Source organism: Actinosynnema sp. NPDC059797 (assembly GCF_042732085.1).
In the GTDB taxonomy this organism is placed as follows: domain Bacteria; phylum Actinomycetota; class Actinomycetes; order Mycobacteriales; family Pseudonocardiaceae; genus Actinosynnema.
The window spans coordinates 1-54,563 of sequence record NZ_JBHWIE010000019.1; the positions used below are offsets into that span (position 1 = coordinate 1).

At 73.6% G+C, this 54,563-nt stretch carries 63 protein-coding genes and 3 pseudogenes (1 of these 66 running past the window's edge); 36 read left to right on the forward strand and 30 right to left on the reverse strand.

Features of this window, described 5'->3' with window-relative positions:
- Positions 1-339 precede the first annotated feature (339 nt).
- Both rpsT and ACFV4N_RS08520 read right to left on the reverse strand, forming a co-directional pair.
- Complete coding sequence (gene rpsT / locus ACFV4N_RS08515) at positions 340-600, reverse strand: 30S ribosomal protein S20 (RefSeq protein WP_499671839.1); 261 nt, start codon at positions 598-600, stop codon at positions 340-342.
- Positions 601-729: 129 nt separating this feature from the next.
- Positions 730-3,006 (reverse strand): glycoside hydrolase family 3 N-terminal domain-containing protein, encoded by a 2,277-nt coding sequence (locus ACFV4N_RS08520; protein WP_499671840.1) that lies wholly within the window; start codon positions 3,004-3,006, stop codon positions 730-732.
- 141 nt (positions 3,007-3,147) lie between these two features.
- Here ACFV4N_RS08520 and ACFV4N_RS08525 point away from each other — a divergent pair, with 141 nt between their 5' ends.
- Positions 3,148-3,951, forward strand: a complete 804-nt coding sequence (locus ACFV4N_RS08525) for a sulfite exporter TauE/SafE family protein (RefSeq protein WP_499671841.1) — start codon at positions 3,148-3,150, stop codon at positions 3,949-3,951.
- Here the strand turns inward: ACFV4N_RS08525 and ACFV4N_RS08530 are convergent.
- The 3 genes from ACFV4N_RS08530 to ACFV4N_RS08540 form a co-directional block, all read right to left on the reverse strand.
- Entirely contained in the window at positions 3,920-4,699 is a 780-nt protein-coding gene (locus ACFV4N_RS08530) for a VOC family protein (protein WP_499671842.1), read from the reverse strand. The two genes, ACFV4N_RS08525 and ACFV4N_RS08530, sit on opposite strands and share 32 nt — an antisense overlap.
- A gap of 88 nt (positions 4,700-4,787) precedes the next feature.
- On the reverse strand, positions 4,788-4,997 hold the full coding sequence (locus ACFV4N_RS08535; RefSeq protein WP_499671843.1) for a type II toxin-antitoxin system antitoxin: 210 nt from the start codon (positions 4,995-4,997) through the stop codon (positions 4,788-4,790).
- A 1-nt stretch (position 4,998) separates the two neighbouring features.
- Complete coding sequence (locus ACFV4N_RS08540; protein ID WP_499671844.1) at positions 4,999-5,922, reverse strand: SPFH domain-containing protein; 924 nt, start codon at positions 5,920-5,922, stop codon at positions 4,999-5,001.
- A gap of 106 nt (positions 5,923-6,028) precedes the next feature.
- Between ACFV4N_RS08540 and ACFV4N_RS08545 the strand changes: the two genes are divergently transcribed.
- Genes ACFV4N_RS08545 through ACFV4N_RS08555 form a run of 3 tightly spaced genes read left to right on the forward strand, consistent with a single transcriptional unit; the run spans position 6,029 to position 7,986 of the window.
- The gene (locus tag ACFV4N_RS08545; protein WP_499671845.1) at positions 6,029-7,138 is read left to right on the forward strand and encodes a winged helix DNA-binding domain-containing protein; all 1,110 of its coding nucleotides are present in this window, start codon (positions 6,029-6,031) and stop codon (positions 7,136-7,138) included.
- 4 nt (positions 7,139-7,142) lie between these two features.
- Positions 7,143-7,604: a GNAT family N-acetyltransferase gene (locus tag ACFV4N_RS08550; protein ID WP_499671846.1), complete on the forward strand. Its 462-nt coding sequence runs from the start codon at positions 7,143-7,145 to the stop codon at positions 7,602-7,604.
- Between the two features lie 13 nt (positions 7,605-7,617).
- The gene (locus ACFV4N_RS08555) at positions 7,618-7,986 is read left to right on the forward strand and encodes a VOC family protein (RefSeq protein WP_499671847.1); all 369 of its coding nucleotides are present in this window, start codon (positions 7,618-7,620) and stop codon (positions 7,984-7,986) included.
- On the opposite strand, the gene ACFV4N_RS08560 is transcribed toward ACFV4N_RS08555, so the two are convergent.
- Positions 7,963-8,559 carry a class I SAM-dependent methyltransferase gene (locus tag ACFV4N_RS08560; protein ID WP_499671848.1) on the reverse strand — a complete coding sequence of 199 codons (597 nt, stop codon included), beginning with the start codon at positions 8,557-8,559 and terminating at the stop codon, positions 7,963-7,965. The genes ACFV4N_RS08555 and ACFV4N_RS08560 overlap by 24 nt on opposite strands.
- 88 nt (positions 8,560-8,647) lie before the next feature.
- Positions 8,648-9,082: a type II toxin-antitoxin system PemK/MazF family toxin gene (locus ACFV4N_RS08565; protein WP_499671849.1), complete on the reverse strand. Its 435-nt coding sequence runs from the start codon at positions 9,080-9,082 to the stop codon at positions 8,648-8,650.
- A 120-nt stretch (positions 9,083-9,202) separates the two neighbouring features.
- Between ACFV4N_RS08565 and lepA the strand changes: the two genes are divergently transcribed.
- Entirely contained in the window at positions 9,203-11,050 is a 1,848-nt protein-coding gene (gene lepA / locus ACFV4N_RS08570) for a translation elongation factor 4 (protein ID WP_499671850.1), read from the forward strand.
- A gap of 171 nt (positions 11,051-11,221) precedes the next feature.
- Here the strand turns inward: lepA and ACFV4N_RS08575 are convergent, their stop codons facing one another.
- Positions 11,222-11,443, reverse strand: coding sequence for a hypothetical protein (locus ACFV4N_RS08575; RefSeq protein WP_499671851.1), 222 nt, complete (start codon positions 11,441-11,443; stop codon positions 11,222-11,224).
- Positions 11,444-11,596: 153 nt separating this feature from the next.
- The gene (locus ACFV4N_RS08580) at positions 11,597-12,028 is read right to left on the reverse strand and encodes an HD domain-containing protein (protein ID WP_499671852.1); all 432 of its coding nucleotides are present in this window, start codon (positions 12,026-12,028) and stop codon (positions 11,597-11,599) included.
- Between the two features lie 106 nt (positions 12,029-12,134).
- Between ACFV4N_RS08580 and ACFV4N_RS08585 the strand changes: the two genes are divergently transcribed.
- The 3 genes from ACFV4N_RS08585 (at position 12,135) to ACFV4N_RS08595 (ending at position 16,477) form a co-directional block, all read left to right on the forward strand.
- Complete coding sequence (locus ACFV4N_RS08585) at positions 12,135-13,619, forward strand: chitinase (protein WP_499671853.1); 1,485 nt, start codon at positions 12,135-12,137, stop codon at positions 13,617-13,619.
- Positions 13,620-13,784: 165 nt separating this feature from the next.
- Positions 13,785-14,822 (forward strand): NAD(P)H-dependent flavin oxidoreductase, encoded by a 1,038-nt coding sequence (locus ACFV4N_RS08590; RefSeq protein WP_499671854.1) that lies wholly within the window; start codon positions 13,785-13,787, stop codon positions 14,820-14,822.
- A 17-nt stretch (positions 14,823-14,839) separates the two neighbouring features.
- Positions 14,840-16,477: a DUF885 domain-containing protein gene (locus ACFV4N_RS08595; RefSeq protein WP_499671855.1), complete on the forward strand. Its 1,638-nt coding sequence runs from the start codon at positions 14,840-14,842 to the stop codon at positions 16,475-16,477.
- On the opposite strand, the gene ACFV4N_RS08600 is transcribed toward ACFV4N_RS08595, so the two are convergent.
- A complete protein-coding gene (locus tag ACFV4N_RS08600) occupies positions 16,454-17,893 on the reverse strand; it encodes an amino acid permease (protein ID WP_499671856.1) in 1,440 nt (479 codons plus the stop codon). The genes ACFV4N_RS08595 and ACFV4N_RS08600 overlap by 24 nt on opposite strands.
- Before the next feature lie 151 nt (positions 17,894-18,044).
- On the opposite strand from ACFV4N_RS08600, the gene ACFV4N_RS08605 reads away from it, so the two are divergent.
- Complete coding sequence (locus tag ACFV4N_RS08605) at positions 18,045-18,650, forward strand: DsbA family oxidoreductase (RefSeq protein WP_499671857.1); 606 nt, start codon at positions 18,045-18,047, stop codon at positions 18,648-18,650.
- A gap of 13 nt (positions 18,651-18,663) precedes the next feature.
- Here ACFV4N_RS08605 and ACFV4N_RS08610 read toward each other — a convergent pair whose 3' ends face one another.
- Complete coding sequence (locus tag ACFV4N_RS08610) at positions 18,664-19,629, reverse strand: quinone oxidoreductase family protein (protein WP_499671858.1); 966 nt, start codon at positions 19,627-19,629, stop codon at positions 18,664-18,666.
- Between the two features lie 68 nt (positions 19,630-19,697).
- Between ACFV4N_RS08610 and ACFV4N_RS08615 the strand changes: the two genes are divergently transcribed.
- From ACFV4N_RS08615 to ACFV4N_RS08625, 3 genes are read left to right on the forward strand one after another with little or no spacing between them, the layout of a single operon-like run.
- Positions 19,698-19,922 carry a hypothetical protein gene (locus tag ACFV4N_RS08615; RefSeq protein WP_499671859.1) on the forward strand — a complete coding sequence of 75 codons (225 nt, stop codon included), beginning with the start codon at positions 19,698-19,700 and terminating at the stop codon, positions 19,920-19,922.
- 10 nt (positions 19,923-19,932) lie between these two features.
- Complete coding sequence (locus ACFV4N_RS08620) at positions 19,933-20,352, forward strand: guanyl-specific ribonuclease (protein ID WP_499671860.1); 420 nt, start codon at positions 19,933-19,935, stop codon at positions 20,350-20,352.
- Entirely contained in the window at positions 20,349-20,633 is a 285-nt protein-coding gene (locus ACFV4N_RS08625; RefSeq protein WP_499671861.1) for a barstar family protein, read from the forward strand. The genes ACFV4N_RS08620 and ACFV4N_RS08625 overlap by 4 nt, the downstream gene beginning before the upstream one ends.
- A gap of 9 nt (positions 20,634-20,642) precedes the next feature.
- Here ACFV4N_RS08625 and ACFV4N_RS08630 read toward each other — a convergent pair whose 3' ends face one another.
- Positions 20,643-21,419: an enoyl-CoA hydratase-related protein gene (locus ACFV4N_RS08630; protein WP_499671862.1), complete on the reverse strand. Its 777-nt coding sequence runs from the start codon at positions 21,417-21,419 to the stop codon at positions 20,643-20,645.
- A gap of 61 nt (positions 21,420-21,480) precedes the next feature.
- Between ACFV4N_RS08630 and ACFV4N_RS08635 the strand changes: the two genes are divergently transcribed.
- Positions 21,481-22,086 (forward strand): DJ-1/PfpI family protein, encoded by a 606-nt coding sequence (locus ACFV4N_RS08635; protein WP_499671863.1) that lies wholly within the window; start codon positions 21,481-21,483, stop codon positions 22,084-22,086.
- On the forward strand, positions 22,083-22,544 hold the full coding sequence (locus ACFV4N_RS08640; protein WP_499671864.1) for a MarR family winged helix-turn-helix transcriptional regulator: 462 nt from the start codon (positions 22,083-22,085) through the stop codon (positions 22,542-22,544). Before ACFV4N_RS08635 ends, ACFV4N_RS08640 begins: the two co-directional genes overlap by 4 nt.
- Positions 22,545-22,560: 16 nt before the next feature.
- Here the strand turns inward: ACFV4N_RS08640 and ACFV4N_RS08645 are convergent, their stop codons facing one another.
- Genes ACFV4N_RS08645 through ACFV4N_RS08685 form a run of 9 tightly spaced genes read right to left on the reverse strand, consistent with a single transcriptional unit; the run spans position 22,561 to position 30,838 of the window.
- Positions 22,561-23,289, reverse strand: a complete 729-nt coding sequence (locus ACFV4N_RS08645) for a sirohydrochlorin chelatase (protein ID WP_499671865.1) — start codon at positions 23,287-23,289, stop codon at positions 22,561-22,563.
- Positions 23,286-24,158, reverse strand: coding sequence for an ABC transporter permease (locus ACFV4N_RS08650; RefSeq protein ID WP_499671866.1), 873 nt, complete (start codon positions 24,156-24,158; stop codon positions 23,286-23,288). Before ACFV4N_RS08650 ends, ACFV4N_RS08645 begins: the two co-directional genes overlap by 4 nt.
- A complete protein-coding gene (locus ACFV4N_RS08655; RefSeq protein ID WP_499671867.1) occupies positions 24,145-24,933 on the reverse strand; it encodes an ABC transporter ATP-binding protein in 789 nt (262 codons plus the stop codon). Before ACFV4N_RS08655 ends, ACFV4N_RS08650 begins: the two co-directional genes overlap by 14 nt.
- A 21-nt stretch (positions 24,934-24,954) precedes the next feature.
- The gene (locus ACFV4N_RS08660) at positions 24,955-26,031 is read right to left on the reverse strand and encodes an ABC transporter substrate-binding protein (RefSeq protein ID WP_499671868.1); all 1,077 of its coding nucleotides are present in this window, start codon (positions 26,029-26,031) and stop codon (positions 24,955-24,957) included.
- A 13-nt stretch (positions 26,032-26,044) separates the two neighbouring features.
- A complete protein-coding gene (locus tag ACFV4N_RS08665) occupies positions 26,045-27,364 on the reverse strand; it encodes a sulfate adenylyltransferase subunit 1 (RefSeq protein ID WP_499671869.1) in 1,320 nt (439 codons plus the stop codon).
- On the reverse strand, positions 27,365-28,294 hold the full coding sequence (cysD, locus tag ACFV4N_RS08670) for a sulfate adenylyltransferase subunit CysD (RefSeq protein ID WP_499671870.1): 930 nt from the start codon (positions 28,292-28,294) through the stop codon (positions 27,365-27,367). It lies immediately after the preceding gene.
- The gene (locus ACFV4N_RS08675) at positions 28,291-28,992 is read right to left on the reverse strand and encodes a phosphoadenylyl-sulfate reductase (protein WP_499671871.1); all 702 of its coding nucleotides are present in this window, start codon (positions 28,990-28,992) and stop codon (positions 28,291-28,293) included. The genes cysD and ACFV4N_RS08675 overlap by 4 nt, the downstream gene beginning before the upstream one ends.
- Positions 28,989-29,150 carry an Insertion element protein gene (locus ACFV4N_RS08680; RefSeq protein ID WP_380636663.1) on the reverse strand — a complete coding sequence of 54 codons (162 nt, stop codon included), beginning with the start codon at positions 29,148-29,150 and terminating at the stop codon, positions 28,989-28,991. The genes ACFV4N_RS08675 and ACFV4N_RS08680 overlap by 4 nt, the downstream gene beginning before the upstream one ends.
- Positions 29,147-30,838, reverse strand: a complete 1,692-nt coding sequence (locus tag ACFV4N_RS08685) for a nitrite/sulfite reductase (protein ID WP_499671872.1) — start codon at positions 30,836-30,838, stop codon at positions 29,147-29,149. The genes ACFV4N_RS08680 and ACFV4N_RS08685 overlap by 4 nt, the downstream gene beginning before the upstream one ends.
- A gap of 313 nt (positions 30,839-31,151) precedes the next feature.
- Here ACFV4N_RS08685 and hemW point away from each other — a divergent pair, with 313 nt between their 5' ends.
- Positions 31,152-32,366, forward strand: coding sequence for a radical SAM family heme chaperone HemW (gene hemW / locus ACFV4N_RS08690; protein ID WP_499671873.1), 1,215 nt, complete (start codon positions 31,152-31,154; stop codon positions 32,364-32,366).
- A 23-nt stretch (positions 32,367-32,389) separates the two neighbouring features.
- On the opposite strand, the gene ACFV4N_RS08695 is transcribed toward hemW, so the two are convergent.
- A complete protein-coding gene (locus ACFV4N_RS08695) occupies positions 32,390-33,130 on the reverse strand; it encodes a GNAT family N-acetyltransferase (RefSeq protein WP_499671874.1) in 741 nt (246 codons plus the stop codon).
- A gap of 110 nt (positions 33,131-33,240) precedes the next feature.
- Here ACFV4N_RS08695 and hrcA point away from each other — a divergent pair, with 110 nt between their 5' ends.
- The 5 genes from hrcA to ACFV4N_RS08720 all read left to right on the forward strand — a co-directional run bounded on the left by hrcA (position 33,241) and on the right by ACFV4N_RS08720 (position 37,454).
- On the forward strand, positions 33,241-34,266 hold the full coding sequence (gene hrcA, locus ACFV4N_RS08700; RefSeq protein ID WP_499671875.1) for a heat-inducible transcriptional repressor HrcA: 1,026 nt from the start codon (positions 33,241-33,243) through the stop codon (positions 34,264-34,266).
- An 82-nt stretch (positions 34,267-34,348) separates the two neighbouring features.
- Positions 34,349-35,497, forward strand: coding sequence for a molecular chaperone DnaJ (gene dnaJ / locus ACFV4N_RS08705; RefSeq protein ID WP_499671876.1), 1,149 nt, complete (start codon positions 34,349-34,351; stop codon positions 35,495-35,497).
- Positions 35,494-36,228, forward strand: coding sequence for a 16S rRNA (uracil(1498)-N(3))-methyltransferase (locus tag ACFV4N_RS08710; RefSeq protein WP_499671877.1), 735 nt, complete (start codon positions 35,494-35,496; stop codon positions 36,226-36,228). The genes dnaJ and ACFV4N_RS08710 overlap by 4 nt, the downstream gene beginning before the upstream one ends.
- Before the next feature lie 184 nt (positions 36,229-36,412).
- On the forward strand, positions 36,413-37,102 hold the full coding sequence (locus ACFV4N_RS08715) for an alpha/beta hydrolase family protein (RefSeq protein WP_499671878.1): 690 nt from the start codon (positions 36,413-36,415) through the stop codon (positions 37,100-37,102).
- Between the two features lie 10 nt (positions 37,103-37,112).
- Positions 37,113-37,454: a histidine triad nucleotide-binding protein gene (locus tag ACFV4N_RS08720; RefSeq protein WP_499671879.1), complete on the forward strand. Its 342-nt coding sequence runs from the start codon at positions 37,113-37,115 to the stop codon at positions 37,452-37,454.
- Here ACFV4N_RS08720 and ACFV4N_RS08725 read toward each other — a convergent pair.
- Positions 37,451-38,239, reverse strand: coding sequence for a GNAT family N-acetyltransferase (locus ACFV4N_RS08725; RefSeq protein ID WP_499671880.1), 789 nt, complete (start codon positions 38,237-38,239; stop codon positions 37,451-37,453). The genes ACFV4N_RS08720 and ACFV4N_RS08725 overlap by 4 nt on opposite strands.
- A 136-nt stretch (positions 38,240-38,375) precedes the next feature.
- Between ACFV4N_RS08725 and ACFV4N_RS08730 the strand changes: the two are divergent.
- The 7 genes and pseudogenes from ACFV4N_RS08730 to ACFV4N_RS08760 form a co-directional block, all read left to right on the forward strand.
- Positions 38,376-39,086, forward strand: a pseudogene (locus tag ACFV4N_RS08730) (PhoH family protein); the annotation flags it as partial.
- Positions 39,087-39,437: 351 nt separating this feature from the next.
- Positions 39,438-39,911, forward strand: a pseudogene (locus tag ACFV4N_RS08735) (LAGLIDADG family homing endonuclease); the annotation flags it as partial.
- Between the two features lie 255 nt (positions 39,912-40,166).
- Positions 40,167-40,532 (forward strand): annotated as a pseudogene (locus ACFV4N_RS08740) (PhoH family protein); the annotation flags it as partial.
- A gap of 5 nt (positions 40,533-40,537) precedes the next feature.
- Positions 40,538-41,110, forward strand: coding sequence for an rRNA maturation RNase YbeY (ybeY, locus tag ACFV4N_RS08745; RefSeq protein WP_499671881.1), 573 nt, complete (start codon positions 40,538-40,540; stop codon positions 41,108-41,110).
- A 16-nt stretch (positions 41,111-41,126) separates the two neighbouring features.
- Positions 41,127-42,425, forward strand: coding sequence for a hemolysin family protein (locus ACFV4N_RS08750; protein ID WP_499671902.1), 1,299 nt, complete (start codon positions 41,127-41,129; stop codon positions 42,423-42,425).
- A complete protein-coding gene (locus tag ACFV4N_RS08755) occupies positions 42,418-42,750 on the forward strand; it encodes a cytidine deaminase-like protein (protein WP_499671882.1) in 333 nt (110 codons plus the stop codon). Before ACFV4N_RS08750 ends, ACFV4N_RS08755 begins: the two co-directional genes overlap by 8 nt.
- A 118-nt stretch (positions 42,751-42,868) precedes the next feature.
- On the forward strand, positions 42,869-43,942 hold the full coding sequence (locus tag ACFV4N_RS08760) for a hypothetical protein (protein ID WP_499671883.1): 1,074 nt from the start codon (positions 42,869-42,871) through the stop codon (positions 43,940-43,942).
- A gap of 47 nt (positions 43,943-43,989) precedes the next feature.
- Here the strand turns inward: ACFV4N_RS08760 and ACFV4N_RS08765 are convergent, their stop codons facing one another.
- Both ACFV4N_RS08765 and ACFV4N_RS08770 read right to left on the reverse strand, forming a co-directional pair.
- Positions 43,990-44,844: a cysteine peptidase family C39 domain-containing protein gene (locus tag ACFV4N_RS08765; protein WP_499671884.1), complete on the reverse strand. Its 855-nt coding sequence runs from the start codon at positions 44,842-44,844 to the stop codon at positions 43,990-43,992.
- 139 nt (positions 44,845-44,983) lie between these two features.
- Positions 44,984-45,439 (reverse strand): MarR family winged helix-turn-helix transcriptional regulator, encoded by a 456-nt coding sequence (locus tag ACFV4N_RS08770; protein WP_499671885.1) that lies wholly within the window; start codon positions 45,437-45,439, stop codon positions 44,984-44,986.
- 61 nt (positions 45,440-45,500) lie between these two features.
- Here ACFV4N_RS08770 and ACFV4N_RS08775 point away from each other — a divergent pair, with 61 nt between their 5' ends.
- Genes ACFV4N_RS08775 through ACFV4N_RS08800 form a run of 6 tightly spaced genes read left to right on the forward strand, consistent with a single transcriptional unit; the run spans position 45,501 to position 49,116 of the window.
- On the forward strand, positions 45,501-45,875 hold the full coding sequence (locus tag ACFV4N_RS08775) for a VOC family protein (RefSeq protein ID WP_499671886.1): 375 nt from the start codon (positions 45,501-45,503) through the stop codon (positions 45,873-45,875).
- 48 nt (positions 45,876-45,923) lie between these two features.
- Positions 45,924-46,820 carry a GTPase Era gene (era, locus tag ACFV4N_RS08780; RefSeq protein ID WP_499671887.1) on the forward strand — a complete coding sequence of 299 codons (897 nt, stop codon included), beginning with the start codon at positions 45,924-45,926 and terminating at the stop codon, positions 46,818-46,820.
- The gene (gene recO / locus ACFV4N_RS08785; protein ID WP_499671888.1) at positions 46,821-47,573 is read left to right on the forward strand and encodes a DNA repair protein RecO; all 753 of its coding nucleotides are present in this window, start codon (positions 46,821-46,823) and stop codon (positions 47,571-47,573) included.
- 39 nt (positions 47,574-47,612) lie between these two features.
- The gene (locus tag ACFV4N_RS08790) at positions 47,613-48,434 is read left to right on the forward strand and encodes an isoprenyl transferase (protein WP_499671889.1); all 822 of its coding nucleotides are present in this window, start codon (positions 47,613-47,615) and stop codon (positions 48,432-48,434) included.
- A gap of 56 nt (positions 48,435-48,490) precedes the next feature.
- Positions 48,491-48,856: a hypothetical protein gene (locus ACFV4N_RS08795; protein WP_499671903.1), complete on the forward strand. Its 366-nt coding sequence runs from the start codon at positions 48,491-48,493 to the stop codon at positions 48,854-48,856.
- Entirely contained in the window at positions 48,856-49,116 is a 261-nt protein-coding gene (locus ACFV4N_RS08800) for a hypothetical protein (protein ID WP_499671890.1), read from the forward strand. Before ACFV4N_RS08795 ends, ACFV4N_RS08800 begins: the two co-directional genes overlap by 1 nt.
- 37 nt (positions 49,117-49,153) lie before the next feature.
- Here the strand turns inward: ACFV4N_RS08800 and ACFV4N_RS08805 are convergent, their stop codons facing one another.
- Both ACFV4N_RS08805 and ACFV4N_RS08810 read right to left on the reverse strand, forming a co-directional pair.
- Positions 49,154-50,650 carry an SEFIR domain-containing protein gene (locus ACFV4N_RS08805; protein WP_499671891.1) on the reverse strand — a complete coding sequence of 499 codons (1,497 nt, stop codon included), beginning with the start codon at positions 50,648-50,650 and terminating at the stop codon, positions 49,154-49,156.
- Positions 50,647-51,408, reverse strand: a complete 762-nt coding sequence (locus ACFV4N_RS08810; protein ID WP_499671892.1) for a nucleotidyltransferase domain-containing protein — start codon at positions 51,406-51,408, stop codon at positions 50,647-50,649. The genes ACFV4N_RS08805 and ACFV4N_RS08810 overlap by 4 nt, the downstream gene beginning before the upstream one ends.
- An 81-nt stretch (positions 51,409-51,489) precedes the next feature.
- Here ACFV4N_RS08810 and ACFV4N_RS08815 point away from each other — a divergent pair, with 81 nt between their 5' ends.
- From ACFV4N_RS08815 to ACFV4N_RS08825, 3 genes are read left to right on the forward strand one after another with little or no spacing between them, the layout of a single operon-like run.
- A complete protein-coding gene (locus tag ACFV4N_RS08815) occupies positions 51,490-51,912 on the forward strand; it encodes a hypothetical protein (protein ID WP_499671893.1) in 423 nt (140 codons plus the stop codon).
- A 39-nt stretch (positions 51,913-51,951) separates the two neighbouring features.
- Entirely contained in the window at positions 51,952-52,962 is a 1,011-nt protein-coding gene (locus tag ACFV4N_RS08820; RefSeq protein ID WP_499671894.1) for a permease, read from the forward strand.
- The gene (locus ACFV4N_RS08825) at positions 52,959-53,690 is read left to right on the forward strand and encodes a TIGR03943 family putative permease subunit (protein ID WP_499671895.1); all 732 of its coding nucleotides are present in this window, start codon (positions 52,959-52,961) and stop codon (positions 53,688-53,690) included. Before ACFV4N_RS08820 ends, ACFV4N_RS08825 begins: the two co-directional genes overlap by 4 nt.
- On the opposite strand, the gene ACFV4N_RS08830 is transcribed toward ACFV4N_RS08825, so the two are convergent.
- The 3 genes from ACFV4N_RS08830 to ACFV4N_RS08840 form a co-directional block, all read right to left on the reverse strand.
- On the reverse strand, positions 53,678-54,109 hold the full coding sequence (locus tag ACFV4N_RS08830) for a Fur family transcriptional regulator (protein WP_499671896.1): 432 nt from the start codon (positions 54,107-54,109) through the stop codon (positions 53,678-53,680). The genes ACFV4N_RS08825 and ACFV4N_RS08830 overlap by 13 nt on opposite strands.
- Positions 54,106-54,480, reverse strand: coding sequence for an ArsR/SmtB family transcription factor (locus ACFV4N_RS08835; RefSeq protein WP_499671904.1), 375 nt, complete (start codon positions 54,478-54,480; stop codon positions 54,106-54,108). The genes ACFV4N_RS08830 and ACFV4N_RS08835 overlap by 4 nt, the downstream gene beginning before the upstream one ends.
- 72 nt (positions 54,481-54,552) lie before the next feature.
- Positions 54,553-54,563, reverse strand: partial view of a hypothetical protein gene (locus tag ACFV4N_RS08840; RefSeq protein ID WP_499671897.1) — the end only. Its footprint extends 256 nt past the window's final position; the window shows 11 of its 267 coding nt (coding positions 257-267); its start codon lies beyond the right edge, outside the window; the stop codon is at positions 54,553-54,555.

Here is a 54,563-nt window from a genome sequence, read left to right on the forward strand (position 1 = left end):
GATGTGAAGGGCGCCGCCGCCGACTCGGGTTACGCCCTGGAGCGGGCGGTCCTGAAGATCGTTGCCGCCCACGGTCGCCGCTGAGCGCTGCCGGAACCCCCGCCCGGTTCAAGGGTGGTGGGGGAGTGCTGCCCGCGCTGAGGCAGGTGACGGACCGGGAACCTGCGGGCGGTGGGGTCGGGGTGAGCGGGGCCGGGAGTCGGTGGTCGGGCGAGCGGGGCCGGGAGTCGGGGCGCTGACCCGGGGCGCTGACCCGGGGCGAGTGGGGGTGGGCCGAAAGCGAGGGCGCCGCCCACCCCTCGCGGGATGAGCGGCGCCCTCGGTGCCGTGGGACCAGAATCAGATCTGGTTGGCGCGCTTGGCCAGCGCCGACTTCTTGTTGGCGGCCTGGTTGGCGTGGATGACGCCCTTGGTGACGGCCTTGTCGAGCTTGCGGGAAGCCTCCTGCGCCAGCGCGACGGCCTTCTCCTTGTCACCGGCCTCGGCGGCCTCACGGAACTTGCGGATCGCGGTCTTCAGCGACGACTTGACGGCCTTGTTGCGCAGGCGCGCCTTCTCGTTCGTCTTGATCCGCTTCAGCTGGGACTTGATGTTCGCCACGCGAAAGCCACCCTTTTCCTCGGTTCGGAGTCGTGCCGCGCTCGTCGATCGGCTCCACCCCGAAGCCGGGGCGGTCTTCCTCCACAGCGGAATGCCGCGCGGTACGGCCATCCACGATATCAGGGCTGCTCACCGCACCGTGAACCCCACCCTCTCCTCGCCGACCAGCACCTCGTACCGGCCCTTCGCCACCTCGGGCCTGCCCGTGGCGTCCATGTCGCCCGCGGTCACGGCCAGGCGCCCCACGTCGAACGACACGTCGACCGCGCGCTGCTCGCCGGCCTTCAGCTCGACCCGCGTGAAGGCCACCAGGCGGCGGTCCGGGGTGAGGACCTTGCTCACCGGCTGGTGCACGTACACCGGCACCACCAGGGCGCCGTCGCGGTCACCCGTGTTGGCGACCGTGACCCGCACCTCGACCTCGCCGTCGCGGCGGACCTCGGTGGACTCCAGGGTCGGCGCGGACGTGGTGAAGCTGGTGTAGGACAGGCCGTGGCCGAAGGCGAAGGCCGGGTCGTAGTTCGAGCTCTCGGCCGTGTTCGCGCCGCGCGGCTGGTCGTAGGAGAACGGCTGGTCGCCGATGGTCTTGGGCCACGACACCGGCAGCTTGCCGCTGGGGTTGACCACGCCGAACAGCACGTCGGCGATGGCGCCGCCGCCCTCGGAGCCCGGCAGCCAGCCGGCGAGCAGCGCGGGCGCCTGGGCGACCGTGCCGAGCACCTGCGGCCGCCCGGTCAGCAGGACCACGACCACCGGCTTGCCGGTCGCGCGCACGGCGTCGACCAGGCCCTGCTGCTCCGCGGTCAGCTCGGGGGACTCGGTGTCGGCCTGGCCCTCGGCGCCGGGGTCCTCGCCGAGCACGACGACCACGGCGTCCGCGTCACCCGACTGGGCCACGGCGTCGGCCCGGGTGGTGGCGGCGACCACGTTCGCGTTCGGCGCGGCGGCCCGGATGCCCTGGAGCACGGTGGTGGTCGGGGGCAGCGGGGACCCCGCCGGCACGCCCTGCCAGCCGACGGTCCAGCCGCCGAGCTGGCGGGCCACCGAGTCGGCCGCGTCGCCGGTCACCACGAGCTTGCGGGCGCCGGTGGACAGCGGCAGCACGCCCTCGTTGCGCAGGAGCACCACGCCCTCGGCGGCGGCCCGCCGCGCCAGCGGTCGGTCGGCGCCGTTGACGATCCCGTCGGCCCGGGCCGGGTCCACGAACGGCTTCTCGAACAGCCCCAGCTCGAACTTGAGCGTCAGGATGCGCCGCACGGCCTGGTCGACCCGCTTGCCGCTGACGGCGCCGCTGCGCACGCCCGCCAGCAGGCCCTGGGTGAACTCCGCCGCGTTCGACGGCTCCATCGCCATGTCCACGCCGGCGTTCACGGCCATCGCGATGGCCTCCCGGTAGTCCGCCGCCACGTGGTAGCGGTCCACCAGGTACCGGATGTCCTCCCAGTCGGTGATCGCCACGCCGCGGAAGCCCATCCGGTCGCGCAGCTGCTCGGTGAGCAGGTACTTCGACGCGTGCGCCGGCACGCCGTTCACCGCGCCGGAGTTGATCATCACGGTGCGCACGCCCGCGTCGAACTGCGCCTGGAACGGCGGCAGCACGGTGTCCTGGAGGTACCGGATCGGCAACTGCGCGGGCGCCCGGTCGTGGCCGTTGAACGGCTCGGAGTACCCGGCGAAGTGCTTGGCGGTGGCGGCGAGCGAGGCGGTGCCGTCGGCCTTGCCCTGCTGGCCGCGCACGTTCGCCGCGGCCAGCTCGCCCGTCAGCACCGGGTCCTCGCTGTAGGTCTCGTAGTAGCGGCCCCAGCGCGTGTCGCGGGCCAGGTCGGAGACCGGCGCGAAGTTCCAGAACACGCCGGTGGCGCGCATGGCCCGCCCGGTGGACTCGCCCAGGTCCTCCATCAGGCCGGGGTTCCACGTCGCGCCGAGGCCGACCTGGTGCGGGAACATGGTGGCGGTGAGCACGTTCGAGTGGCCGTGCACGCCGTCCGCGCCGTAGATCAGCGGGATGCGCAGGCGGCTGTGGTCCAGCGCGTACCGCTGGACCTCGTTGGTCATCTCGGCCCACGCGCGCGGCGTGTTCGGGTCCGGCGCGTCACCGCCGCCGGACAGGATCGAGCCGACCTTGGCGTCCTCCAGCACCGCCTTCATGCAGTCCTCGCGCAGCGGGCCGGGGTTCCACTCGCAGTTGCCGCGCAGCTTCCCCAGCCTGATCTGGGTCATCTGGCCGACCTTCTCCTCCAGCGTCATGCGCCGCAGGAGGTCGTCGACGCGGCGCTCGACCGGCGCGCGGGCGTCCTGGTAGTGCGGTCCGCGCGGTTCGCCGGCGCCGGTCGCCTGCGACCCGCCGACGAGCACCGCGAGCGCGGTGAGCACGCCGGCGGCGGCGCGCTTTCGGGATCTCCACATCGAGAACCTCCTGGCTGGTCAGGTCGCCCGGACCCACCCTCCACGCGCGCCCCGCTCCACGCCAGGGCTGAACGGTGGATTGCGGGAGCGCTCCCAGGAGTAGCGGAAAAAACAGTACGCGTGTCCGGTTAAGCTGTTCGGGTGACCACCGCTCTCGACTGGCCCGGGTTCGGGCAGATCTCGCTCGCCGCCCTGCTGTTCCTCTGCCTGGCCGCCGCCCTCGCCGGGGCGGTCGACGCGGTGGTCGGCGGCGGCGGCCTGGTCCAGCTCCCCGCGATGCTGCTGGTCGCGCCGGGCGGTCAGCCGCTGTACGCGCTGGCCACCAACAAGGTCGCCGCCGTGGTCGGCACGGCCGCCGCGGTGCGCACCTACGCCAAGGAGACCACGATCGACTGGTGGGCGGCGGTGCCCATGGCGCTGGCCGCGTTCGGCGGCGCGGTGGGCGGCGCGGCGTTCGCGGGCGCGCTCGCGCCCGGCGTGCTCAACGGCGTGGTGCTCGTCGCGCTGGTCGGCGTCGGCCTCTACACGTGGCGCAAGCCGGAGCTGGGCGTGGCGGAGGCGCCGCGGTTCGCGCGCGCCGCCCAGGTCGGCGTGATGGCGCTCGGCGGCGCGGTGATCGGCTTCTACGACGGCCTGGCCGGGCCGGGCACCGGCGCGTTCCTGGTCTTCCTGCTGGTGGGCGTGGTGGGGTTCGCGTTCCTGCGCGCCTCGGCCACGGCGAAGATCGTCAACGTGGCCACCAACCTGGGCGCCCTGCTGTACTTCATCCCGGCCGGGAAGGTGCTGTGGGGCCTGGGCCTGGTGCTCGCGGTGTGCAACCTGACCGGCGCGGTGCTCGGGGCGAAGCTCGCCGTGCGGCGCGGGTCGTCGTTCGTGCGCCGGGTGTTCCTCACCGTCGTGGTGGCGCTGGTGGTCAGTCTGGGGTGGAAGGCGGCGGTTGGATGACCCGGAACGTCGCGCCCATCGGGTCGCCGACCGTGGTGAACCGCCCGAACCTCGTGTCGACCACGTCACCGACCACCACCCCGCCCAGCTCGCGCGCCCGCCGGGCCGCCAGGTCCGCGTCGGACACCGAGAAGTAGGTCATCCAGTGCGCCGGGATCTCGGCCGGGATCTCGTTGGCCATCCCGAACAGCCCGGCCACCACGCGCCCGCCGACGCGCAGCTGCGTGTACGGGAAGTCGGGCAGCGGGTCGAGGCCCACGTCGAACACCCGCTGGTAGAACTCGGCCGCGCCGAACGGGTCCCGGGTGGCCAGCTCGTTCCACACCACCGCGCCCGGCTCGTTCACCGCGTACGCGCCGATGTGCGTGCCCGCCTCCCACAGCCCGAACGCCGCGCCGGTCGGGTCCACCGCGATCGCCCCGCGCCCCGGACCGCCGGTGTCGAACTCCGGCACGAGCACCTTGCCGCCGGCCGATACCAGGGTCGCCAGCGACTCGTCGAGGTCGTCGGTGGCCAGGTAGGTCGTCCACACCACCGGGAACATCACGTCCCGGGGCATCTCGCCGAAGCCGGCCACGGGCCGCCCGCGCACCAGGGCGTAGGTGTAGTGGCCGGTCTCCGGGCCGCCGACCTCGAAGTCCCAGCCGAACAGCCCGCCGTAGAACTCCATCGTGGCGTCGCGGTCGGTGGTCATCATGTCCACCCACGCGGGCGTGCCCGGTGCGTACGGGGCGTTGACGTCGGTCACGCGGTCCACGTTCGCACCGGGCACGGCCACCCGCGAGTCGATCAACGCGGACGTCGCCGGCGCTCCCCGCCGCCGGCGACGTCCGAGGTCAGCCGCCGTCCTCCGCGGACTTGCGCGGCCGGCCCCGCTTGGGTTGGGCCGCCGTGCCCGAGGGCAGGCGGCCCGCCTCGGCGAGCGCGCGGCGCAGCAGGAACTCGATCTGCGCGTTGGTGCTGCGCAACTCGTCGTTCGCCCACCTGACCAGGGCGTCGTGCACCGCCGGGTCGAGGCGCAGCAGGACGCTCTTGCGCTCGGCCAACTCAGTGGTACAGCGATCCGGCGTTGACGATCGGTTGCGTTGACCGTTCGCCGCACAGCACGACCAGCAGGTTCGACACCATCGCCGCCTTGCGCTCCTCGTCCAGTTCCACCACGTCCTGCTCGGCGAGCTTGGCCAGGGCCAGCTCCACCATGCCGACCGCGCCCTCCACGATCCGCGTCCGCGCCGCGATCACCGCGCCCGCCTGCTGGCGTTGCAGCATCGCCTGCGCGATCTCCGGAGCGTAGGCCAGGTGCGTCAGGCGCGACTCGATCACCTTCACGCCGGCCGACTGCACGCGCGCCGCGATCTCCAGCGACAGCGTCTCGGTGATCTCGTCGGCGTTCTCCCGCAGCGACAGCCCGGCCTCGTCGTGGTTGTCGTACGGGTAGCTGGTGGCGATGTGCCGCACCGCGGTCTCGGTCTGGATGCCCACGAACCGGACGAAGTCGTCCACCTCGAACTTGGCCCGCGCGGTGTCCTCGACCTGCCACACCACCACGGCGGCGATCTCGATCGGGTTGCCGTCGGCGTCGTTGACCTTCAGCGTCGCGGTCTCGTGGTTGCGGATCCTGGTCGACACCTTCACCTTCGTGGCGAGCGGGTTGGCCCACCGCAGGCCGTCCCGCCGCACCGTGCCGGTGTAGCTGCCGGCGAACTGGAGCACCCGCGCCTCGCCCGGCGCGACGGTGAACAGGCCGCCGCCCGCGACGCCGCCGCCGACCAGCACCAGCGCGCCGCCCACGATCGCGGGCACGCTCGGCCCGTCGTCGCCCCCGATCGCGCCCAGCACGACCAGCGCCGCGCCGGCCACGACGAGCACCACCGCGACGGCCAGCATCCCCCACCCCGACACGTGCTTCGCCTCGCGCTCCCGGACGACGGGAGTCGGCATCCGCACCGCGACCTCGGCGGCAGTGTCCATGTGCACCCCTCAGTTCATATCTCTCGCTTAGCAAAGTGATATCACTTTTCCCGACGCCGCCGCAACGAGGACCGAACCTGTCCGCGATACCGTCTAACGTGGCCTCATGACCCCGGTACTGAGCCGTCGCGCCCTCGGGCGGGCCACCCTGGCCCGCCAGTTCCTGCTGGAGCGCACCGCGCGCCCGGTGCCCGACGTGGTCCGGCACCTGGTCGGGTTGCAGGCCCAGACCCCGCACACCTGGTACACCGGGCTGTGGTCGCGCGTCGCGGGCTTCACCCCCGACCAGGCGGCCGGCCCGCTCCTCGACCGCGCCCTGGTGCGCATCGCGCTGATGCGCGGCACCATCCACCTGGTCACCGCCGAGGACGCCCTGGCCCTGCGCCCCCTCGCCCGGCCCGTGCTGGAGCGCGGCCTGTTCCGCAACCACACCCACGGCCGGGACGTGGGCGCGATGGACGTGCCCGCCGTGGTGGCCGCCGCACGCGCGCTGCTGGCCGGTGAACCCCGCACCGCCAAGGAGCTGGGCGCCCTGCTGCACGAGCGCTGGCCGGACCGCTCGCCCGCCGCGCTCGCCTACGCGGCCCGCTGCCTGGTGCCGCTGGTGCAGGTGCCGCCGCGCGGGGTGTGGGGGCGCAGCGGGCCCATCGCGCACGTCAGCGCGGAGTCGTGGCTGGGCGCCGAGCCCGCCGAGCAGCCGGACGTGGACGGCGCGGTGCTGCGCTACCTCGCCGCGTTCGGCCCCGCCACGGTGCGGGACGTGCAGACCTGGTGCGGCCTGACGCGGCTGCGCGAGGTGGTCGAGCGGCTGCCGCTGGTCCGGTTCCGCGACGAGGACGGCCAGGAGCTGTTCGACCTGCCCGACGCGCCCCGGCCCGACGAGGACGCGCCGGCGCCCGCGCGGTTCCTCTACGACTTCGACAACGTCCTGCTCTCGCACGCCGACCGCCGCCGCGTGGTCACCGACGACGTCCGGGCCCAGGGGTACGACCCGCACGGCCCCGTGCCCCGGTTCTTCCTGGTCGACGGCGTCACCGCGGGCGACTGGCGGCTGCACCGCGCCGACGGGACCGCCACCCTGGAGCTGCGGCCGTTCCACCCGTCGGCCGTGACCGACGAGCTGGAGCGGGAGGCCGCCGCGCTGCTCGCGTTCCTCGCGCCGGACGCCGGGGAGCACGAGGTCCGGACAACCGGACCGGCCGTCGCGCGTCACTGACCGCATGGGGACCATCACGGTGCGACCTCCGCGCGCGGAGGAGAAGTGGCGACTGGTCGACATCCACGTCAAGGCCCGGCGCAGCTACTACGAGGGGCACCTGCCGGAGGACGAGCTGGCCGGGTGGGAGCGGCACGTGCGCGCCAACGGCTACGACCTCGCCCTGCCGGGTCGGGTGTGGCTGTGCGCCGACCTGGACGGCGGGTTGGCCGGGTTCTCCCTGGTCACGTCGGACGGGGAGCTGAAGCAGCTGCAGGTCGACCCGGCGCACTGGGGCCGGGGCGTCGGCCACGCGCTGCACGAGGCGGCCCTGGCCGAGCTGCGCGGCGCGGGCCTGGGCGCCGCGCACCTGGACGTGTTCGAGGGGAACGGGCGCGCCCGGCGCTTCTACCTCGCGCACGGCTGGCGCGAGGTCGGCCACGACGGGGACGCCCACGTGCGAATGGCGCGCGACCTCGGCGTGTGATGCGCTGGGCGGGGTGGAGATCCTGAGCAGCCGCGTCCTGATCCGCTCCGCCGACCCCGAGCGGGCCCGCGCGTTCTACCGCGACGTCCTCGGCCTGGCCGTGCACCGGGAGTTCCCCGGCGGCACGGTGTTCTTCCTCGGCGGCGGCTTCCTCGAGGTGTCCGGCTCCGGCGAGGAGGAGCCCACCGGGGCGACCCGGCTGTGGCTCCAGGTGCGCGACCTCGGCGCCGCCGCCGAGCGGCTGGCCGGGCACGTCGTCCGGCCGCCGAGGCGGGAGCCGTGGGGCCTGGACGAGATGTGGGTGGCGGACCCGGACGGCCGGCTGATCGCGTTCGTCGAGGTGCCCGACGGGCACCCGCTACGCCGGGACGTCCGCCAGTAGCTGCACGGAGGGCGGCACCACGCCGCCGTACTGGTGCAGCGAGGTGCGCACGTTGGCGAACCCGGCCTGCTCCGCCTCCCGGATCAGGTCGTACTCCGAGGTGTCCAGCACCATCCGGTGCGCCGAGACCACCAGCCGCCCGCCCGGCCGCAGCACCCGCCGCAGCTCGTGGAACGCGGCCGCCCGGTTGCCCCACAGGTGGACGTTGTTCACCGAGGTCACCACGTCGACGGACGCCTCGGGCTGCCCGGTGCGGGTGGCCGCGCCCTCGCGCAGCTCCACCCGGCCCGCCACGATCAGCTCCGCGCACCGGTCGCGCGCCTCGTCCAGCATGACCCGCGACGGGTCCACGCCGATCGCCTTGAGCGCGCGCTCGCCGGCCAGCTTCAGGCCCACGCCCGGCCCCGGACCGAGCACCAGCACGACCTCCTCGGCGGTGGGGCTCGCCACCTCGACGACGTGCTCCTCGACCTTCGCGTTCAGCTTGGCCATCACCCGGCCGCCCAGCTCGCCCACCTTGCCCCGGGGGTTGCCGAACGCCGCGTCCAACGCCTTCATCAGGTTGCTCGCCATGACCCCAGGCTCCCCGGCGGGTGACCCGGCGGCATCGGGGATCGCCCTGAGCCGGCCCGGGACGCGCCCCTGGTGTTCCCGCGCGGCGCTAGCCCCAGCCCAACCGGCGCAGCGCGCCCACCACCAGCGAGAACCGCTCCGGCTCCAGCACCGAGCCCTCGCGCCGGATGTCGTCCTCGGCCAGCTCGAACACCCGGTCCAGGCGCAGGTAGGAGTGCCTGCCGTCGCGGTCCCAGCGGCCCGAGCCGAGGTCGACGGAGTCGTCCGCCTCGTGCTCGCGCGGTGGCTTGCTGGTCAGCATCAGCGCCAGCAGGGCGCGCCCGCGCCTGCCCACGACCAGCAGCGGCCGGTCCTTGCCGCGGCTCGTGTCCTCCTCGAAGGGCACCCACGCCCACACCACCTCGCCCGGGTCGGCCAGGCCGTCCAGGTCGGGGGAGTACTCCAGGGTCGCCGCCGCGGCCGCCGGGTGGATCTCGCGCACCACGCCCCGGGCCGGGCGGGGGTCCTCACCGTTCGCGTACACGCCGGGCAGCCTATGTCGCGGGACACGTCGGGCCGGGAACCCGACCGGTCCGACACGCCAGGCGCCGGGCTCGTGAGAGAATGGGGCGATTCCCCCGTCTTTCACGTGCGAGGACCCTGAGTGACCACGTTCGCCGACCAGACGTTCACGCCTCCGGAGCTGATCCGGAACTTCTGCATCATCGCGCACATCGACCACGGCAAGTCGACCCTGGCCGACCGCATGCTGCAGCTCACCGGCGTCGTCGAGGAGCGGGCGATGCGCGCGCAGTACCTCGACCGCATGGACATCGAGCGGGAGCGCGGCATCACGATCAAGGCCCAGAACGTCCGGCTGCCCTGGCAGCTCGACGGTCAGGACCACGTGCTCCACATGATCGACACCCCCGGCCACGTCGACTTCACCTACGAGGTCTCCCGGGCACTGGAGGCGTGCGAGGGGACGATCCTGCTCGTCGACGCCGCCCAGGGCATCGAGGCGCAGACGCTGGCCAACCTGTACCTGGCGATGGAGAACGACCTCACCATCATCCCGGTGCTGAACAAGATCGACCTGCCCGCGGCGGACCCGGACAAGTACGCCAAGGAGCTCGCGCACATCGTCGGCTGCGAGCCCGAGGAGGTGCTGCGCGTCTCGGCCAAGACCGGCATGGGCGTCGGCGACCTGCTGGACGAGGTCGTGCGCCGCGTCCCGGCCCCGGTCGGCGAGGCGGACGCGCCCGCCCGCGCGATGATCTTCGACTCGGTCTACGACACCTACCGCGGCGTGGTCACCTACATCCGCGTGGTGGACGGCCGGATCACCCCGCGCGAGCGGATCAAGATGATGTCCACCGGCGCCACGCACGAGCTGCTGGAGGTCGGCATCATCTCGCCCGAGCCCAAGCCCAGCCGCGGGCTCGGCGTCGGCGAGGTGGGCTACCTGATCACCGGCGTGAAGGACGTGCGCCAGTCGAAGGTCGGCGACACCGTCACCTGGGACAAGAAGGGCGCGACCGAGCCGCTGGCCGGGTACCGCGAGCCCAAGCCGATGGTCTACTCGGGCCTGTACCCGGTGGACGGCTCGGACTACCCGGTGCTGCGCGAGGCGCTGGAGAAGCTCCAGCTCAACGACGCCGCGCTCACGTTCGAGCCGGAGACGTCGGCGGCCCTGGGCTTCGGCTTCCGCTGCGGCTTCCTCGGCCTGCTGCACCTGGAGATCACCCGCGACCGGCTGGAGCGCGAGTTCGGCCTCGACCTGATCTCCACCGCGCCGAACGTGGTCTACCGCGTGGTCATGGAGGACGGCGCCGAGCACGTGGTGACCAACCCGTCCGACTGGCCCGACGGCAAGCGCGCCGAGGTGTACGAGCCGGTCACCAAGTGCACGATCATCGCGCCCAGCGACTACATCGGCGCGATCATGGAGCTGTGCCAGGCCAAGCGCGGCCAGCTCGGCGGCATGGACTACCTGTCCGAGGACCGCGTCGAGCTGCGCTACACGATGCCGCTCGGCGAGATCATCTTCGACTTCTTCGACGCGCTGAAGTCGCGGACCCGCGGGTACGCCTCGCTGGACTACGAGGAGTCGGGCGAGCAGGACGCCGAGCTGGTCAAGGTGGACATCCTGCTCCAGGGCGAGCCGGTGGACGCGTTCAGCGCGATCGTCCACAAGGACCACGCCTACGGCTACGGCACCAAGATGGCCACGAAGCTGCGCGAGCTGATCCCGCGGCAGCAGTTCGAGGTGCCGATCCAGGCGGCGATCGGGTCGCGGGTGATCGCCCGCGAGACGATCCGCGCCATCCGCAAGGACGTGCTCGCCAAGTGCTACGGCGGCGACATCACGCGCAAGCGCAAGCTGCTGGAGAAGCAGAAGGAGGGCAAGAAGCGGATGAAGATGGTGGGCCGGGTCGAGGTGCCCCAGGAGGCCTTCGTTGCCGCGCTGTCCACCGACGACTCCGGCGGCAAGGACAAGGGCAAGAAGTAGGGCGCCGCTCCACGTCCCCGCTGATCGGGTCGCCTCCGGGCGGTCGGTCGGCGGGGATCGCCTTTTTCGGCGGGGGATCACGGCCGATGAGCGGTGCCCGGACCGGTCCCGGAATGACGAAAGGACCTCCAGGACGTCCCTGTCCTGAAGGTCCTCGGTGGGTCCGGCTGCTCAGCCGTGGTAGCGGAGCACGCCTGCCGGCACGTGCCGGCGGAGGATCTCCTCCAGTTCCCTGGCCTGCGGGCTGGAGTGGCGGGCGAGGATCGCCTCCATGTCCATCCGGGCGCTGGGGGTGTTGTAGTGGGCCAGCTCGCGCTCGAGTTCCGCTTCCCGCTTGCGGATCGCGCGCCGCGTGGCGAAGTACGTGCGAACGGTACTCAGAGGGTTGGTCATATCGCCTTTCAGGTCGATCTCTTCTGTATCGGTTCACCTCTATGATGCCGCACGTCAGGGCCTTGCGCAGTCGATTTTGGCGTGACGTCCGCCGCAACTGTTACCGGTGATCACCGATCACGCACCGTACGCGTCACGGGGGTAACGGCGGGGTCACCCGTCCCGGCCGAGGAGGTCCAGCGCCCGGGAGTACTTGGCCCGCAGCCGGTCCTGGGTGGCCTGGTCGAGCAGGGCCAGCCGGGGCGGCGAGGTGTTGTCCGCGATGTCCGCGCGCTTGACCGCGACCGCCACCGGGTCGGTCAGCACCCGCGCCAGGTACTGCTCCTGGGACTCGCCGTCGGCGTGGGTCAGCGCCAGCACCGTCCGCACCACCTCGGGCGGGCACCCGGCCGCCAACAGGTCGTCCACCGTGACGGAAGTGTCCTCGACGACGTCGTGCAGCACGGCCGCCATGCGCGCGTGCTCGCCGGACACCAGGCTCATCACCCGCAGCGGGTGGCCGATGTAGGGGTGGCCGGACTTGTCGACCTGGCCCTCGTGCGCGGCGCGCGCGATCCGGACCGCGTCGTCAACGGTAAAGGTCATCCGACCATGGTCACACCCTTGACAAGTGCTATTGGTCTAGTCCATTTTCGAGTGGCCCGCGTCACCTGAGCTGGGCGAGGCCGCCGATGAGAACGTGGAGGTGCACGTGGCTTCGAGGACGAGACGCGCCCTGGGCGCGGTGCTGGCGGGCGTGCTGGCGGTCGCCGGCCTGACCCTGGTGGTCGCGGGCAGCGCGTCGGCGGCCAACCTGGTCGCCAACCCCGGTTTCGACAGCGGGAACACCAGCGGCTGGACGTGCAGCGCCGCGACGAGCGTGGTGACCACGACCAAGCGCAGCGGCTCGCACGCGCTCGCGGGCACCCCGGCGGGCCAGGACCAGGCCCGCTGCTCGCAGACGATCGCGGTGCGGGCCAACACCGCCTACAACCTGAGCGCGTGGGTGCAGGGCAGCTACGTCTACCTCGGCGTGACCGGCACCGGCAGCGGCGACAAGAGCACCTGGACGCCGGGCTCGACCGGGTTCAGCCGGCTCAGCCTGGACTTCACCACCGGCGCGAGCACCAGCGTCACCGTCTACCTGCACGGCTGGTACGGCCAGCCGACCTTCTACGCCGACGACGTCAGCCTCGACGGTCCGGGCGACCCGCCGACCAGCACGACCACGAGCACCACCACGACGACGACCACCACGACGACCACGACCACCACCACGACGACGAGCAACCAGCCGGACCCGTCGCTGCCCAAGCACATCCTCACCGGCTACTGGCACAACTTCGACAACGGCTCGCGGCTGCTCAAGCTGGCCGACGTGCCCCGCACCTACGACGTCGTGGCCGTCGCGTTCGCCGACGCCGTGCCCGCGACGCGCGGCGCGGTCGACTTCAACCTGGACCCGACGCTGTCGAGCAAGCTCGGCGGCTACACCGACGCCCAGTTCAAGGCCGACATCCGGACCCTCCAGTCCCGCGGCCAGAAGGTGATCATCTCCGTCGGCGGCGAGAAGGGCACCATCTGGGTCGGCGACACCGCCGCGTCCAACGCCTTCGCCAACAGCGTCAAGTCGCTGATCTCCGAGTACGGCTTCGACGGCGTGGACATCGACCTGGAGAACGGCGTCAACGCCACCTACATGGCGCCCGCGCTGCGCAGCATCCACGCGGCCGGCGGCAAGGTCATCGCGATGGCGCCGCAGACCATCGACATGCAGTCCACCGGCCAGGAGTACTTCAAGCTGGCGCTGGCCGTGAAGGACATCCTCACGGTGGTCAACATGCAGTTCTACAACTCCGGCAGCATGCTCGGCTGCGACCAGAAGGTCTACTCCCAGGGCACGGTGGACTTCCTGGTGGCGCTGGCGTGCATCCAGCTGCAGAACGGCCTGCGGCCCGACCAGGTCGGCCTGGGCCTGCCCGCCTCGCCGTCGGGCGCGGGTGGCGGCTACCAGTCGCCGGCCAACGTCAACGCGGCGCTCAACTGCCTGGCCAAGGGCACGAACTGCGGCTCGTTCAAGCCCTCGCAGACGTGGCCCGGCATCCGCGGCGCCATGACGTGGTCGATCAACTGGGACGCCTCCAACAACTGGCAGTTCGCCAACACGGTGGCCCCGCACCTGGACACCCTGCCGTAGGCGGGTGAAGGGCCGTCCCTCCCGAAGCGGCACGGGAGGGACGGCCCGCGTGTCCTCCACTCCGGCATCGCGTGTCCTCCGGTCCGGCACCGCGTGTCCTCCACTCCGGCACCTGCCGACCGCGCTCCCCGGGCCACCCCGCCACCACCGGGGTTAGGGTGGCTCATGTTCGACCGACTGGAAGTTCCCGTCATCGCCGCGCCGATGGCCGGCGGGGCGTCCACCCCCGAACTCGTGGCCGAGGTCGGCCGCGCGGGCGGCATGGGTTTCCTGGCCGCCGGCTACCAGTCCGTCGAGGCGGTCGCCGAGCAGGTCAACGCCACCACCGCGCTCACCGACCGGCCCTTCGGCGTCAACCTGTTCGTCCCCGGCCCGCGCTCCACCGCGGACGTCAAGGGCTACCGCGAGCGCGTCCGCGCGCAGTCGCCGACCGAGCCCGGCGAACCCCGCTGGGACGACGACTCCTACGCCGCCAAGCTCGAACTGCTGATGGCGCTGCGCGTGCCGGTCGTCTCGTTCACCTTCGGCCTGCCCACCGCCGCCGACGTCGACCGCCTGCACGCCGCGGGCACCACCGCGGTCGTCACCGTCACCACGCCCCGGGAGGCCGAGCAGGCGGCCCGGATCGGCGCCGACGCCCTGTGCGTCCAGGGCAGCGACGCGGGCGGCCACCGGGGTACATTCGCCGACGACGGCGTCTCGCCCGGCGGCGGCGAGCTGTTCGGCGTGCTGGCCGCGCTCCGCCTGGTCCGCGACCGGGTGAACCTGCCGCTGATCGCCGCCGGCGGCCTGGTGCACGGCGCGGACGTCGCCGCCGTGATCACGGCGGGCGCGGTGGCCGCCCAGCTCGGCACCGCGTTCCTGCCCACCCCGGAGGCCGGCACGTCGCCCGCCCACCGCCGAGCCCTCGCCGACGGCACCCGCCGCACGGCGTTGACCAGGGCGTTCAGCGGACGCCCGGCGCGCGGCCTGGTCAACCGGTTCCTCACCGAGAACGCCGGCCACGCGCCCGCCGCCTACCCGGAGGTCCACCACCTGACCAAGCCGGTGCGCGCGACCGGCGACCCGGAGCTGATGTCGCTGTGGGCCGGGCAGACCTACCCGCTGGTCCGGCCGGCCCCGGCCGCCGAGGTCGTGGCCCGGCTGCTCGCCGAAGCGCGCCAAGCCCTTTCCGTCGCGAACGCGCGCATCCCGCCGGGGTAGCACCGGACAATGTCGGCGTGACCACCGCGCGCGAGCTGGCCGACGAGCTGATGACCCTGGTGCTGGACGCCGACCCCGTGACGGCGACCCTGCTCGGCCTGCCCGGCTGGGACGACCGGCTGCCGGACCCGAGCGCCGAGGGCGAACGCGCGCTGCGCGACCGCGCCGAGGACGTGGCCCGCCGAGCCGGCGCCGGCGACGACGACCCGGTGACCCGGGCCGTGGTGGCGCAGCAGGCGTGGAGCCTGGCGCACCTGCTCGACGCGAACCTGGTCGAGCACACCCACGCCGAGGGCCTCAGGGCGCCGGTGGTGGTGCTGCTCGGCTCGTTACCCCTGGTCCTGCCCGGCGACGACGACGCCCGCCGCGCCTACCTGACCCGGCTGGCCGCGCTGCCCGGCTACCTCGACGCGCTCGCCCGCAGGCAGCGCGAGTCGGCCCGCCGCCCGGTCCGGCACCTGGTGGCCTCCGCCATCGCCCGCGTCGACCGCTACCTGGCCGAGGCCGAGGACCCGCTGGGCGCGCCGGTGGCGGGCACGCCGCTGGCGGCCGAGTGCGCCGACCTGCTCGACCGCGTCGTGCGCCCCGCGTTCGCCCGCTACCGCGACTTCCTGGCCGCCGAGGTCCTCGACCGGGGCCGCGGCGAGGACCGGCCCGGCCTGTGCTGGCTGCCCGACGGCGACCGGATCTACCCGGCGCTGGTCCGCGCGTACACCACGACCGACCACACCCCCGAGGAGCTGCACCGCGTCGGCCGGGAGCTGATCGAGGCGCTGGACCGGGAGTACGAGGAGATCGGCTCGCGGGTGTTCGGCCCGGTGACCGCCGCCGAGGTGCGGGCCCGCCTGCTGGCCGACCCGGACCTGCGCTGGCGCAGCGCCGAGGACATGCTCGCCCTGGCCAGGCGGACCATCGCCCGAGCCGAGGAGGCCGCCGCCGACTGGTTCGCCACGCTGCCCGACGCGCGGTGCGCGGTGGAGGAGGTCCCGGCGGCCGAGGCGCCCAACGCCCCGCTGGCCTACTACATGGACCCGGCGCTGGACGGCTCCCGGCCGGGCACCTACTTCGTCAACACCCACCTCGCCGAGCAGCGCGACCGGTTCAGCGCCGAGTCCACCGCGTTCCACGAGGGCGTGCCCGGCCACCACCTCCAGATCGCGCTGGCGCAGCAGCTCGACGACCTGCCGCCGCTGCGCCGCTTCGCGTCCGTCGAGGCATACCTGGAGGGCTGGGCGCTCTACACCGAGCGCCTGGCCGACGAGATGGGCCTCTACAGCGACGACGTGGCGCGGCTGGGGATGCTGTCGGGCGACTCGCTGCGCGCCGCCCGCCTGGTGGTGGACACCGGCCTGCACGCGCTGGGCTGGTCCCGGCAGCAGGCCGTGGACTACCTGCGCGCCAACGCGGTCATGCCGGACGTCGACATCTTCGCCGAGGTCGACCGGTACATCGAGAACCCCGCGCAGGCGCTGTCCTACATGGTGGGGCGGTTGGAGATCCAGCGCCTGCGCGGTGAGGCCGAGCGCCGCCTGGGCGACCGCTTCGACATCCGGGCCTTCCACGACCAGGTGCTGCGGTGCGGGCCGCTGCCCATGGACGTGCTCGCCGACGTGGTCGACTCGTGGTGCGCGTCAGTCCTGTCGGTTGAGGACTGACCTCCGCCTGCTGTAGGCGAAGTAGACCACCAGGCCGATCGCGAACCAGGCCCCGAAGCGCAGCCACGTCTCGGGCGCCAGGAAGGTGATCAGCCACAGCGAGAACACCACGCCGATGATCGGCACGACCGGCATGCCGGGCGTCCGGAACGTGCGCGGCAGGTCGGGCTGCTTGTACCGCAGCACGACCACCGCGACGCACACGACCACGAACGCCAGCAGGATGCCGATGTTGGTCAGCTCCGCGGCCTCGCCGATGGGCAGGAAGCCCGCGATGACCGCGGACGCGATGCCCAGCACCCACGTGATGCGCGTGGGCACGTGCTTGACCGGGTGCGTCTTGGCGAACCAGCCCGGCAGCAGGCCGTCGCGGGACATCGAGTAGCCCACGCGCGCCGCGCCCATCAGGAACGTGAACAGCACGGTGGTGATGCCCAGCACCGCGCCGACCGAGATGACGATGCCCAGCGCGGGCAGGCCGACGTCGGCGAACGCGGAGGCGAACGCGCTCTCGGAGTCCACGTCCTTGAAGTTGACCATGCCGGTCAGCACCAGGCACGCCAGCACGTAGAGCACCATGGAGATGGCCAGCGAGTAGATGATGGCCCTGGGCATGTGCCGCTGGGAGTCCTTGGACTCCTCGGCCGCCGTGCTCATCGCGTCGTAGCCGAACACCGCGAAGAACACCGTGGCCGCGCCGGTGAACGCGCCGGCCCAGCCGAACGGGAAGAACGGGTTGTAGTTGTCGGTGTCGATGTGGAACGCGCCGACCACGATCACCAGCAGCACCACCGCGACCTTGAGGTACACCAGGGTGGTCTCGAAGCGGGCCGCGTTCTTCATGCCCATGTTCAGCACGAACGCGATCAGCAGGCACAGCAGCACGGCGAACAGGTTCACCTTGTAGCTGCCCGCCGCAACGTCGCCGGTCTCCGTGCCGGGCGCGCCGAGCATCCACACCGGCAGGTCGAGGCCGAGCAGGTTCAGCAGCTCGTTGAAGTAGCCGCTGATGCCGATCGCCACCACGGCCACGATCGCGGTGTACTCCAGCAGCAGGTCCCAGCCGATGAACCAGCCGACGATCTCGCCGAGCACGGCGTAGCCGTAGGTGTAGGCGGAGCCCGCCCGGGGGATCAGGCCCGCGAACTCGGCGTAGGAGAACGCGGCGGCGGCGCTCGCGATGCCCGCGACGAGGAACGAGATCAGCACGGCGGGCCCGGCCGTCTGGTTCGCCACGGCGCCGGCGAGCGAGAAGATGCCCGCGCCGATGATGCCGCCGACGCCGATCGCGGTGAGCTGCCACAGACCCAGCGTGCGGGTCAGGCCGGTCTTCTCCTCGCCGATCTGCTCGATGGGCTTGCGGCGGAACACGCCGCGACCCCGCCCCAAGCCTTCTTTGCCTTGCGGCACAGTCATCCCAGCTCCCTCGGTGGTCTTGTGCGAGCGAACCGTACGCGCGTCGCCTCTCCTCGGGTTTGTCCGATCGCACCACCGGAGTGCCGGCTTCTTGTCCGATCGGATGGTTGAACCGGGGAACAACGCCGTTCCGCGGCGGGTTGTCCGGATCGTGCAGCTCGAGGTGTGGTCTGACGTCGTGTGCCCCTGGTGCTACATCGGCAAGCGCAAGCTGGAACGCGCGCTGGCCGAGTGGGACGGCGAGCCCGTGACCGTGGTGTGGCGGCCGTTCCAGCTCCAGGCGCAGGCGAAGAGCAGCGGCCGGCCGATGGTCGACGTGCTGGCGGAGAGGATGGGCGCGGAGGGCGCGCGGGAGGCGCAGCGCCGCGTGACGGAGGTGGCCGCGGCCGAGGGGCTCGCCTACGACCTGGGCAAGCAGGTCGAGGCGAACACGTTCGACGCCCACCTGCTCCTGTTGGCGGCCCGCGACCGGGGCGTGCAGGGCGCGGTGGGCGAGCGGTTCTTCCGCGCCCACTTCACCGAGGGCGCGGACGTCGGCGACCGCGCGGTGCTCGTGGCGCTGGCCGAGGAGGCCGGGCTGAGCGGGGCGGCGGACGCGCTCGCCGACGACGCCCTGGCCGAGCGCCTGAACGAGGAGCTGGCCGAGGGCCTCGCGATCGGCGTGCGGTCGGTGCCCACGTTCGTGGTGGGCCGGCGCGGGGTCGCCGGGGCGCAGGACCCCGAGGTGCTGCTGGACCTGCTGCGCGGCGCCGGCTGACCCGCGGCCCGGTCTAGCGGCTGAACACGATCTTGCCCGCGGTCTCGCCGTCGAGCATGGCGCGGAAGCCCTCCTCGGCGCGCTCGAACGGCAGCTCCGCGCCGATCTGCGGGCGCAGGCCGTTCAGGGCGCAGAACGACAGCAGGTCGCCCAGCTCCTCCCGGGTGCCCATGGTCGAGCCGACCACGCGGAGCTGGAGGAAGAACAGCCGCTGCAGCTCGGCGGCCGTGGCGTCGCCGCTGGTCGCGCCCGAGATGACGACGATGCCGCCGGGCTTGAGCGACTTCATCGAGTGCGACCAGGTGGCCTTGCCGACGGTCTCGAACACGGCGTCCACCCGCTCCGGCAGGCGGGCGCCGGACTCGAAGGTCTCGTGCGCGCCCAGGCTCGCGGCCAGCGCCCGCTTCTCCTCGGTGCGGCCGGTCACCCACACCCGGAAGCCCGCCGCCCGGCCGAGCTGGACCAGCGCCGTGGACACGCCGCCCGAGGCGCCCTGGACGAGCATGGTCTGACCGGGGCGCAGGCCCGACTTCACGAACAGCATCCGGTACGCGGTCAGCCACGCCGTGCCCATGCACGCGGCCTCGGCGAAGCTCAGCCCGGCGGGCTTGGGCAGCGCGTTGCGGGCCGGCACCACGACGTGGTCGGCGAACGTGCCCTGGTGCTTCTCGGTCAGCAGGGTGCGGCCCGGGTCGAGGGTCTCGTCGCCGGACCAGTCCGGGTCGCCGATCACCGAGTGCAGCACGACCTCGGTGCCGTCCTCCAGCACGCCCGCGCCGTCACAGCCCAGGATCATCGGGAACCGGTCGGCCTTGATGCCGACGCCGCGCAGCGTCCACAGGTCGTGCATGTTCAGGCTGGCCGACCTCACCGCCACCTTCACCCAGCCCGGCGGGACCTCCGGCTCCGGCCGTTCGCCCACGCGCAGGGCGGCGATCGGGTCTTGCGGGCTCGGCTCGGCTGCGTAGACGGCGAACATGCGGGCAACTTACCGACTGGTAGCGATCCGCGTGCGGTGAAGCGCGTCACCCGACTAGGCTCGGCGTCGTGGTGGACGCCTTCCAGCAGTGGTGGGACGGGGTCGAGCTGTGGATGGCGCAGCTGGCCTTCCCGTTCCAGTTCGCGCTGCTCATGGCCGTGCTGCTGCCGCTGTGCCTGGGTGCGGCCCGGCTGATCGACCGGGTCGTGGACAACGCCTCGACCAGGTTCAACCCGGTCCCCAAGGTGCCGCCGGCCCAGCCCGGCGAGGCGGAGCCGGGCAGCGGTTCGTAGGCTCGCCCACGTGACTCCCGCTCGCCGCCTGACCGTCGGACTGCTGGGCCTGATCGCGCTGGTCGTGATCGGCTACTTCGCGCAGGGCGTGACCGGCACGGACCCCGCGCCGACCTCGGCGCAGGTGCCCGGCGCGTCCTCCGGCCTGCCGGTCGAGGAGCTGTCGGACCTGCCCGCGCAGGCCCGCGAGACCTGGGAGCTGATCGAGCGCGGCGGGCCGTTCCCGTACCCGCGCAACGACGGCGTGACGTTCCAGAACCGCGAGAAGCGGCTGCCCGCGCAGGCCCGCGACTACTACCGGGAGTACACCGTGCCCACGCCCGGCAGCGACGACCGCGGCGCGCGGCGCCTGGTCACCGGCTCGGCCGACGAGGTGTTCTACACCGGCGACCACTACGCGTCGTTCGTCGTCGTGGACGTGACCCGGTGAGCGCCCACCGGCACGAAGTGCGCGCGGGCGCCCGCACGAAGGCGGAGGCCGTCGCCGCCATCGCCGACGCGCTGGACTTCCCCGACTGGTTCGGGCACAACCTCGACGCCCTCTACGACAGCCTCACCGACCTGTCGTGGCTGCCGCCGGGCGAGCACGTGCTGGTGTGGGAGGGCGGCGTGCCGGAGGTCGAGGCGGTGCTGGCCGACGCCGAGGCGCGCACCCGGGAGGTCGGCGACCGCAGGCTGACCGTCGTCCTGGGTCGCCGACCGGGGGCCTAGGCCGGGGCCTCAGTCCTCCGCGGGCACCCAGGACGGCTTGCGCTTGGCCACGAACGCGGCGATGCCCTCCTGGCCCTCGGGCCCGCCGAAGTGCCGCGCGGACAGCTCCAGCATGTCGGCGAAGACCACGCCCAGGTCGTTCGACCGGGGTTCGCGCAGCATCAGCTTGGTGGCGGCCAGGGCGCCGGGCGCGCCCAGCGCGAGCATGTCGGTGTAGCGGGCGACCTCGTCGTCCAGCCGGTCGGCGGGCACCGCGGAGTTGATCAGGCCGATGGCCGCGGCGCGCGGCGCGGCGAACGTCTCGCCGGTCAGGAACAGCTCGTGCGCGGCGCGGGGCAGCAGGCGGGGCAGCACGGTCACCGAGATGACCGCGGGCACCACGCCGATGCGGACCTCGCTGAACGCGAACGTGGCGGTGTCCGCCGCGACCGCGATGTCGCACGCGGCGACCAGGCCGACGCCGCCCGCGCGGGCCGGGCCCGCCAGGCGGGCGACCACGGGCTTGGGGCTGGTCCACAGCCGTTCCAGGATCGCCGGGAACTCGTTGACGCCCTGCTGGTCGGCGCTCGCGCCGCCCGCCTCCTTGAGGTCCATGCCCGAGCAGAACACCGGTCCGGTGTGGCTCAGCACGACCACCCGCACGGCGTCGTCGGCCGTCGCGGTGTCCAGGTGCGCGGTCAGCTCGGCGCGGAGCCGCCGGGACAGGGCGTTGCGGTTGTGGGGGGAGTCCAGCGTGATCGTCGCGATGCCACGCCGCACCTCGTAGTGGACCAGCTCGTCTGCCATGCGCCGCACTCTACGGCCGGGTCTGTTTGACAGCATGCTGTCAAATTGACAGGATGCTGTCATGAAGACGATCCACCTCGCGGTGTACGACGGCCTGGCCGACTGGGAGTTCGGGTACGTGGCGGCCGGGGTCAACAACCCGGCGTTCCAGCGGGAGCCCGGCCGCTTCCGGGTGCGTACGGTCGGCGCCACACCCGACCCGGTGACCACGATCGGGGGCCTGCGGGTCGTGCCCGACCTCGTCCTGGCCGACGTGGACCCGGCGGGCAGCGCCCTGCTCGTCCTGCCCGGCGCGGACGCCTGGTCCACCGGGGAGCTCGGCGCGTTCGGCCGGGCCGCCCGCCGCTGGGTGGGCGCGGGCGTGCCGGTGGCCGGCATCTGCGGCGCGGTGGCCGGCCTGGCCGCCGAGGGCCTGCTGGACGACCGGCGGCACACCGGCAACGCGGTGGAGGAGCTGGGCGACTACGCCGGGGCCGGCCTGTTCGCCGCCGACCGGGCGGTGCGCGACCGCGGCGTGATCACCGCGGGCGGCGCGTCGCCCCTGGAGTTCGCCCGGGAGGTCTTCGCGGAGCTGGACCTGTACCCGGAGGAGGTCCTGGAGGCCTGGTACGGCTTGCACCGCACGGGCGACCCGGCGTGGTTCGGCAGGTTGGCGGGTGCGGTGTGACCGAGCCGCGCACCGAAGCCGGGGACGTGCTGACCGAGGTCATCATGCGCACGTTCCGCCTCTACGGCGGCTTCCTGGCCGCCGCCGAGGTGATGACCGCGCCGGTCGGCCTCACCGCGGCGTGGTGGCAGGTGCTCGGCGCGGTGCTGCGGGAGCCGCTGCCGGTGTCCGGCATCGCCCGCGCGATGAGCCTGACCAGGCAGAGCGTGCAGCGCATCGCCGACCTGCTGGTGGACAAGGGGTTGGCCGAGTACCTGCCGAACCCGGCGCACAAGCGCGCCAAGCTGCTGCGGCCGACCGAGGCGGGTCACGCGGCGGTGCGCGGGCTGACCGAGGCGCAGCACGCGTTCACCAACCGCATCTCGGCCCGCGTCGACCTGGCCGACCTGCGCACCGCGCTGGGCGTGATGGACCGGCTGGTCGAGGCGCTGGAGGAGGACGAGCGGGACCGGCGGTGACCCGGCACCGGCCCCCTCAGGCCGTGCGCGCCAGCGGGGTGAGCGCGCTCGCGTAGCGGTGCAGGACCAGCTCCGCCACCTCCGGGTCCGGGCCCAGCGGCGGGGCGATCACCGCGTCCCCGCCCGCCAGCCGGGCCACGCGGTCCGGCAGGAGGCCCGGCGCCAGGAACCACGACGCCACGGCGATGCGCCGCGCGCCCCGCGCCCGCAGCCGCTCCACCGCGGTCGGCACGTCCGGTGACGCGGACGCGGCGAAGGCCGCCTCCACGCCCGCCCACCCCGAGCCCGCCGCCCACCGGGCCGCGATCGACGAGACCAGCGCGTTGGCCGGGGCGTGCGAGGAGCCGGCGCCCGCCAGGACCACGCCCAGGGACCTGTCGCCCGAGCGCACGCCCACCGAGGCCAGCCGCCGCAGGGCGGCCGACTCCAGCCTCGGGTCCGGGCCCAGCACCTCGGCGATCGCCACGTCCAGGCCGGGCGAGCGGGCCTCGGCCACCGCGCCCGGCACGTCGACCCGCGCGTGGAACGCCTTGCCCAGCAGCAGCGGCACCACCACGGCCGAGCGGTGGCCCTCGGCCCGCACCGACCGCAGCACGTCGCCCAGCAGCGGCGCCGACAGCTCCAGGAACGAGGCGCGCACGTCCAGCGACGGCCGCAGCGCCCGCACCACCTCCAGCAGCTCGTGCACGGTCGCCGCCGACCGGGGGTCCCGGCTGCCGTGCGCCACGGCCACCAGCGCGGTCACAGCGCGCCCGCCAGCCCGCGCGACCGCAGCACGGCGCGCTCCAGGGGCCGGAACACCAGCAGCTCGATCCCCACGCCGACCAGCAGGATCAGAAAGATCGCCGCGATCACCACGGAGATGTCGTTCAGCGACGAGCCGTTGTGCAGGTACTGGCCCAGGCCCTCGCCCAGCTGCGGCGAGGTGGCGATGATCTCCGCCGCCATCAGCGACCGCCACGAGAACGCCCAGCCCTGCTTCAACCCGGCCAGGTAGCCGGGCAGCGCGGCGGGCAGCAGGATGTGGCGGGCCGCCGCCAGGCGACCGGCGCCCAGGGCCTGCCCGACGCGCGGCAGCAGCGGCGGGATCTGGTCCACGCCGGACACCAGGCCGTTGGCGATCGACGGGACCGAGCCCATCAGCACCACGAAGTAGATGGTGGCCGGGGTGGCGCCGAACCACAGGATGCCCGCGGGCACCCACGCCACCGACGGCAGCGACTGGAGCCCCGTCAGCAGCGAGCCGATGGCCGCGCGCACCACGCGCACCTTGGCGATGAGCAGGCCCAGCGGCGTGGCGATCACCACGGCGGTGAGGAAGCCCAGCACCGCCCGGTGCACCGAGGTCCACAGCACCTCGACGGCGCGGCCGGTCTCGACCGCCTCGACCACCTCGCCCCACACCGCGCCGGGCGACGGGAGCTGGTACTCCGGCCAGAACGCCAGCGCCCACAGCGCCTGCCACACCGCGACCAGCAGGCCGAGCGCGATCAGCGGCGGCAGGGTGGTGCGCAGGAACCGCTTGCGCAGCGAGGGCCGCCGCTCGCCCGACGGCGCGTCGAGCGCGTCCAGGCCGGCGCCGACGGCGGCGAGGTCCGTGTCAAGCCGCGGCATGACCGCTGATCACCTCGCGCAGCCGGCCCGTGATGTCGCCGATCAGGCCGGCCTCGTCGTCGCCGGTGGTGTCCCACTCGCGCACCACGCGGCCCGGCCGCGAGGACAGCAGCACCACCCGCTGGCCCAGCCGCACGGCCTCGCGCACGTCGTGGGTGACGAACACGATCGCGGTCCCGGTCTCCCGCCACACCCGCACCAGCTCCGCCTGGAGCACGTCGCGGGTGATGGCGTCCAGCGCGGCGAACGGCTCGTCCATCAGCAGCAGGCCGCCGCGGTCGTCCTCGGCGCCGCCCAGCGTGGAGGCCAGGGCGCGGGCCAGGGCCACGCGCTGCCTCATGCCGCCGGACAGCTCGTGGGGCCGCTTGTGCCCGGCGCCGTCGAGCCGCACCAGCGACAGCAGCTCACCCGCCTTCTCGCGGCGCGGGCCGCGCTTGACGCCCGCGAGCCGCAGCGGCAGCTCCACGTTGCGCGCCGCGGTCAGCCACGGCATCAGCGCGGCCTCCTGGAACATCACCGCGGGCCGCGAGGTGGTCAGCTCGATGCGGCCCGAGGTGGGCGCGTCCAGCCCGGCGACCAGGTTCAGCAGGGTCGACTTGCCGCAGCCGGACGCGCCGAGCAGGCACACGAACTCGCCCGGCGCGACCCGCAGGTCGACGCCGTCGAGCGCGACGACGGTCGAGGAGCCGTGGCCGAAGGCCTTGCGCACCCCGGACAGGGTCACCGCGGCGTCCACATCGGACACCGCCGGGGTGTTCTCAAGCGTGGCGGTCATGGCGTGCCTGCCTTCCTCGGGTCACTTCTCGTCCAGCCCGGCGGTGTCCACGGCCGGCCTGCCGGCCTCGGTGAGCACCGCGTTCAGCAGCGTGAGGTCGGCGAGCCCGGCCACGTTCGCGGCCCGGTCCGCCACGCCCGCGGTGACGGCGTCCTGCGCCAGCCGCGGGAAGGTCCCGGCCAGCGGGTCCGGGGTCAGCTCGATGTGGTCGAACGCGCGGTCGAGCACCCGCTCACCAAGCGCCTTGCCGGTGAGGCGCTCCAGCGCGGCGTTGACCACCCGCTTCGCCTCGGCCTCGTCGGACCGGGCGAGGTCGGTGGCCGCCAGGTGGCCGCGCAGCAGCGCCTCGACCGTGCTCGGGTGCTCCTGGAGGAACCTGGTGCGCACCAGCACGACCGTGGTCGGGAACCGGCCGCCGTCCCACAGCTCCGCCTCGTCCAGCAGCACCTCCGCGCCCGCCTCCAGCACCAGCCGCGACGACCACGGCTCCGGCGCCCACGCGGCGTGCACGTCGCCCCGCCGGAACAGGTCCAGCGTCTTGGAGTTCTCCGTGTTGGTCACGACGACCTGGTTCGGGCCCGCGCCGGCGGGCAGGCCCTGGTCGGCCAGCCACTTCTTCAGCGCCACGTCCTGGGTGTTGCCCAGCTGCGGCGTGGTGACGACCTTGCCCCGCAGGTCGGCGGCCGAGCCGAGGCCCGGCTTGACCACGAGCTGGGCGCCGCCCGACACGGCGCCCGCGACCAGCCGGACCGCCTCGCCGCCGGACTTGGCGTAGGCGTTGATCGCGGGGCCCGAGCCCAGGTAGGCCACGTCCAGCGAGCTGCCCAGCAGCGCGTTGACCGCGTCGGGCCCCGCGTTGAAGGTCTGGGTGGTGAGCGCGGTGCCGCCCAGCTCCCGGGCGAACAGGCCCTTGTCGACGCCGATCAGCGCGGACGCGTGCGTGACGTTGGGGAAGTAGCCGAGGCGGACCTCCGCCGCGGCGCCCAGGTCACGCGCCGGCGCGTCCTCGCCGCGGTCGATCCGGGAACACCCGGTCGGCGCGGCGAGCGCGACGAGCGCCGCCAGCGACGTGCCGAGGAACCGGCGTCGTGTGCTCACGGTCGTGGACCTCTCAGGGACCGGGGGAGACGAGGGCGCGGCCGTCCTGCCCGACGGCGTCGTCGCCCAGCTCGGGCAGCGGCGCGCCGACGAGGCCCGCCGCCAGCGTGCTGCCGTCGGCGGCGTCGATGACCAGGAACGAGCCGGTGCGCCGGTTGCGCGCGTAGTCGTCGACGGGGATGGGCTCGGCCGTGCGCAGGTTCACCTGGCCGATCTCGTTGAGGCCCAGCGAGCCCGGCGCGTCGGTGCTGGCGAGCCGCTGCTCGTCGAACCGGGTCCGCAGCTGCGTGACGATCGCCTGCACGGTGCGCGTGCCGTGCTTGACCAGCACGCGCGCGCCGGGCGCGAGCGGCTTCTCCGACAGCCAGCACACGGTGGCGTCCAGCTCGTCGGTCACGGTCGGCGGCACGGCCGCGGCGGCGATCAGGTCGCCGCGCGAGATGTCCAGGTCGTGCTCCAGCAGCAGGGTCACCGACCGGCCGGCGGCGGCCTCGGACAGCGGGCCGTCCGCGGTGTCGATGCCGGCGACGGTCGTGCGCAGCCCGTTCGGCAGCACGGCGACCTCGTCGCCCACCCGCACGGTGCCCGCCGCGACCAGGCCCGCGTAGCCGCGGTAGTCCGGGTGCTCGGCGGTGCGCGGCCGGATCACGTACTGCACGGGGAAGCGGAACGGCGCGTCGTGCGGGTCCGGCTCGACCGGCACGGTCTCCAGGTGCTCCAGCAGCGTCGGGCCCCCGTACCAGGGGGTGCGCGCGGAGCGCTCCACCACGTTGTCGCCGGCCAGCGCCGACACCGGGATCTCCACCACGGCGTCCTCGGGGAAGCCCAGCGCGGTGGCGTGCGCGGTGAACTCCTTGGCGATGCGGGAGAAGGTCACCTCGTCGAAGTCGACCAGGTCGATCTTGTTCACCGCGAGCACCAGGCGCGGCACGCCGAGCAGCGCGAGCACGGCCGCGTGCCGGCGGGTCTGCTCGACCACGCCCTTGCGCGCGTCGACCAGCAGCACGCCGAGCTGCGCGGTGGACGCGCCGGTCACCGTGTTGCGGGTGTACTGCACGTGGCCCGGGGTGTCGGCCAGCACGAACGAGCGCTTCGGCGTGGCGAAGTAGCGGTAGGCGACGTCGATGGTGATGCCCTGCTCGCGCTCCGAGCGCAGGCCGTCGACCAGCAGCGACAGGTCGGGGGTCGCCAGGCCGCGGTCGGCGCTGGCGCGGTGCACCGCGTCCAGGGTGTCGGCCAGCACCGACTTGGTGTCGTACAGCAGCCGCCCGACCAGGGTGGACTTGCCGTCGTCGACGCTGCCCGCCGTGGCGAGCCTCAACAGGTCGCTCATCTAGAAGTAGCCCTCCCGCTTGCGGTCCTCCATGGCGGCCTCGGACAGCCGGTCGTCCGCGCGCGTCGCGCCCCGCTCGGTGAGCCGCGAGGCGGCCACCTCGGCGATGACGGCCTCGATGTCGGCGGCGTCGGACTCGACCGCGCCGGTGCACGACCCGTCGCCGACGGTCCGGTAGCGGACGGTCTTCTCGACCTTCACCTCGCCGTCGCGCGGACCGCCCCAGGGGCCCTCGGCCAGCCACATCCCGTCGCGCAGGTACACCTCGCGCCGGTGGGCGTAGTAGATCGACGGCAGCTCGATGCCCTCGCGGGCGATGTAGTGCCACACGTCCAGCTCGGTCCAGTTGGACAGCGGGAACACGCGCACGTGCTCGCCGGGGCGGTGGCGGCCGTTGTAGAGGTTCCACAGCTCGGGGCGCTGGCGGCGCGGCTCCCACTGGCCGAACGCGTTGCGCAGGCTGAAGATCCGCTCCTTGGCGCGGGCCCGCTCCTCGTCGCGGCGCCCGCCGCCGAACACCGCGTCGAACCGGTGGGTGGTGATGGCGTCGAGCAGCGGCACGGTCTGGAGCGGGTTGCGCGTGCCGTCGGGGCGCTCGGTGAGCCGGCCGTCGTCGAGGTAGTCCTGGACCCGGGCGACCTCCAGGCGCAGCCCGTGCTGCGCCACGACGCGGTCGCGGAACTCGATGACCTCGTCGAAGTTGTGCCCGGTGTCCACGTGCAGCAGCGGGAACGGCACCGGCGCGGGCCAGAACGCCTTGACCGCCAGGTGCAGCAGGAGCGTGGAGTCCTTGCCGCCGGAGAACAGGATCACCGGCCGGTCGAACTCGCCCGCGACCTCGCGGAAGATGTGGATCGCCTCGGACTCCAGGCGGTCCAGCGCGTCCAGCGTCGTGGCCGGCGCGATGGTGGGGGTGGTGGTCGTGGTCATCCGTGCAACCCGCATTCCGTCTTGGCGAGCCCGGCCCACCGGCCGCTGCGCGCGTCCTGCCCCGGCAGCGGCTTCGCCGTGCACGGCGCGCAGCCGATCGACGGGTACCCCTGCTGGACCAGCAGGTTCTCCAGGATCCCGTGCTCGCGGATGTAGCCGTTGAACTCGTCGTCGGTCCACGGCGCGATCGGGTTGACCTTCACCAGGCCGTTGCGCTCGTCCCACTGGACGATCGGGGTGTTGGCGCGCGTCGGCGCGTCGACCCGGCGCACGCCGGTCACCCACGCGTCGTACTTGGCCAGCTCGCGCCGCAGCGGCACCACCTTGCGCAGGTGGCAGCACCTGCCCGGGTCCGTCTGGTGGAGCAGGCCGAACTCCGCCTCCTGGTCGGCCACGGACTGCTCGGCGGCGGCGTTGACCATCCGCACCTCCGGGTAGACCAGCTCGACCGCGTCGCGCACGCCGATGGTCTCGGCGAAGTGGTAGCCGGTCTCCAGGAACAGCACGGAGATGTCCGGCTTGACCTTGGTGGCCAGGTCGATCAGCACGGCGTCCTGCATGTTCGAGGCGACGATGAAGCTGTCGCCGAACGTGCGGGCGGTCCAGGCCAGCGCCTCCTCGGCACTGGCGTCCGCCAGCTCGACCGCGGCGGCCTCGGCGATCACCTTCAACTCGTCGACCCTGGTGGGGGCGGTCACCGCTGCACCTCCTTCTGTGGAAGGTTGAGTCCCACGAACTTGACCGTGAACACGCGGCGGCAGGAGGCGCACAGCCACGAGTGGGCCGGCTCCTCCTCGGGGCGGAGGTCCTCGTCCCCGCAGTAGGGGCAGTAGAAGGGGGTAGCGCGCTCGCTCATCGCAGGGCGTCCTCGTCGGCGCGGGCCACCCACTGCGCGAACCGCTCGTCGGGCTCGCGCTGCGCCACGAAGTTGCGCACCACCCGCTCGACGTAGTCCGACAGCTCGTCCGCGGTGACCTTGTGGCCGCGCAGCTTGCGGCCGAACCCGGCGTCCAGGCCCAGGCCGCCGCCCAGGTGCACCTGGAAGCCCTCGACCTGGTTGCCGTCGGCGTCGGTGACGATCTGGCCCTTGAGGCCGATGTCCGCGGTCTGGATGCGGGCGCAGGAGTTCGGGCAGCCGTTGATGTGCACCGAGACGGGCGCGGTGACCCCGGCCACGACGTCGGCCAGCCGGGCCTCCAGCGCGGACACCAGCTCCACCGCGCGGGCCTTGGTCTCGACGATGGCGAGCTTGCAGAACTCGATGCCGGTGCACGCCATCACGCCCCGCCGCCACGGCGACGGCTCGGTCTGGAGGCCCAGCTTCGCCAGGTCGGCCTGGAGGGTCTTGACCTCGCCCTCCGGCACGTCCAGCACGACCAGCTTCTGCTGCGGGGTCAGGCGCACCCGGGTGGACCCGGCGCGCTCGACCACCTTGGCGACCTCGACCAGCGTCGAACCGGACACGCGGCCGGCGATGGGCGCGGCGCCGACGTAGTACAGGCCGTCCTTCTGCCGGTGCACGCCGATGTGGTCGCGCGGCACGTCGGGCACCTCGGGCGCGGGGCCGTCGACCAGCTCCCGCTTCAGGTACTCGGTCTCCAGGACCTCGCGGAACTTCTCCGGGCCCCAGTCGGCGACCAGGAACTTGATCCGCGCCCGGTGCCGCAGCCGGCGGTAGCCGTAGTCGCGGAAGACCGCGATCACGCCCTCCCACACGTCCGGCACCTCGTCCAGCGGCACCCACGCGCCCAGCCGCTTGCCGATCATCGGGTTGGTGGACAGGCCGCCGCCGACCCACACGTCGAAGCCGGGGCCGTGCTCGGGGTGGTGGACGCCGACGAACGCCACGTCGTGGATCTCGTGGGCCACGTCCGGCAGGCCCGAGATCGCGGTCTTGAACTTGCGCGGCAGGTTCGAGTAGCGCGGGTCGCCGATGTAGCGGCGCAGGATCTCGTCGATCGCGGGCGTGGCGTCGGCCACCTCGTCCTCGGCGATGCCCGCGACCGGTGAGCCGAGGATCACGCGCGGGCTGTCGCCGCAGGCCTCCATCGTGGTCAGCCCCGCGGCCTCCAGCTTCTGCCAGATCGTCGGGACGTCCTCGACGCGGATCCAGTGGTACTGGACGTTCTGCCGGTCGGTGATGTCGGCGGTGTCGCGCGCGTAGGTCTGGGACAGCTCGCCGATCAGCGCGAGCTGCTGCGTGGTGAGCCGGCCGCCGTCGATGCGGACGCGCAGCATGAAGTACTCGTCGTCCAGCTCCTCCGGCTCCAGGGTGGCCGTGCGGCCGCCGTCGATGCCGGGCTTGCGCTGGGTGTAGAGGCCGTACCAGCGGAACCGGCCGCGCAGGTCGGCCGGGTCGATGGAGTCGAAGCCGCGGTGGGCGTAGATGTTCTCGATCCGCGCCCGCACGTTGAGCGGGTTGTCGTCCTTCTTGCTCCGCTCGTTCGGGTTCAGCGGCTCGCGGTAACCCAGCGCCCACTGCCCCTCACCTCGGCGCTGCTTGGCGCGAGGTGCCTTGCTCGCCGAGGTCGTCGGGGGGACCATCCTCGTCCTCCGGGGATTCGGGGCGCTGGGCGCGTGCGAGTCCCGGGGCGAGCCGCGGTGGGGGTCTCGTCAGCGCACCCGGGCGCCGACGGAACTACAGGTCAGGCGCGGGTCAGGCCGAACAGCGGCACATCGCGCTGGAAACGCGACGGAAGTCGACGTGGCGGCGGACCACCAGGCGGATTCCGTTCGACGTCATGGCCTCAGCGTGCCACGCGTCCATCCCGTGGTCCACCTCCATCCGCATGGTGGGACGGGGCTCACGGGGGTGGTAAGGGCTGGTAGGGGGGATGGGAGTGGGACACTGGAGGCCATGCCCTCCGCCCTGCCCGCCGGTGATCCCGCGCCCCCCGACGGCTCGCTGCCCGCCGCCGCCCTCGCCGGGCTGGGCTCCCGGCCGTTCGGCGTCTACGTCCACGTGCCCTTCTGCGCGACCCGGTGCGGCTACTGCGACTTCAACACCTACACCGCCGGTGAGCTGGGCAGTTCCGCCTCGCCCGAGTCCTGGTTGGAGGGCTTGAGGCGCGAGCTGGACCTCGCCGCGCGCGTCCTGGGCACGCCGCCGGCGGCCGAGACGGTGTTCGTGGGCGGCGGCACGCCGTCGCTGCTGGGCGCCGAGGGGCTGACCGCCGTGCTGGACGCGGTGCGCGACTCGGTGGGCCTCGCGCCGGGCGCGGAGGTCACCACCGAGTCCAACCCGGAGTCCACCTCGCCCGCGTTCTTCGCCGCCATCCGTGACGCGGGTTACACCCGCGTGTCGCTGGGGATGCAGTCCGCGGCCCGGCACGTGCTCGCGGTGCTCGACCGGTCCCACACCCCGGGCCGGCCGGTCGCGGCGGCGCGGGAGGCCCGGGAGGCGGGCTTCGACCACGTCAACCTGGACCTGATCTACGGCACGCCGGGCGAGACCGCCGACGACCTGCGGGCGTCGCTGGACGCGGTGCGCGGCGCGGGCGTGGACCACGTCTCGGCGTACGCGCTGATCGTGGAGGAGGGCACCGCGCTGGCCCGCCGGGTGCGGCGCGGCGAGCTGCCGATGCCCGACGACGACGTGCTGGCCGACAAGTACGAGCAGGTCGACCGGGCCCTGACCGAGCACGGGCTGCACTGGTACGAGGTGTCGAACTGGGCGGCCGACGCGGCGGCCGAGTGCCGGCACAACCTGCTGTACTGGCGGGGCGCGGACTGGTGGGGCGCGGGTCCCGGCGCGCACAGCCACGTCGGCGGCGTCCGCTGGTGGAACGTCAAGCACCCGGCGAAGTACGCGGGCCTGCTGGCCGTCGGCACGTCGCCGGCCGCCGGGCGCGAGGCGCTGTCCGAGGACGACCGGCGCGTGGAGCGGGTGCTGCTGGAGCTGCGCCTGGCCGCCGGCCTGCCGCTGGACGCGCTCGACCCGGAGGGTCGGGCGGAGGCCGAGGCGGTCGCGGCGGACGGCCTGCTCGACCCGGCGGCGCTGGGCGCGGGGCGGTGCGTGCTGACCGACCGGGGCAGGCTGCTGGCCGACGCCGTGGTGCGGCGGCTCACCTGAGCGCCCCGCCAGGGGCCCCGGCCCTACCCCGGCTTCAGCGAGATCGACGCCGACTCCCCGATCGTCCGGTACCCCAGCGGCCCGTACAGGCGGGTCACCTTCCCGTCCGGCTCGGTCTCCAGGAACGGCCGCAGCCCGGCCGCGAACACCCGCGCGGTCAGGTCCGCGCACACCGCCGACGCGATGCCCCGACCCCGGAACCCGGGCAGCACCGCGATGCCCGCCACCTGCGCCAGCCCGTCCCTGGGCGCCGTGTGCGCGCCCGCGCCCACCGGCTCCCCACCCAACCGGGCCAGCACCACCACGCCGCCCTCGCGCAGCAGCTCCCGCTGCCGCGCCACGTCCGGCTCGCCCGGCGCCCCCTCGACCCCGAACGCCGCGTTCTGCACCGCCGACGCGGCCAGCAGGTCCTCGTCCGAGGTCGCCGCGACCAGCACCAGCCCGGTCGGCGTCGCGGGCGCGCGCAGCTCGTCGATCGACATCATCGGCAGCAGCTGGTCCACCTCGAACCCGGCCGCCGCCAGCGCCGCGTCCACCGCGGGCGCGGGCCGCAGGTACTCCAGCCGGGGCATCCGCGACCGCTCGCGGAACGCCGCGACCAGGGCTTCCACCTCGGCCGCGGTCGGTTCGGCGCCGTCGTCGGGCACCGCGTAGTTCATGAACGGGTTGTCGCTGTGGGCGTCGAAGTGGGCGAGGAACGGCCCGACGCGCACCGCGCCCGCCCTGATCGACTCGCGCAGGTTGTCCTGGATCCGGAGCAGCACGCCCACGGTTGTCCCACGAGTTGCCGGCCGGAGGCGAACGACTTTTACGAAGATGGCGCTCACCTCCGTAAACTCGAGGGGAAGAGGTTCGGGTCCGGTGGAGGTGACGCGTGGTGAACGCCGATGAGCGCAGGTTCGAGGTGCTGCGCGCGATCGTCGCCGACTACGTCTCCAACCAGGAGCCGGTCGGTTCCAAGGCCCTGGTCGAGCGCCACAACCTGGGCGTGTCCAGCGCCACGGTGCGCAACGACATGGCCGCGCTGGAGGAGGACGGCTACATCACCCAGCCGCACACCAGTGCGGGCCGGGTGCCCACGGACAAGGGCTACCGCCTGTTCGTGGACCGGTTGAGCGAGGTCAAGCCGCTGTCGTCGCCCGAGCGCAAGGCCATCCAGAGCTTCCTCGAAGGCGCCTACGACCTCGACGACGTGCTGCGCCGCAGCGTGCGGCTGCTCGCCCAGCTGACCCGCCAGGTCGCCGTCATCCAGTACCCGACGCTCAGCCGCTCCACGGTCCGCCACCTGGAGGTGCTGGCCATCACCCCGGCGCGGCTGATGCTGGTGCTGATCACCGACACCGGCCGGGTGGACCAGCGCTCGGTCGACCTCGGCGACGTGATCACCGAGGACAACGTGGCCCGGATGCGGTCGGTGCTGAACTCGGCCATGGTCGGCAAGCGGCTCGCCGACGCCTCGGCCGAGGTCGCCGAGCTGCCCGACCAGGCGCCCGCGGAGCTGCGCGACGCCATGACGAGGGTCAGCACCGTGCTGATCGAATCCCTGGTCGAGCACCCCGAGGAGCGCCTGGTGCTGGGTGGCACGGCGAACCTCACCCGGAACGTGGCAGACTTCCCCGGTTCGCTGCGCCAGGTGCTGGAGGCGCTGGAGGAGCAGGTCGTGGTGCTCAAGCTGCTGGCCGCCGCCCGCGACCCCGGCACGATCCTGGTGCACATCGGCGAGGAGAACGAAGCGGCGGAGATGCGCAGCACCTCCGTCGTGTCCATCGGCTACGGCAGCCGGGACAACCTGCTCGGCGGCATGGGAGTGGTGGGACCGACCAGGATGGACTACCCGGGCACGATGGCGGCCGTTCGCGCGGTCGCCACCTACGTCGGTGAGATCCTGACCGGGCGGTGACGACGGGGGAACACCGCGGTCCCGCAGGACGTTTCGCAAGCGAGCGAGCGCGTGCCCGAACGCGCCCGCAGGAGGAAACACGGTGGCGAGGGACTACTACGGCACGCTCGGGGTCTCCAAGAACGCGACACCCGAGGAGATCAAGCGCGCCTACCGCAAGCTCGCGCGGCAGCTCCACCCCGACGTCAACCCCAACGAGGAAGCACGCTTCAAGGAGGTGACCGCCGCCTACGAGGTCCTGTCGGACCCGAAGAAGCGGCAGGTCGTCGACCTGGGCGGCGACCCGTTGGAGCCCGGCGGCGGTGGGGCGGGCATGCGCGACCCGTTCGCGGGCTTCGGGCTGGGCGACATCATGGACGCGTTCTTCGGCGCGGGCGGCGGCAGCGGCCGCGGACCGCGCAGCCGCGTGCAGCCCGGCTCGGACGCGCTCATCCGGCTGTCGATGACGCTGGAGGAGTGCGCCGCGGGCGCCGCGCGGGAACTGACGGTCGACACCGCGATCCTGTGCGACCGGTGCGTGGGCAGCGGCACCGCCGAGGGCTCGTCCCCGGTGCGCTGCGACACCTGCGGCGGCCGCGGCGAGGTGCAGTCGGTGCAGCGGTCCTTCCTGGGCCAGGTCGTCACCGCGCGCCCCTGCCCGGTGTGCCGCGGCTTCGGCGAGGTCATCCCCGACCCGTGCCAGCAGTGCGCCGGCGAGGGCCGGGTGCGCTCGCGGCGCACCATCTCCGTGCAGATCCCGGCCGGCGTGGCCGAGGGCATGCGCGTGCGGCTCGCGGGCCAGGGCGAGGTCGGCCCCGGCGGCGGCCCGGCGGGCGACCTGTACGTCGAGGTCGAGGAGGTGCCGCACGAGGTCTTCGAGCGCGACGGCGCCGACCTGCACTGCTCCGTGCGCATCCCGATGACCACCGCCGCGCTGGGCGCGGTCCTGCCGCTCCAGACCCTGGACGGCGAGGAGGAGCTGGAGATCGAACCCGGCACCCAGCCGAACACCGAGCTGGTCCTGTCCGGGCGCGGCATGCCCCGGCTGCGCTCCAGCGGCCGCATCGACGGCCGCGGCGACCTCCACGTCCACCTGGAGGTCGTGGTGCCCACCAAGCTCGACGCCCGCCAGGCCGAGCTGCTGCGCGAGCTGGCCGTGGTGCGCGGCGAGGACGAGCCGACCCTCTCGCACAACGGCAAGGGCGGCGGCGGGCTGTTCTCCCGGCTGCGCTCCGGGCGCAACCACCGGTGACCCTGCCGGTCTTCCTCGTGGCCGCGCTGCCCACCGGCCCGTCGACGCTGCTCGACGGGCCGGAGGGCCGGCACGCGGCCACCGTGCGCAGGCTGCGCACGGGCGAGGAGCTGGTGCTCTCCGACGGCTCGGGCGACCAGGTCCGGTGCGTGGTCACCGAGGCCCTGAAGGACGCCCTGGCGCTGGAGGTCGTCGAGCGCTGGACCGTGCCCGCACCCGCCGTGCGCGTGGTCCTGGCGCAGGCCCTGGTCAAGGGCGACCGCGGCGAGCTGGCCGTGGAGCTGGCCACCGAGGCGGGCGTGGACGCCGTCGTGCCGTGGCGGGCCTCGCGCTGCGTGACCAAGTGGGACGACGGGCCGCGCGGCGCCAAGGCCCTCGAACGCTGGCGCAGCACCGCGCGCGAGGCGGCCAAGCAGGCCCGGCGCGCCCGCGTGCCCTCCGTCGCCGCACCCGCCTCCACCGCCGAACTGGCCCGCCTGGCCGCTTCGTCGGCGACCGCATTGGTTTTGCACGAATCATCTTCGTCGGGCCTCGGATCTGTTCCGCTGCCGGCTTCGGGTGACGTGCTGCTGGTCGTCGGACCCGAAGGCGGCATCACCGACGAGGAATTGTCCACGTTGACCGCGGCGGGCGCGCACGCGGTGCGACTGGGCCCTGACGTACTGCGCGCGTCGACCGCCGCGGCGGTCGCTTTGGGTGCGCTGGGTGTGCTGACCGATCGCTGGCGGTAATGGTTCCCGCCTCTTCTGGCGAATGGCCGACACAGGGGTTACGCTCATGGCCAGAGGGGTCGTTTTGGTCTAACCGGGACCGACCCTTCACCCCCAGACTCGCCGGACACCTCCCCCCTCGGTCCGGCGCCGCCGCGTCGCGGTGGGACGACCCCCAGGTCCCATCGCGACGCGGCCTCTTTTTGTGACGAGGTTTTCCTTGCGCATCACCTACGGCACGCACCCCAGCCAGTTCGGGGAGTTTTCCGCTCCGTCCGGTGAATCGTTTCCGGTGATCGTGGTAATCCACGGTGGTTTCTGGCACCAGCGTTATGGGCTCGAACTCGGCCGACCCCTGGCCGCCGACCTCATCGCGCACGGAGCCGCCGCGTACAACATCGAGTACCGACGGGTAACCGGGGGCGGCGGCTGGCCCGCCACCGGCGACGACGTCCTCGCCGCGCTCGACGCCCTCGACCCCGACCTCGGCCCCGTGGTCACCCTCGGTCACTCCGCGGGCGGCCACCTCGCCGTCTGGGCCGCCGCCCGCCACCCCCGCGTCCTCGGCGCCGTCGCCCAGGCGGGCGTCCTGGACCTCCTCGCCGACCCCCGCATCACCCGCCGCGCCGCCGAACTCCTCGGCGGCGCCCCCGACGAGGTCCCCGACCGCTACGCCGACGCCTCGCCCGCCGCGCTGCCGCCCGTCGGCAAACCCCTGGTCCTCGTCCACGGCACCGCCGACGAGGACGTCCCCTTCGAGCAGAGCGCCGCGTTCGCCCGCGCCACCGGCGCCGAACTGGTCGCGCTGCCCGGCGCCGGCCACATGGACCTCGTCACCGTCGGCACCGAAGCCTGGACCGCCTGCCGCGAGGCCGCCCTGCGCCTGGCCCGATAGCCTGCCGCGCATGTCCGACTGCCTGTTCTGCCGCATCGTCGCCCGCGAGATCCCGGCCACCGTGGTGCACGAGACCGACACCACGCTGGCGTTCCGCGACATCGCACCCCAGGCGCCCACGCACGTCGTGCTGGTGCCCAAGACCCACGCCAACGACGCCGCCGCCCTCGCCGCCGCCGCACCCGGCGTCCTCGACGACCTGTTCCTGGCCGCCGGCGAGGTCGCCAAGGCCGAGGGCGTCGCCGACAGCGGCTACCGCCTGCTGTTCAACACCGGCCCCGACGCCGGCCAGACCGTCTTCCACGCCCACCTGCACGTCCTCGGCGGACGACCCCTCGGACCCCTGGCCTAACCCAGCGCCTGCATCACCGGCACGTGCAGGCGCGCCCGGTCGCCGGTCAACTCGCCCCGGACCATGAAGTCCACGGTGAACCGCGGCCGGACACCGCGCTCGGCCAACCACGCGCCCAACCCCGGGTCGTGCACGTCCACCCGCACGTGCCCGCCCGCCGCGACGTCGGAGATCAGCTCCCGGGCCCGCTCGGCGGACGACGCCACCACCGGGCCGACCACCGTCACCCCCGGCAGCTCCCACGTGCCCGCGAACCCGTCCTCCGCCACCCTGACCTGCGACGCGAACCCGAACAGCTCCGCCCACAACGCCGACCGGTCGGCGCCGAACACCTCGGCGTCGACCGCCACCACCCGCGCCCGGTCCGCCTCCGCCACCGGCCGCGACACCCCCGCCGCCGGACCCGTGAACGCGCCGAAGTGCCCGGTCACCCGCGTCACCGGGCGGAACCCCAGCTTCTCGTACAGCGGCCTGCCCTGCGACGTGGCGTGCAGCGACACCACCGGCGCGTCCGCGAACTCCAGCGCGTGCCCCACCAGCCGCCGCCCCAGCCCGCGCCCGCCGTGGCTCGACGCCACCAGCACCATGCTCACCGCCGCGTGCGCGTCCCCGAACCGCGTCACGATCGTCGTGCCGACCAGCCGACCCCCGTCGACCAGCCCGAACCCCGTCCCCACCCGCAGCAGGAACGCCCACTTGTCCCATTCCGGCGGCCAATCCCGGTCCGAGGCCAGCGCCACGCAGGCGGCCACGTCGTCGGGTGTCAGGGCGCGCAACGTCTCCACCCCCCGAGTACACCCCCGCTGTCCAGCGGCTTTCCAACTCCGGTGCGGACTGTCGGCACGGGCGGCTAGCATCGACGCAGTAGCCGAGTTCACCCCGAGCACGGCGCGAAAGCGCAGGAAGAGGGCCCGAGGCCACGTGGCCGGTACCGCTGACAACACGCCGCAGGCAGGCCAGGCCGCGGCCGATGCCCAGTCCAAGTTCGCCGTGCCCGACGGTGCGGTGCTCGCCCTGCTCGGGTCGCGCGACGAGAACCTGCGCCTGGTCGAGGAGCTGCTCGACGCCGACGTGCACGTGCGCGGCAACGAGATCACCCTCTCCGGCCAACCCGCCGACGTGGCGTTCGCCGAACGGGTCTTCACCGAGCTGGTCACCCTCGCCAGCCGCGGCCAGCAGGTCGGACCGGACACGGTCCGCCGCACCGTCGCGATGCTGTCCGCGGGCACCGCCGAGTCGCCCGCCGAGGTGCTCAGCCTCGACATCATCTCCCGGCGCGGCCGCACCATCAGGCCGAAGACGCTCAACCAGAAGCACTACGTCGACGCGATCGACCAGAACACCGTCGTGTTCGGCATCGGTCCCGCCGGCACCGGCAAGACCTACCTGGCCATGGCCAAGGCCGTGCAGGCGCTCCAGGCCAAGCAGGTCAACCGCATCATCCTGACCCGCCCGGCGGTCGAGGCGGGCGAGCGGCTCGGCTACCTGCCCGGCACGCTGTACGAGAAGATCGACCCGTACCTGCGCCCCCTGTACGACGCCCTGCACGACATGGTGGACCCCGAGTCCATCCCGCGGCTGACCCAGGCGGGCACGATCGAGGTCGCCCCGCTGGCCTACATGCGCGGGCGGGCGCAGCCGGTGTTCACCGAGGTGCTCACGCCGGAGGGCTTCCGCCCGATCGGCAGCCTCCGGGTCGGCGACCTGGTCATCGGCTCGAACGGCGAGCCCACGCCGGTGCTCGGCGTGTACCCGCAGGGCGAGAAGGACATCTACCGCGTCACCGCCCAGGACGGGGCTTCGACGCTGTGCTGCGGCGACCACCTCTGGACGGTCCGGACCGCGTCCGACCGCCGGCGGAACAAGCCGTGGCGGGTGCTGGAGACCAAGGAGATGATCGGCAACCTCCGCGCCGCCCACGCGCGGCGGTACGAGTTGCCGCTGCTCAGCGCGCCCGCCTGCCATCCGGCGCAGGAGGTCCCGATGGACCCCTACGCCCTGGGACTGCTGCTGGGCGACGGTTGCCTGACGGGCTCCACCACGCCGTCCTTCGCCACCGACGACCCGGACCTGGCGAGCGCCCTGGAGGCGGCCCTGCCCGGAGTGGTGGTGCGGCGGAGGAGCCGGGTGGACTACGTCCTGAACCGGGTGAAGGCCCCCGGCGACGTGGTCACGCTGGAGAACCCGGTGACCGGGGCGCTGCGAGCCCTGGACCTGCTCGGCACCCGATCGCACACGAAGTTCATCCCGGACGCCTACCTGCTCAACACGCCCGAGGTCCGGCTGGCCCTGCTCCAGGGCCTGCTGGACTCCGACGGGGGTCCGGTCACCCAGGCCGGGCGGACCTGCCGCATCCAGTACACGACCACCTCGACCCGGCTCCGGGACGACGTGATCGCGCTGGTCCGGTCGCTGGGCGGGGTCGCGTACACCCGCACCCGTCCCGCCGAGGGGCGGACCTCGGGGTGGGCGAACGGCCGCGAGGTCGCTTACCGCAACGACGCGCACGTCGTCGACATCCGCCTCCCGGCGGGCGTCGAGCCCTTCCGGCTCGCCCGCAAGCGGGACCGGTACCGGGCGGCGGGTGGTGGCGGCCGTCCGATGCGGTTCATCGACAGCATCGAGCCCGCGGGTCGCGCGGAGGCCGTGTGCATCCAGGTGGCGGCGGCCGACTCGCTGTACGTCACCGAGGACCACCTGCTGACGCACAACACGCTCAACGACGCCTTCATCATCCTCGACGAGGCGCAGAACACCACGCCCGAGCAGATGAAGATGTTCCTCACCCGCCTGGGCTTCGGCTCGAAGGTCGTGGTGACCGGCGACATCACCCAGGTGGACCTGCCCGGCGGCCAGCGCAGCGGCCTGAAGGTGGTCAAGGACATCCTGGACGGCGTCGAGGACGTCCACTTCTCGGTCTTGACCAGCAACGACGTGGTCCGCCACCGCCTGGTCGCGGACATCGTGGACGCCTACGAGAAGTGGCAGGTCGAGCAGGACGAGGGCGATGCCCGCGATCGGGACGGGCACCACGCCGGACCCGGTGCGAGGTCGCGCGGGCAGCGCCGGGGACGATAGGCGCCGTGAGCATCGAGATCGCGAACGAGTCGGGCGTCGGCGTGGACGAGCCGTCCATCGTGGCCGCCGCCCGGTTCGCTTTGGACCGGATGGGCGTGAGCCCGTTGGCCGAGCTGTCCGTCCTGCTGGTGGAGCTGGACGTGATGGCGGACCTGCACCAGCGCTGGATGGACCTGCCCGGTCCGACGGACGTGATGGCGTTCCCGATGGACGAGCTGGACTCGGCGCGCCGGCCGGACGCGGCGGGGTTGGGGCCGGCGCTACTCGGCGACATCGTGCTGTGCCCGGAGTTCGCCCGCGACCAGGCGAAGAAGGCCGGGCACAGCCTGTTGGACGAGCTGCACCTGCTGACCGTGCACGGTGTGCTGCACCTGCTCGGCTACGACCACGCCGAGCCCGCCGAGGAGCGGGAGATGTTCACGTTGCAGAACCGCATCCTGGGCGACTTCCGCACCGCGGCGGCCGAGGCGGCGCGCCAGTCGGCGCAGCGGGAGGCGGACTCGAAGCTGCTCGGGGCGGTGGGGTTGGAGGACTCGGCGGGTCCGGACGACCCGGCCGGCTCCGGACCGGCGACCTGAGGCGGCGGGGGTGGCGATAGCCGGTTCGACCAGCCTGCTGGTCCTGGCCGTGGTGCTGGTGTTGGGTGCGGGTGTGTTCGCGGCGGCGGACGCGGCGCTGGGCACGGTGTCGCGGGCGCGCGTCGAGGCGTTGCAGCGGCAGGGCCGGTCGGGCACGGGCCAGTTGATCGCGCTGCTGGCCGACCGGCCGCGGCACGTGAACCTGCTGCTGTTGCTGCGGCTGGGGTGCGAGCTGGCGGCGACGGTGCTGGTGACCGTGGTGTGCTTCCGGCTGGTGGACACCGGCTGGGTGGCGGTGCTGGTGGCCGGGCTGAGCATGCTGGTGGTGTCGTACGTGCTGGTGGGCGTGGGTCCGCGCACGATCGGCCGGCAGCACCCGTACGCGGTGAGCCTGGTGGCGGCGGGCCCGATCCGGGTGCTGGGCCGGGTGCTGGGTCCGCTGAGCAAGCTGCTGATCCTGGTCGGCAACGCGATCACGCCGGGCAAGGGCTTCCGGGAGGGTCCGTTCTCCTCGGAGGTGGAGCTGCGCGAGCTGGTCGACATGGCCCAGGAGCGCGGTGTCGTGGACGAGGGCGAGCGGGAGATGATCCACTCGGTCTTCGAGCTGGGCGACACGATCGCGCGCGAGGTGATGGTGCCCCGCACGGAGATCGTGTGGATCGAGTCGACCAAGTCGATCCGGCAGGCGCTGGCGCTGTCGCTGCGGACCGGGTACACGCGGGTCCCGGTGATAGGGGAGAGCGTCGACGACATCGTGGGCGTGGTGAACCTCAAGGACCTGGTGCGGGTGACGTTGGCGGAGGACCCGAACGGCACGCTGGTGTCGGACGTGATGAAGCCCGCGTCGTTCATCCCGGACTCGAAGCCGATCGCGGACCTGCTGCGGGAGATGCAGCTGTCGCGCAACCACCTGGCGGTGGTGGTGGACGAGTACGGCGGCACGGCGGGCCTGCTGACGATCGAGGACATCCTGGAGGAGATCGTCGGTGAGATCACCGACGAGTCCGACACGGACGACCGGCCGCCGGTGGAGCACCTGGCGGACGGTTCGGTGCGGGTGAGCGCGCGGTTGCCGGTGGACGACCTGGACGCGCTGTTCGGCACGGAGCTGGACGACCACGAGGTGGAGACGGTCGGCGGGCTGCTGGCGCAGCGGCTGGGCCGGGTGCCGCTGCCGGGCACGGAGGCGGAGATCGCGGGTCTGCGGATGCGGGCCGAGGGCGGCAAGGACGAGCGCGGTCGCATGCGCATCACCACGGTGCTGGTGCGGTCGGCGCGCGAGGACGAGAGCGACGAGGAGACGCCCGGTGAGTGAGCTGGACCCCGAGGACCAGAAGATCGTCACGCTGGCGCGGTCGGCGAGGGCGCGGACGGGCGCGGCGGAGGGCGCGGCGGTGCGCGACACCGACGGCCGGACGTACGCGGCGACCACGGTGGCGTTGCCGTCGTTGAAGCTGACCGCGTTGCAGGCGGCGGTGGCGGCGGCGGTGTCCAGCGGCGCGGAGGGCCTGGAGGCGGCGGCCGTGGTGACGGCGGCGGGCGAGGTGGACGCGGAGTCGGTGGCGGCGGTGCGGGACCTGGCGGCCGGGGCGCCCGTGCTGCGGGCCGACGGCGCCGGTGTGGTGCAGGAGACGGTGTAGGTCGGGGGTCGACGCCGCGGCGCCCGGTCCGGTGCGCCGCGGATCGGCTCCGGGGGAACCGGCGGGGTGCGGGTAGGCTGCCGATCATGACCGGAAGAATCGAGTCCACCCCCCGCCGGTGAGCGAGGGGACCGGGGCGGGCCCCCGGACCAGCCTGTTCGACCACGCGTCGTGCCTGCACGAGCGGCACCCCGACGGACCGCTGCCGGACTACGGCGAACCCTTCCCGAACGACCCGCCGCCGTCGCGTGCGCGTCGGGATGCGCGGACCGACCTGCGCCGGGACGGCGCGGACGTGGCGGCCGTCCTGGACGGGCACTTCGCCGGGGACGGCCACCCGTCGGAGTTGGCCGGCGCGCTGAGCGGCTTGGCCGTGCCGATCCACCGCAACGACCACGTCGCTGCCGCCGCGCTGCGGGCCGACCGGGAGCGGGTGCGCCGGACCGGGCGGTGGCTGGTGCGGCATGGTGCGGGGCAGGCCGAGGTGCTGGTGGGCCTGGCCCTGCTGGGGACCGACTGGCGCGATGACGAGGACGAAATCGCGTTGATCCGCATGATCGGCCTGCTGTCGCGCACCTTCGGCCCGTTGGCCGCCGCCGCCCTGGAACGCCGCCGGCACGGCGAGGACGCCCTGCTGTGGCTGGGTGACCGGGTCGACGGGTGGGGGCGGGTGCACGTCGTGGAGGCCCTGTGCCGCCGGGCCGGCGAGCGTTCGCGGCGGTGGCTGCGGCGGCGGGCCTGCGACGGCGACGTCCTCAACTCCTACTTCGCGGGTCGCGTGGCCACGGTGGCGCACCTGCACCACGCCATCACCACCGAGTCCGACGACGAGCTGGTCGACCACACCGGGCGGCTGCCGGCGGTCCTGGGGCACGCGTCGGGGATGGGGATGGACCTCGGGCGCTACCCGCCGGCGCGCCAGGTGGTCGAGGCGCACGTCGCCCACCTGGCCCGGCAGGGGCCGACGCGGGACCGGTTCGCCGCGGCGGTGTGCCTGGCCGGCCTCCTGGCCGGTCCGGGCGCCGTGGCGGGCGCCACGCGTGAGCAGCGGACCCGGTTGGTGGGGCGCTACCGGGCCGTGCTGGACCGGGACGAGTGGTGCCGGGTGCTCGACGACGCGGAGGACCGGTGGGCGTGGTTGCGCGGCACGGGGGTCGCCCTGGGCCTGCGGGCGTTCGCCGGAGCGGGGTGACGGTCCCGGGGCGTGCGCCCGTGCCCCGTGCGCACGCCTCGGCGCGCCTAGAGCAGCACCCCGGCGCGGCCGAGGTCGTGGTTGTAGTAGCCGGCCAGGGTGGCGGCGGAGGCGCGGTGGACGATCGGCTGGGAGGCCGGGTCGAGCACGAGGTAGTCGCCGTCGTAGCCGGCCACGGTGAGGAAGTGCGGGACGTCCCGGCCGGACCAGGGCAGGCCGATCATGTTGCCGGCGAGGACGACGGGGCGGCCGCCGCGCACGTGCGCGAGGGTGCGGGCTAGGTCGTTGAAGACGACGGTCGCGGTGACGCCGTTGCGGGCGAGGGCGCGCTTGACGTCGCTCTCGTTGGTGCCGAACTCGTTCGGGTCGTTCCACGACGGGTCGCGGCCCATGTCGGCGCGGGCCTGGTTGATGGCGGTGACGGGGCGCGAGGCGGTCCAGCCGCGCGGGGTCACGCCCGCGGCGAGCAGGGCGGAGACGACGCTCGCGGGTCCGCAGTCCTCGCCCTGGTTGGCCTGGCCGTGGAACTGGGAGACGGGGACGAGCGCGCCGCTCTGGCCGCCGCAGTCGGGCACGCCGGGGATGCGGTGGTCGTGCCCGGTGGCCATGTAGGCGTCGGCGAGGTAGCCGCCGAGGGCGGGCACGTAGTCCCACAGGTCGCTGGTGAACCCGCGGGTGTTGGTGACGGACTGGCCGCGGGCCTGGCAGGAGATCTCCACCCGCCGCCCGTCGAAGACCAGGCCGAGCGAGGTGCTCGCGCTGGTGGGGCGGGCGCGGACGGTGAGGCCGTCGCCGTCGGTGTTGCCGACGGTGGCGGGCGCGGCGGTGGCCGTGCCGGAGGTCGTGACCAGGGCGGACGCGACGAGCACGGGTAACAGCAGCAGGCGGGGGGAGCGTTTCACGGGAATGCCTCCGGAGTGGTGGGTGGTCGGCCACTCCGAGTCGGCGGTGCGGGCGGTGGTTTCGCGGCGGGCCGTGCGGGCTTCGTGGTGGCGAAGCGCGGGGTGGGTCCGCGTCGGGAGCGCTCCTGTTCCGGCGCCCCTACTCCTCGGTGGTCTCCTCGGCGGCGAGGGCGGCCGCGCAGGCGGTGAGCTGCTCGCGCAGCCGTTCGGCCTCGCCGGGGGCCAGGTGCCGCAGCATCCGGCGTTCGACGTCGGCGACGGCGCGGCTCGCCCGGTGGAGCAGGTCGACGCCCTCCTCGGTGAGCCGGGTGGGCAGCGCCCGACCCCGGGGCGCGGTGGCCGGCCGGGTCAGCAGGCCGCGGTCCTGGAGGCCCTGGAGCACCGCGTGCATGGACTGCCGGGTGACGAAGGCGCCGCGGGCGAGTTCGGCCGCCGACAGGTCGGGGCGTTGGCCGAGCAGTTCCAGGCAGGCGTACTGGGGGACGCCCAGCCCCAGCGGTCGCAGGGCCGCGTCCATGGCGCCGCGCAGGGCCGCGGCGGCCTGCTTGAGGGCGTAGCCGACGGACGAGTCCAGGTTCACCCGGTCTTGCTTCATGTCAGGATTCTGACATAGGGTGGCGAGTGTCAGGAACCTGACACGAACCGAGGAGGAACCCGTGGCCACCGTGACCGGACCCGACTTCATCGCCCTCCAGGTGCGCGACCTGGACGCCGCCGCCGCGTTCTACGAGGACCGCCTGGGCCTGCGCCGCGCCCCGGCCGGCCCGCCGCACGCGGTCGTGTTCGCCACCTCGCCCGTCCCCTTCGCGGTGCGCGAACCGCTGCCCGGGGTCGACCTGGACGCCGCCGCGCCGCGACCGGGCACGGGGGTGGCGCTGTGGCTGCGCGCCGACGACGCCCAGGAGCTGCACGACGACCTGGCCGCCGCCGGGGTGCCGATCCTGACCGCGCCCGTCGACGGCCCGTTCGGGCGGACCTTCACCTTCGCGGACCTCGACGGGTACGCCGTCACGGTCCACGACGGCGCCTGAGGTCGAGGGCGGCCACGCGCCGTCCGGGCTACCGGGGACAATGGGGGGATGGATGGTTACCGCTCCGGGTTCGCGTGCTTCGTCGGCCGCCCCAACGCAGGCAAGTCGACGCTGACCAACGCGCTGGTCGGGACCAAGGTCGCGATCACGTCCAGCAAGCCGCAGACCACCCGCCACACCATCCGGGGCATCGTGCACCGCGACGACGGCCAGCTCGTGCTCGTGGACACCCCCGGCCTGCACCGCCCGCGCACCCTGCTCGGCCAGCGCCTCAACGACCTGGTCCGGGAGACCTGGTCCGAGGTGGACGTGGTCGGGTTCTGCGTGCCCGCGGACCAGAAGGTCGGCCCCGGCGACAAGTTCATCGCCGCCGAGCTGCAGAAGATCGCCAAGCGCACCCCGGTGTTCGGCATCGTCACCAAGACGGACCTGGTGAGCCAGCAGCAGGTGGCCGAGCAGCTGCTCGCGCTCCAGAACGTGATGGAGTTCGCCGAGCTGATCCCGGTGTCCGCCGTGGACGGCTACCAGGTGGACACCCTGGCGGAGCTGCTGGTCGGCAAGCTGCCCGAGGGCCCGCCGCTGTACCCGGACGGCGAGCTGACCGACGAGCCGGAGCAGACGCTGGTGGCGGAGCTGATCCGGGAGGCGGCGCTGGAGGGCGTGCGCGACGAGCTGCCGCACTCGATCGCCGTCGTGGTGGAGGAGATGCTGCCGCGCGAGGGCCGCGACGACCTGGTGGACATCCACGCCAACCTGTTCGTGGAGCGGCCCAGCCAGAAGGCGATCATCCTGGGCCACCGGGGCGAGCGGCTCAAGCAGGTCGGCATCACCTCGCGCCGCCAGATCGAGAAGCTGCTCGGCACGCGCGTCTACCTCGACCTGCACATCAAGATCGCCAAGGACTGGCAGCGCGACCCGAAGCAGCTGCGCAGACTGGGGTTCTAGGTGGCCAACCTCTACCGGGACACCGGGGTGGTGCTGCGGGTGCAAAAGCTCGGCGAGGCCGACCGCATCATCACCCTGCTCACCCAGCGGCACGGCAAGGTGCGCGCGGTCGCCAAGGGCGTGCGCCGCACCTCGTCCCGGTTCGGCGCGCGGCTGGAGCCGTTCGCGCACGTCGACGTGCAGTTCTACCCGGGCCGGTCGCTGGACGTGGTGACCCAGGTCCAGACGGTGGACGCGTTCGGCGTCGTCCTGGTGGACGACTACCCGCGCTACACGGCGGGGTGCGCGGTGCTGGAGACCGCGGACCGGCTCACCGCCGAGGAGGGCGAACCGGTCCTGCGGCTGTACCTGCTGGTCACGGGCGCGCTGCGGGCGCTGGCGGCCAAGGAGCGGGACGCCTCGCTGGTGCTCGACGCGTTCCTGCTGCGGGCGATGGCGTTCGCGGGCTGGGCGCCCGCCGTGGACGAGTGCGCCCGCTGCGGCGACCCGGGCCCGCACAAGGCGTTCAACGTCCACGCCGGCGGCATGGTGTGCGCGCGGTGCCGGCCGCCGGGCAGCGCCACCCCGTCCGGTGACACGCTGCGCCTGCTGTCGGCCCTGCTGCACGGCCGGTGGGACGTGGTGGACGGGATACCGGCCGTCGCCCGCCGCGACGCGGGCGGCCTGGTCGCCGCGCACCTCCAGTGGCACCTGGAGCGGCAGCTGCGCTCGTTGCCCTTGGTCGAGCGCAAGGCCCGGCCCGCCGGGGGTTAGGCTCGCGCGTCCCCACTTGAGCACCCCGAGAGGACAGCCATGCTTCGCCGACGGCGGGCGGATCGCGTCGAACGCGCCCCCCGACCCCCGGAACCGCACCCCACCGGGGCGACGCCGCCCGACATCCCGGCCGACCTGGTGCCCCGGCACATCGCGATCGTGATGGACGGCAACGGCCGCTGGGCCAACCAGCGCGGGCTGTCCCGCATCGAGGGGCACAAGCGCGGCGAGGCCGTGGTGGTCGAGGCGGCGAAGGGCGCCATCGCGCTGGGCGTGAAGTGGCTGTCGCTCTACGCGTTCTCCACCGAGAACTGGCGGCGCAGCCCCGAGGAGGTGCGCTTCCTCATGGGCTTCAGCCGCGACGTGATCCACCACCGCACCGACGAGCTGGATGAGCTGGGCGTGCGGGTGCGCTGGGCGGGCCGCCGGCCGAGGCTGTGGCGCAGCGTGATCAAGGAGCTGGAGGTCGCCGAGGAGCGCACGAAGGACAACGACGTGCTGAACCTGGCGATGTGCATCAACTACGGCGGGCGCGCCGAGGTCGGTGACGCGGCCCGGGAGATCGCCCGGCTGGCCGCGGCCGGCAAGATCAACCCGGAGAAGGTCGACGAGCGCACCCTGTCCCGGCACATGTACCAGCCGGACATGCCGGACGTGGACCTGTTCATCCGGCCGTCGGGTGAGCAGCGCACGTCGAACTTCCTGCTGTGGCAGTCGGCGTACGCGGAGCTGGTGTTCCAGGACATCCTGTGGCCCGATTTCGACCGGCTGGACCTGTGGCGCGCCTGCGAGGTGTACGCCAGGCGGGACCGCCGCTTCGGCGGGGCCGTGGACAAGCCCGACGTGGAAGGTGCGGAGTGAGCGACGACGCCGAGGTGACCGGTCGGCTGCTGACCGCGGCCCGCGAGGCGCTGGAGATGTTCCACGAGGTGCACGTGGACGACGACGGCGCGCTGAGCTTCCGGCACGGCGACGTGCCGTGCGCGGTGCAGGCGATGCGGCTGGCCGAGGGCCTGACCGTGCTCAGCCTGACGTGCGTGGTGGCGTGGGACCTGCCCAGCGACCCGAGCCTGGCCGTGTCCGCGGCCGAGCGCGCGGGCCAGGGCCTGTTCGGCACGCTGGGCGTGGTCCACACCGAGCGGGGGATGGACGTGACGCTGCGGTACGCGTTCCCCGCCGAGGGGCTGAAGGCCGAGCCGTTGAGCACGTTGTTGATGCTGGTCGTGTCCACCGCCTCGCAGCTGCGCAACGAGCTGCTGGCGGGAACCGGGGGAGGGGCCTGATGGCCGGTGTGGTGGTGTACGAGCCGGACGACGAGGACGAGGTCGACGGCCTGCCGTGGGCGGTGACGTTCGAGGCGTCCGCGGGTGAGGACTGGGCGTCGTTCGTGTGCGGCCCGTACGAGCGCGAGGAGGCCGTGGCGCTGGCCGAGGAGGTCCTGGCGGGCAGCCGCGGCGTGACGGCCGTGGTGGAGCCCCTGCTGCCGGTGGAGCGGGCGGAGGACGTGCTGGCCACGATCGCGGAGCTGCGCTCGGAGGACTGAGCGCTCCCCGGGGCCTGGGACCTGGGTTGGACCGGGGTCACGGCGCGCCGGGGTGCAGCGCCAGCCGGCGGATGCCGGGCGCGGCGAAGCCGGGGTTGTCGGCGACGAGGAGGTCCCGGCCGCCGGAGGCGAACGCCACGTGGCCCTCGCGCCCGTCCGGGACGCCGAGGATGGCCTGGTCGGTGAAGCGGATCACGTGGACGGCGCGGTCGCGGTTGAGCGCGACGAGCGACCCCGTCGGGTCCAGGGCGACGCTCGGGTAGAAGGCGGCGTGCGGCGAGCCCCAGTGGGGTTCCCGCTGGTCCGCGCGCCACAGCTCGTAGTGCCCCGCGCGACCGCGGCCGCCGGTCGCGGTCGCGAACCGGTCGCCGTCCCACGAGGCCGCGAGGCGGACCACGGGCCCGGCCGCCGTCCAGCCGAGCCGCGCGCCCGAGGCCAGGTCCAGCCGCGTGACCAGCCGGCCGGTGGCGAAGAACAGCGCCGTGCCGTCGCCCGAGGCGGCGACGGCGGTCACCGGCGCGCCGGGCGGCGTCCACGGCGGGGCCACGGGCGAGCAGGACGCCACCGACCACGCGGTCAGCCCCGCGCCGTTCGCGGTCGCCACCGCGACCCGGTCGGTGCCCGGCAGCGGCGCCAGCCCGGTGATCTCGGCGGGCACCCGCACCTCGTGCGTCAGGGCGCCCGAGGGGAGGGCGTGGAACCGCAGGGACCGGCCGCAGCCGGTCACCGCCACCGCGCCGGCCGGGAGGGCGACGTGCGGGTGCCCGCTGCCGGAGAACCGCCGATCGGCCCGGACGCGGCTGAGCAGCACGGGGCGGTCCACGTCGTACAGCCACACCCGGCGGTCGTTGTCGGCGGTGGCCAGCCGCGTCCCGTCCGGCGAGGTCCACAGGCCCAGGCAGGCCGACGTGGGGCTGCGCAGGAACGGGTAGGTCGCGGACACGACGAGGGCCGGGGCGAGGTCGGGCCCGACGAGCCCCGGCGGGGTGGGTCCCGGGGCGGGTGGCGGGGTGTCGTCCCGGCGCGGCAGCAGGGGCGGCGGGCCCAGCGGGGGCGGCACCTCCCAGGGCTGGTCCAGCAGCACCCGCAACAGGGCTTCCGCGCCCGGCACGGTGAAGTCCGAGACGGGGTACACGGTGGACGTGGCCGGGGCGAGGAAGTCCGGGACGCCGGCCACCGACTCGCCGGGCAGGACGACGGGCAGGAACCGGTCCAGGGCGCGCTGGTCGGCGTAGAAGGCGTCCCGGATCAGCCGCGCCTCCCACTGCGCGCCGCGCCCGTCGGCGGGACCCGCCCGGCCCTCCGCCCGCCGCCGGTACTCGGTCGACGCGATCACCAGCACGTGGTCGGCCGACCTGATCTGGTCCGCCATCCACAGCGCCCAGTCGGTCCGCCGCGCCGTCGTCTCGCGGTCCAGGCGCACGTCGATCCCGCACCCCCGCAGGAAGACCCACAGCCGGCGCACCAGCTCGGCGTGCCGGTCCGACTCGTGGGCGTAGGAGATGAAGACCCGACGTGGACTCGTGCCGGTCACGGCGTTCCCCCTGGTGCTCGTCCCACGCCTGGTGATCGCGCCGGGCGCGCGTCGCGTTCCACGGGCGCGCGCAGCAGCGGTTCCAGCAGCTCGGCGAGGTCGAGCTGCCGGCGCAGCGACCCGGCCGGCGACGCGCGCAGCAGGGCGCGGACCGCGTCCGGCGCGCCCGCGGGCTCGGTGAGGTCGTCCAGGTGCCGCCGCACCGTGCCCAGGTCCAGCGACGGGTTGGGCAGGTCGTTCGCGGCCCACGCGGCGCGCAGCAGCCCGTCGGTCAGCACCGCCGCCGCCCAGCCGACCTCCACCGGGTCGCCGCCCCGCAGCACCGCCCGCGCCTTGGGCAGCACGTGCCGCAGGAACCCGGCGTGGTGCGCCCTCACGTGCTCGGGGGCCCGGTAGCGGGCGTGGGCCTCGGCCGCGTCGAAGACCAGGCGCGACACCACGCCCGAGGGGTCGTGCAGCACCACGCCGTCGAGGAAGGCGTAGCCCCACGACTCGTCGTCCGCCCGTCGCGGGGCGAAGGTGGCCCGCCACCCGTCGGCGGTGCGGACCAGCAGGTCGACCGGCGGGTCGCGGGGCGCCGAGCGCCACGGCGCGTCCTCGGCGGGCGCGCCGACGACCAGGACGTCCAGGTCGGAGTCCGGCCGGGCGGTGCCCCGCGCCAGGGACCCGACCAGGAGCGCGCCCAGCACGTCGTCGTCGGCCGTCAGCTCGGCGAGCAGCCCGGACGGGGCGCGCTGGTGCGCGGGCGACCCGGTCACGGGCTGTCCCCCGATCGGAAGTGACGCTCCGGCGCGACGCGCGGCTACGGTGCCTGGATCGCCTTCCGACAGGGGCCAACCATGAGAGCCGCAGCACGCGCCGCCTTATGCGCGACCATGATCGCCGCTTCGACGTTCGCCGTCACCCCCACCGCCCTGGCCGCGGCGAGCATCACCGTCACCGGCGCCCAGGTCATGGGCGCCCAGTACGGCAGGCTGTGGGTCTGGGGCACCGCGACCTGCTCCACCACCTCGGGCACCGCCGTGATCCGGGCCTCGGGCCTCCAGATCCTCATGCACATGGCGAGCGACGGCGGCACCACCACCATCCCGTGCTCGGCCCAGCCCGCCCAGTGGTCCGTGGACATGAGCCCCCAGGTCCAGTGCTTCCAGCCGTTCGTGGACCAACGCTGCTTCATGACCGACTCACAGGTGACGGTCATCGCGGAAGTGGTGGATAACGGCGTGTCCCAGGCGTTCTCGGTGGGCCCGTTCCCCACCTGACCCCGATCCCCAGTCGGGCGCTCTGGCATCATCACGAAAGTGACAATCACTGGCGAGATCCGGGAACCTCGCCCGCGCCGCACCCCGCCCCGGTGGAGGGTCACCTCCCTGGAGGTGCTGTGCGGGGTGCTGGTGCTCGCGCTGCTGCTCCAGGACTGGCTGGTCGGCGTGCTGGACGTGCCGGTGCTGCGGACCGCCTCCACGGTGTTCGTCGCGGTGTGCGTGCAGGCCATGCCGTTCCTGGTGCTCGGGGTGCTGATCAGCGGCGCGATCGCGGCGTTCGTGCCGGCGAGCGCGCTGCGGCGGCTGCTGCCCCGCCGGACGGCGCTGGCCGTGCCCGTCGCGGGGCTCGCCGGCGTGGCCCTGCCGGGCTGCGAGTGCGCGTCCGTGCCGGTCTCGCGGCGGCTGATGCAGCAGGGCGTGCCGCCGGCCGTGGCGCTGTCGTTCCTGCTGGCCGCGCCCGCGGTGAACCCGGTCGTGCTCGTGTCCACGGCCGTGGCGTTCCGGGACGCGCCCGCGATGGTGCCCGCCCGGTTCGCCGGGTCCCTGTTGACCGCCATGGTCATGGGCTGGCTGTGGACGCGGTTCGGCAAGGCCGAGTGGATCGCCGAACGCGCGCTGCGCCGCCTGCCCGACCGCGACGGCCGGTCCCGGTGGGCGGTGTTCGCCGAGACCGCGCGGCACGACCTGGTCGACGCGGGCGGGTTCCTGGTGCTCGGCGGCGTGTTCGCGGCCGCGTTCAACGTCCTGGTGCCGCAGTCCTGGCTGGAGGCGCTGGGCGGTCAGATCGTGCTGGCCGTGGTGGTGATGGCGCTGCTGGCGGTCGTGCTGGCGCTGTGCAGCGAGGCGGACGCGTTCGTCGCGGTCTCGATGACCGCGCTGCCGCTGCTGCCGCGGCTGGTGTTCCTGGTGGTCGGCCCGGCGGTCGACGTCAAGCTCATCGCGCTCCAGTCGGGCGCGTTCGGCAAGTCCTTCGCGGCGCGCTTCGCCCCGGCCACGTTCGTGGTGGCGATCGCGTGCGCCCTGGCGGCGGGAGCGGTGTTCCTGTGAGGCGCGAGACCCAGAACATCCTGCTGGTCCTGCTCGGCGGCGCGCTGCTCAAGCTCGCGCTGACCGGCACCTACCTGCGCTACGTCAAGGAGTCGCTCCAGCCGTGGCTGGTGGTCACCGGCGCGGTCATGGTCGGGCTGGCGGTGATCTCGATCGCCCGGGACGTCCGCGGCGGCCTGGGGCAGCCGCAGGAGGGGCAGCTCGCCGAGGGGCACGACGGCCACGACCACGGCTCGTCGCGCAGCCCGTGGATGCTGCTGCTGCCGGTGCTCGCGGTGTTCCTGATCAGCCCGCCCGCGCTGGGCGCGGACACCGTGACCCGCTCCAGCGTCAACGCGGCGCAGGAGGTCGAGGCGGCCGACGGGTTCGCGCCCCTGCCGGACGACGAGGTCGTCCCGCTGACCATCGGGGAGTTCGTCACCCGCACCGCGTGGGACGACTCGGGCTCGCTGGACGACCGCACGGTCAAGCTGACCGGGTTCGTGGTCCGCCAGGGCCCGGACGTGTTCATCGCCCGGCTGATGATCGGCTGCTGCGCCGCCGACGCCCGCCCGGTCAAGGCGCGGATGACGGGTCTCGACCTCAGCTCGCTGCCCGACGACCAGTGGGTGGAGGCCGTCGGGCGCGTCGTGCCGGGTTCGGCGAACAAGGAGAGCCAGTTCGTACCGACGTTCACCGTCACGGAGGTCGTGCCCATCGCCGCGCCGGAGGACACCTACGAGGGCTGACCCGCCTTCTCGTTGCACGCCCGGCAGGTGCCGAAGATCTCCACGGTGTGGCTGACCTCGACGAACCCGTTCTCGGCGGCGACCCGGTCGGCCCACTTCTCCACGGCCGGGCCCTCCACCTCGACCGTGCGGCCGCAGCTCCGGCACACCAGGTGGTGATGGTGGTGCGCCGAGCAGCGGCGGTAGATCGCCTCGCCCGAGTCCGTGCGCAGCACGTCCACCTCGCCGGCGTCCGCCAGCGACTGGAGCGTGCGGTAGACCGTGGTCAGGCCGATGCCCTGGCCGCGTTTGCGCAGCTCTTCGTGCAGCTCCTGGGCGGAGCGGAACTCGCCGAGCGAGTCCAGCAGCTTGGACACGGCGGTCCGCTGCTTGGTGGAACGCAGCCCCGGTACCGAGGTCGGGCGCTCGCTAGTGGTCACATCTCCTCCGTCCGGGTGGTCCGGTCGGTCTCGTTGATACCACGCGGACCCTCGTCGACATGGGTTACCGCGTCCACCACTATGTGCGCGAGGTGCTCGTCGACGAGCCGGTAGACCACCTCGCGCCCGTGCCGCTCGCCGTGGACCACCCCCGCGGACTTGAGCACGCGCAGGTGCTGGCTGATCAACGGCTGGGCCACGCCCAGCGCCTCCACCAGCTCGTGGACGCACCGGTCGGCCTCGCGGAGCTGGAGCACGATCGCGATCCGCACCGGCGCGGCCAGCGCGCGCAGCAGCTCGCCCGCGGCCGACAGCGTGCGCGCCGGCAGCGCGGGGGCGGGGTCGGGGACCACGCGCTCCGGGGAGTGCACGTGATCGCCCCGCACTCCGACCGTCACGGCGCCTCCCAGGTGGTATGGATTTTCACCACCAATAGTACGGCGCTAGAGCACCG

Coding starts and splice junctions, on each gene's coding strand:
- ACFV4N_RS08720 (WP_499671879.1), top strand. CDS start 37,113: ATGTCCGACTGCCTGTTCTGCCGCATCGTCGCCCGCGAGATCCCGGCC.
- era (WP_499671887.1), top strand. CDS start 45,924: ATGGATGGTTACCGCTCCGGGTTCGCGTGCTTCGTCGGCCGCCCCAAC.
- ACFV4N_RS08665 (WP_499671869.1), bottom strand. CDS start 27,364: ATGAGCGACCTGTTGAGGCTCGCCACGGCGGGCAGCGTCGACGACGGC.
- ACFV4N_RS08560 (WP_499671848.1), bottom strand. CDS start 8,559: ATGGCGAGCAACCTGATGAAGGCGTTGGACGCGGCGTTCGGCAACCCC.
- ACFV4N_RS08540 (WP_499671844.1), bottom strand. CDS start 5,922: ATGGACACTGCCGCCGAGGTCGCGGTGCGGATGCCGACTCCCGTCGTC.
- ACFV4N_RS08575 (WP_499671851.1), bottom strand. CDS start 11,443: ATGACCAACCCTCTGAGTACCGTTCGCACGTACTTCGCCACGCGGCGC.
- ACFV4N_RS08650 (WP_499671866.1), bottom strand. CDS start 24,158: ATGCCGCGGCTTGACACGGACCTCGCCGCCGTCGGCGCCGGCCTGGAC.
- ACFV4N_RS08655 (WP_499671867.1), bottom strand. CDS start 24,933: ATGACCGCCACGCTTGAGAACACCCCGGCGGTGTCCGATGTGGACGCC.
- ACFV4N_RS08680 (WP_380636663.1), bottom strand. CDS start 29,150: ATGAGCGAGCGCGCTACCCCCTTCTACTGCCCCTACTGCGGGGACGAG.
- ACFV4N_RS08550 (WP_499671846.1), top strand. CDS start 7,143: ATGGGGACCATCACGGTGCGACCTCCGCGCGCGGAGGAGAAGTGGCGA.
- ACFV4N_RS08580 (WP_499671852.1), bottom strand. CDS start 12,028: ATGACCTTTACCGTTGACGACGCGGTCCGGATCGCGCGCGCCGCGCAC.
- ACFV4N_RS08545 (WP_499671845.1), top strand. CDS start 6,029: ATGACCCCGGTACTGAGCCGTCGCGCCCTCGGGCGGGCCACCCTGGCC.
- ACFV4N_RS08795 (WP_499671903.1), top strand. CDS start 48,491: ATGTTCCACGAGGTGCACGTGGACGACGACGGCGCGCTGAGCTTCCGG.
- ACFV4N_RS08635 (WP_499671863.1), top strand. CDS start 21,481: ATGAAGACGATCCACCTCGCGGTGTACGACGGCCTGGCCGACTGGGAG.
- ACFV4N_RS08610 (WP_499671858.1), bottom strand. CDS start 19,629: ATGTTCGCCGTCTACGCAGCCGAGCCGAGCCCGCAAGACCCGATCGCC.
- hemW (WP_499671873.1), top strand. CDS start 31,152: ATGCCCTCCGCCCTGCCCGCCGGTGATCCCGCGCCCCCCGACGGCTCG.
- ACFV4N_RS08685 (WP_499671872.1), bottom strand. CDS start 30,838: ATGGTCCCCCCGACGACCTCGGCGAGCAAGGCACCTCGCGCCAAGCAG.
- ACFV4N_RS08770 (WP_499671885.1), bottom strand. CDS start 45,439: ATGAAGCAAGACCGGGTGAACCTGGACTCGTCCGTCGGCTACGCCCTC.
- ACFV4N_RS08590 (WP_499671854.1), top strand. CDS start 13,785: ATGTTCGACCGACTGGAAGTTCCCGTCATCGCCGCGCCGATGGCCGGC.
- ACFV4N_RS08600 (WP_499671856.1), bottom strand. CDS start 17,893: ATGACTGTGCCGCAAGGCAAAGAAGGCTTGGGGCGGGGTCGCGGCGTG.
- ACFV4N_RS08630 (WP_499671862.1), bottom strand. CDS start 21,419: ATGGCAGACGAGCTGGTCCACTACGAGGTGCGGCGTGGCATCGCGACG.
- ACFV4N_RS08800 (WP_499671890.1), top strand. CDS start 48,856: ATGGCCGGTGTGGTGGTGTACGAGCCGGACGACGAGGACGAGGTCGAC.
- cysD (WP_499671870.1), bottom strand. CDS start 28,294: ATGACCACGACCACCACCCCCACCATCGCGCCGGCCACGACGCTGGAC.
- ACFV4N_RS08520 (WP_499671840.1), bottom strand. CDS start 3,006: ATGTGGAGATCCCGAAAGCGCGCCGCCGCCGGCGTGCTCACCGCGCTC.
- ACFV4N_RS08815 (WP_499671893.1), top strand. CDS start 51,490: ATGAGAGCCGCAGCACGCGCCGCCTTATGCGCGACCATGATCGCCGCT.
- ACFV4N_RS08790 (WP_499671889.1), top strand. CDS start 47,613: ATGCTTCGCCGACGGCGGGCGGATCGCGTCGAACGCGCCCCCCGACCC.